This window comes from Flavobacterium sp. NPDC079362 (genome assembly GCF_050267765.1).
Classification (GTDB): domain Bacteria; phylum Bacteroidota; class Bacteroidia; order Flavobacteriales; family Flavobacteriaceae; genus Flavobacterium; species Flavobacterium azizsancarii.
In genome coordinates this window covers 1-44,050 of record NZ_JBNNFM010000038.1, presented here as the reverse complement: position 1 = coordinate 44,050, position 44,050 = coordinate 1, and the positions used below count along the sequence as shown (strand labels likewise).

The 44,050-nt window shown below is 33.6% G+C and carries 40 protein-coding genes; 32 read left to right on the top strand and 8 right to left on the bottom strand.

Annotated elements, in window-relative coordinates; all coding sequences use genetic code 11:
* Positions 1-125: 125 nt before the first annotated feature.
* Positions 126-674, bottom strand: coding sequence for a type 1 glutamine amidotransferase domain-containing protein (locus ACQKCJ_RS21570; RefSeq protein ID WP_271336156.1), 549 nt, complete (start codon positions 672-674; stop codon positions 126-128).
* A gap of 419 nt (positions 675-1,093) precedes the next feature.
* Here ACQKCJ_RS21570 and ACQKCJ_RS21565 point away from each other — a divergent pair, with 419 nt between their 5' ends.
* The 7 genes from ACQKCJ_RS21565 (at position 1,094) to ACQKCJ_RS21535 (ending at position 9,918) form a co-directional block, all read left to right on the top strand.
* Positions 1,094-1,249: a hypothetical protein gene (locus ACQKCJ_RS21565; protein ID WP_271336155.1), complete on the top strand. Its 156-nt coding sequence runs from the start codon at positions 1,094-1,096 to the stop codon at positions 1,247-1,249.
* A gap of 102 nt (positions 1,250-1,351) precedes the next feature.
* Positions 1,352-2,029 (top strand): response regulator transcription factor, encoded by a 678-nt coding sequence (locus ACQKCJ_RS21560; protein ID WP_271336154.1) that lies wholly within the window; start codon positions 1,352-1,354, stop codon positions 2,027-2,029.
* Positions 2,026-3,384, top strand: a complete 1,359-nt coding sequence (locus ACQKCJ_RS21555) for a sensor histidine kinase (protein WP_271336153.1) — start codon at positions 2,026-2,028, stop codon at positions 3,382-3,384. Before ACQKCJ_RS21560 ends, ACQKCJ_RS21555 begins: the two co-directional genes overlap by 4 nt.
* A gap of 98 nt (positions 3,385-3,482) precedes the next feature.
* A complete protein-coding gene (locus tag ACQKCJ_RS21550) occupies positions 3,483-4,769 on the top strand; it encodes a TolC family protein (protein ID WP_271336152.1) in 1,287 nt (428 codons plus the stop codon).
* A 52-nt stretch (positions 4,770-4,821) separates the two neighbouring features.
* On the top strand, positions 4,822-5,910 hold the full coding sequence (locus tag ACQKCJ_RS21545; RefSeq protein WP_427402891.1) for an efflux RND transporter periplasmic adaptor subunit: 1,089 nt from the start codon (positions 4,822-4,824) through the stop codon (positions 5,908-5,910).
* A 34-nt stretch (positions 5,911-5,944) separates the two neighbouring features.
* Positions 5,945-9,049: an efflux RND transporter permease subunit gene (locus ACQKCJ_RS21540; RefSeq protein ID WP_271336150.1), complete on the top strand. Its 3,105-nt coding sequence runs from the start codon at positions 5,945-5,947 to the stop codon at positions 9,047-9,049.
* 416 nt (positions 9,050-9,465) lie between these two features.
* Positions 9,466-9,918 carry a GNAT family N-acetyltransferase gene (locus tag ACQKCJ_RS21535; protein ID WP_427402890.1) on the top strand — a complete coding sequence of 151 codons (453 nt, stop codon included), beginning with the start codon at positions 9,466-9,468 and terminating at the stop codon, positions 9,916-9,918.
* 267 nt (positions 9,919-10,185) lie between these two features.
* On the opposite strand, the gene ACQKCJ_RS21530 is transcribed toward ACQKCJ_RS21535, so the two are convergent.
* Entirely contained in the window at positions 10,186-11,028 is an 843-nt protein-coding gene (locus tag ACQKCJ_RS21530) for a helix-turn-helix transcriptional regulator (RefSeq protein WP_271336148.1), read from the bottom strand.
* Between the two features lie 101 nt (positions 11,029-11,129).
* Between ACQKCJ_RS21530 and ACQKCJ_RS21525 the strand changes: the two genes are divergently transcribed.
* The 12 genes from ACQKCJ_RS21525 to ACQKCJ_RS21470 all read left to right on the top strand — a co-directional run bounded on the left by ACQKCJ_RS21525 (position 11,130) and on the right by ACQKCJ_RS21470 (position 23,860).
* Positions 11,130-12,059 carry a ketopantoate reductase family protein gene (locus tag ACQKCJ_RS21525; protein ID WP_271336147.1) on the top strand — a complete coding sequence of 310 codons (930 nt, stop codon included), beginning with the start codon at positions 11,130-11,132 and terminating at the stop codon, positions 12,057-12,059.
* A gap of 492 nt (positions 12,060-12,551) precedes the next feature.
* Positions 12,552-13,145: a TetR/AcrR family transcriptional regulator gene (locus ACQKCJ_RS21520; RefSeq protein ID WP_427402889.1), complete on the top strand. Its 594-nt coding sequence runs from the start codon at positions 12,552-12,554 to the stop codon at positions 13,143-13,145.
* Between the two features lie 243 nt (positions 13,146-13,388).
* Positions 13,389-14,612 (top strand): efflux RND transporter periplasmic adaptor subunit, encoded by a 1,224-nt coding sequence (locus ACQKCJ_RS21515; RefSeq protein ID WP_271336145.1) that lies wholly within the window; start codon positions 13,389-13,391, stop codon positions 14,610-14,612.
* 11 nt (positions 14,613-14,623) lie between these two features.
* Positions 14,624-17,788 (top strand): efflux RND transporter permease subunit, encoded by a 3,165-nt coding sequence (locus ACQKCJ_RS21510; protein ID WP_271336144.1) that lies wholly within the window; start codon positions 14,624-14,626, stop codon positions 17,786-17,788.
* Between the two features lie 129 nt (positions 17,789-17,917).
* Entirely contained in the window at positions 17,918-19,336 is a 1,419-nt protein-coding gene (locus ACQKCJ_RS21505; RefSeq protein ID WP_271336143.1) for a TolC family protein, read from the top strand.
* A 513-nt stretch (positions 19,337-19,849) separates the two neighbouring features.
* The gene (locus ACQKCJ_RS21500) at positions 19,850-20,464 is read left to right on the top strand and encodes a Crp/Fnr family transcriptional regulator (RefSeq protein ID WP_427402888.1); all 615 of its coding nucleotides are present in this window, start codon (positions 19,850-19,852) and stop codon (positions 20,462-20,464) included.
* Between the two features lie 63 nt (positions 20,465-20,527).
* Positions 20,528-21,265 (top strand): GNAT family N-acetyltransferase, encoded by a 738-nt coding sequence (locus ACQKCJ_RS21495; RefSeq protein WP_271336141.1) that lies wholly within the window; start codon positions 20,528-20,530, stop codon positions 21,263-21,265.
* Positions 21,266-21,765: 500 nt separating this feature from the next.
* Positions 21,766-22,146 (top strand): DoxX family protein, encoded by a 381-nt coding sequence (locus ACQKCJ_RS21490; protein WP_271338527.1) that lies wholly within the window; start codon positions 21,766-21,768, stop codon positions 22,144-22,146.
* A 12-nt stretch (positions 22,147-22,158) separates the two neighbouring features.
* Entirely contained in the window at positions 22,159-22,365 is a 207-nt protein-coding gene (locus ACQKCJ_RS21485) for a hypothetical protein (protein ID WP_271338526.1), read from the top strand.
* 87 nt (positions 22,366-22,452) lie between these two features.
* The gene (locus ACQKCJ_RS21480) at positions 22,453-22,824 is read left to right on the top strand and encodes a VOC family protein (RefSeq protein ID WP_271338525.1); all 372 of its coding nucleotides are present in this window, start codon (positions 22,453-22,455) and stop codon (positions 22,822-22,824) included.
* A 28-nt stretch (positions 22,825-22,852) separates the two neighbouring features.
* The gene (locus tag ACQKCJ_RS21475; protein WP_271338524.1) at positions 22,853-23,362 is read left to right on the top strand and encodes a DinB family protein; all 510 of its coding nucleotides are present in this window, start codon (positions 22,853-22,855) and stop codon (positions 23,360-23,362) included.
* Positions 23,363-23,392: 30 nt separating this feature from the next.
* The gene (locus ACQKCJ_RS21470; protein WP_271338523.1) at positions 23,393-23,860 is read left to right on the top strand and encodes a DUF1440 domain-containing protein; all 468 of its coding nucleotides are present in this window, start codon (positions 23,393-23,395) and stop codon (positions 23,858-23,860) included.
* Positions 23,861-23,989: 129 nt separating this feature from the next.
* Here ACQKCJ_RS21470 and ACQKCJ_RS21465 read toward each other — a convergent pair whose 3' ends face one another.
* Positions 23,990-24,151 carry a DUF1328 domain-containing protein gene (locus ACQKCJ_RS21465; RefSeq protein WP_271338522.1) on the bottom strand — a complete coding sequence of 54 codons (162 nt, stop codon included), beginning with the start codon at positions 24,149-24,151 and terminating at the stop codon, positions 23,990-23,992.
* Positions 24,152-24,415: 264 nt separating this feature from the next.
* Between ACQKCJ_RS21465 and ACQKCJ_RS21460 the strand changes: the two genes are divergently transcribed.
* The 8 genes from ACQKCJ_RS21460 to ACQKCJ_RS21425 all read left to right on the top strand — a co-directional run bounded on the left by ACQKCJ_RS21460 (position 24,416) and on the right by ACQKCJ_RS21425 (position 35,205).
* Complete coding sequence (locus tag ACQKCJ_RS21460) at positions 24,416-25,474, top strand: pesticidal protein Cry7Aa (RefSeq protein WP_427402887.1); 1,059 nt, start codon at positions 24,416-24,418, stop codon at positions 25,472-25,474.
* Positions 25,455-27,731 carry a glycosyltransferase gene (locus tag ACQKCJ_RS21455; RefSeq protein ID WP_271338520.1) on the top strand — a complete coding sequence of 759 codons (2,277 nt, stop codon included), beginning with the start codon at positions 25,455-25,457 and terminating at the stop codon, positions 27,729-27,731. Before ACQKCJ_RS21460 ends, ACQKCJ_RS21455 begins: the two co-directional genes overlap by 20 nt.
* A gap of 507 nt (positions 27,732-28,238) precedes the next feature.
* The gene (locus ACQKCJ_RS21450) at positions 28,239-28,997 is read left to right on the top strand and encodes an MlaE family ABC transporter permease (protein ID WP_271338519.1); all 759 of its coding nucleotides are present in this window, start codon (positions 28,239-28,241) and stop codon (positions 28,995-28,997) included.
* 1 nt (position 28,998) lies between these two features.
* Positions 28,999-29,781 (top strand): ABC transporter ATP-binding protein, encoded by a 783-nt coding sequence (locus ACQKCJ_RS21445; RefSeq protein ID WP_271338518.1) that lies wholly within the window; start codon positions 28,999-29,001, stop codon positions 29,779-29,781.
* A gap of 25 nt (positions 29,782-29,806) precedes the next feature.
* A complete protein-coding gene (locus ACQKCJ_RS21440) occupies positions 29,807-30,664 on the top strand; it encodes an MlaD family protein (RefSeq protein WP_271338517.1) in 858 nt (285 codons plus the stop codon).
* A gap of 18 nt (positions 30,665-30,682) precedes the next feature.
* Entirely contained in the window at positions 30,683-33,514 is a 2,832-nt protein-coding gene (locus ACQKCJ_RS21435) for an AsmA family protein (RefSeq protein WP_271338516.1), read from the top strand.
* A 6-nt stretch (positions 33,515-33,520) separates the two neighbouring features.
* Positions 33,521-34,009, top strand: coding sequence for a low affinity iron permease family protein (locus ACQKCJ_RS21430; RefSeq protein ID WP_271338515.1), 489 nt, complete (start codon positions 33,521-33,523; stop codon positions 34,007-34,009).
* Positions 34,006-35,205: an NAD(P)/FAD-dependent oxidoreductase gene (locus ACQKCJ_RS21425; RefSeq protein ID WP_271338514.1), complete on the top strand. Its 1,200-nt coding sequence runs from the start codon at positions 34,006-34,008 to the stop codon at positions 35,203-35,205. The genes ACQKCJ_RS21430 and ACQKCJ_RS21425 overlap by 4 nt, the downstream gene beginning before the upstream one ends.
* A gap of 92 nt (positions 35,206-35,297) precedes the next feature.
* Here ACQKCJ_RS21425 and ACQKCJ_RS21420 read toward each other — a convergent pair whose 3' ends face one another.
* Positions 35,298-36,248: a bifunctional helix-turn-helix transcriptional regulator/GNAT family N-acetyltransferase gene (locus ACQKCJ_RS21420; RefSeq protein WP_427402886.1), complete on the bottom strand. Its 951-nt coding sequence runs from the start codon at positions 36,246-36,248 to the stop codon at positions 35,298-35,300.
* Between the two features lie 118 nt (positions 36,249-36,366).
* On the opposite strand from ACQKCJ_RS21420, the gene ACQKCJ_RS21415 reads away from it, so the two are divergent.
* Entirely contained in the window at positions 36,367-36,585 is a 219-nt protein-coding gene (locus tag ACQKCJ_RS21415; RefSeq protein ID WP_271338512.1) for a hypothetical protein, read from the top strand.
* A gap of 47 nt (positions 36,586-36,632) precedes the next feature.
* Here ACQKCJ_RS21415 and ACQKCJ_RS21410 read toward each other — a convergent pair whose 3' ends face one another.
* Positions 36,633-37,658, bottom strand: coding sequence for a helix-turn-helix domain-containing protein (locus ACQKCJ_RS21410; protein ID WP_271338511.1), 1,026 nt, complete (start codon positions 37,656-37,658; stop codon positions 36,633-36,635).
* Positions 37,659-37,876: 218 nt separating this feature from the next.
* Here ACQKCJ_RS21410 and ACQKCJ_RS21405 point away from each other — a divergent pair, with 218 nt between their 5' ends.
* The 3 genes from ACQKCJ_RS21405 (at position 37,877) to ACQKCJ_RS21395 (ending at position 39,080) form a co-directional block, all read left to right on the top strand.
* Positions 37,877-38,371 carry a DNA-deoxyinosine glycosylase gene (locus tag ACQKCJ_RS21405; protein ID WP_271338510.1) on the top strand — a complete coding sequence of 165 codons (495 nt, stop codon included), beginning with the start codon at positions 37,877-37,879 and terminating at the stop codon, positions 38,369-38,371.
* Between the two features lie 95 nt (positions 38,372-38,466).
* Entirely contained in the window at positions 38,467-38,607 is a 141-nt protein-coding gene (locus ACQKCJ_RS21400; protein WP_271338509.1) for a hypothetical protein, read from the top strand.
* Between the two features lie 38 nt (positions 38,608-38,645).
* Positions 38,646-39,080 carry a DUF6526 family protein gene (locus tag ACQKCJ_RS21395; protein WP_271338508.1) on the top strand — a complete coding sequence of 145 codons (435 nt, stop codon included), beginning with the start codon at positions 38,646-38,648 and terminating at the stop codon, positions 39,078-39,080.
* 82 nt (positions 39,081-39,162) lie between these two features.
* Here the strand turns inward: ACQKCJ_RS21395 and ACQKCJ_RS21390 are convergent, their stop codons facing one another.
* The 3 genes from ACQKCJ_RS21390 to ACQKCJ_RS21380 all read right to left on the bottom strand — a co-directional run bounded on the left by ACQKCJ_RS21390 (position 39,163) and on the right by ACQKCJ_RS21380 (position 42,694).
* A complete protein-coding gene (locus ACQKCJ_RS21390) occupies positions 39,163-40,338 on the bottom strand; it encodes a hypothetical protein (RefSeq protein ID WP_271338507.1) in 1,176 nt (391 codons plus the stop codon).
* A gap of 292 nt (positions 40,339-40,630) precedes the next feature.
* Positions 40,631-42,049 (bottom strand): MATE family efflux transporter, encoded by a 1,419-nt coding sequence (locus ACQKCJ_RS21385; RefSeq protein ID WP_271338506.1) that lies wholly within the window; start codon positions 42,047-42,049, stop codon positions 40,631-40,633.
* A gap of 180 nt (positions 42,050-42,229) precedes the next feature.
* Positions 42,230-42,694, bottom strand: a complete 465-nt coding sequence (locus tag ACQKCJ_RS21380) for a MarR family winged helix-turn-helix transcriptional regulator (RefSeq protein ID WP_271338505.1) — start codon at positions 42,692-42,694, stop codon at positions 42,230-42,232.
* Positions 42,695-42,865: 171 nt separating this feature from the next.
* Between ACQKCJ_RS21380 and ACQKCJ_RS21375 the strand changes: the two genes are divergently transcribed.
* The gene (locus ACQKCJ_RS21375; protein ID WP_271338504.1) at positions 42,866-43,783 is read left to right on the top strand and encodes a hypothetical protein; all 918 of its coding nucleotides are present in this window, start codon (positions 42,866-42,868) and stop codon (positions 43,781-43,783) included.
* The last annotated feature ends 267 nt before the right edge of the window (positions 43,784-44,050 follow it).

Below are 44,050 nucleotides of genomic sequence, written 5' to 3'. Positions count from 1 at the left end.
TTTTGCCTCCACTCAAAATTAACCCAATAAAAATCAAAACATCATCAAATAAAAAACCGTCTCAAATTATATGTTTTGAGACGGCTTCTTTTTTTATAACCTGATAATCTAAATAAAAATATTTTTTAAACTGTCTGGCGCTCGTGTTTTCCTTCTTTAATTTCTTCCACCATTTTTTTATTAAAAGCCGGTAAATCATTCGGGTTTCGGCTGGTTACTAATCCGTTGTCTACGACTACTTCTGAGTCTTCCCATTGTGCTCCTGCATTTTTCAAATCGTTTTTAACAGAGAAGAAAGAAGTTACTTTTCGACCTTTTAAGACATCAGCATCTACCAGAATCTGAGGACCATGACAAATCGCCGCTACTGGCTTTTTACTTTCAAAAAAGGAACGTACAAAATTTACTGCGGCTTCTTCTCTTCTCAATAAATCAGGGTTTATCACTCCTCCCGGAAGAACCAAAGCATCGTAATCTGCTTCATTTGCCTGATCTAATACTACATCAACACTATATTCCTTGCTCCAATTTCCGTCTTTCCAGGCTTTGATAGTTCCAGATTTCAAACTGATAATATCTGCGTTCCAGCCTTGCTCTTCCAGATAGGCTTTAGGCGATGATAATTCTACTTCTTCAAAACCGTCTGTGGCTAATATGGCTATATTCTTTTTCATAATCTTAAATATTAAAACGTTATTAATTTTTATTTTTATTAAAATTAATAATTTCAGACAGTCCGCTAAAACAGACCATGTTAAACCTTTCTTTAATAAAAGTTAATTAATTACATATCAATGTTTTATTAAAAACAAAATTAAAATTATATAAAATTCATGTCAATTTAGTTTACTATTTTATAGGATAAAATCTAAAAGAATAATGCTATAAATTACTTAGTATGAAATAAAAAGAAAAGCGGCTTTTTTTGTTTGAAAAAACAAAATCTATATGATGACACCAACTGTCGGAATAGTTTCTGAAAATTGCAATAATTAAATTCCTAAACATCTTCTTTTCCTACAACATTCAATTTTAACAACAATTGCGATAATTAAATGTTATTTTTGATAATTCGCTTTTCTAAATTAATATTATGCAAGAGATAAAAATCACAATATATAAAGTCAAACCTTATGAATTGTCTAATAAAGAACAAGAGATTTTAGATAGCCAAGTTCAGCTGGATAAAAATCTATATACCGATGCTGAATTGCTTTATACTGATTTAATAAAGAAATATAATTTATAAAATAAACACTTTATAAAAACGATTCATCAGGTAATTTCGCTTTAGTTCATTATCACTTCCTGATAAATTCAAAACAACTATTATAACATTAGATTTTTAAGTATGAATGTTCTGCTCATTGAGGATGATAAACGCATTAGCGAATTTATTATAAAAGGTTTAGAAGAAAACAATTTTACGGTGCATCTGGCTGAAACAGGCGAGATTGCCCGCGATCTTATTCAGCACGATACCTGGGATATTATCCTGATGGATATTATGCTTCCGGGAATTGATGGTATTCAGCTGACTAAAATGATGCGCTTTAAAAAAATTCATACTCCAATTTTAATGTTAAGCGCTCTTAGCGATACGGATGATAAAGTAAATGCGCTGGATTCCGGTGCTGATGATTATTTGGTTAAGCCTTTCCATTTTAAGGAATTGATTTCGAGAGTAAATGCTTTGACACGCCGAACCAAATTTAATTATGTCAATGAAGAAACCTTATACAAATTAGGAACTCTATCTATAAATCCTGAAGAACATAAGGTTACAGAAAATGATGCTTTGATTGATTTGTCTCCAAGAGAATATAAATTGCTTTTATTTCTATTAGAAAACAGAAATAAGGTTATGTCAAGAACGCAGATATTAAATGCAGTTTGGGGCATTAATTATGACAATAATACGAATGTTGTCGATGTCTATATTTCGTATTTAAGAAACAAAATCGAGCAGAACCATAAATTTATCCATACCATAAAAGGAACGGGATATATGCTTAAAGAAGAGTTATGAAAATACGCAACAGGTTTACCTTAATATCGTCTTTTACTTTTAGCGTTGTATTTGTCATTGCTTCTATTATAACGTATTTTTCGTTTTATAGTTATTCGGAAAAGATTATTTATAACGAACTCCAAAAAACATGTTTACTTACTGGTATTTTCTATCTTGAAAAAGATGAATTACCAGAAAAACAACATTTAATAATTGGTCAGCAATTCAGAGAGAATTCACTTGAGATCATAACTCGTGTTTACAACAAAAAAAATCAGATTGTATATGGTGACAAGGCAATTGACGCTAATATAAATGCAGAAAGGCTGGATTATATTAGAAAAAATCGAAAGCTGAATTTTAAATCAAATCATCATTTTTATTTCGGAAGTTTTTACCATGACAATGAAGGGGATTTTGTGGTATTTGTTAAGAAAAATGATCAGGAATTTAAAACCATTACCAATCGTTTACTAATTATCATGATCCTGGTTTTAATCAGCGGATTAATTACGATTTACATTGTGAGCCGTTTGCTTTCAAACCTTGCCTATAGCCCGATAAAAAACATTATCAATCAGGTCAATGAGATCGAAGCTTCGTCTTTGGATCGTCATATTACCTCTCCCAATACAAAAGATGATATTCAGGAATTGATCGAAACGTATAATAATTTATTCAAGCGACTTTCGGACACGTTTATCATCCAGAAGAACTTTATTAATTATGTTTCGCATGAATTCAAAACGCCTTTAACAGCAATATCCGGAAACCTGGAAGTATTTGCCCAAAAAGACAGATCAAGTGCTGAGTACAAAGAAATGTCTGAAAAAGTATTAGAAAACGTCTATCAGATCGAAGATACGATGAATACGCTCATGATGCTTTCCGGACTGCGGGACAATACAGAATTAAATGAAATTTTCAGGGTCGATGAACTCGTTTGGGATATTAACGATCAACTGCCGGATGTCTATCAATTAAAAGGTTCTCAGATACAAATTGCGATCGAAATTGTCAATGATAAATTGCTTTCGATAAAAGGAAACAGTAATGAAATTAAAATCGCTTTATACAATATTATAGAAAATGCCGTAAAATACTCCAACGGTAATCCTATAAAGATAAGTCTGTTGCAGCACGACAATCAGCTTAAAATTGTAATCGAAGATCACGGAACGGGTATCAGCGAAGACGACTTAAAATTTATTAAACAGACTTTTTACAGAGGTAAAAATGTAAATAATATAAAAGGTAGCGGTGTTGGACTTTCGCTTGCTAATATCATCTTTAAACAAAATAATATCTATTTTACAATTACATCTAAGAAAGACGAAGGAACAACGGTAACTTTATTATTTCCTGCGCTCTAATCGTTTTCTAATGTGACTCTAACTCCTTTCTAACAGACATCAAATTAAGGGTTAATATACCGCAGATAACTTTGCAGCATATTAAAAACAAACTTAATTTGAAACGTATACTTTTAACCCTTCTCGTTATTGTATCGCACAAAGGTGTGGCGCAAATTGCCGCAATAAACGATACAATTGTTCTGTCCCGAACACAAGCCGAGGCTTTGTTTCTGGATAAGAATATTTCTCTTATTTCTGAAAAGCTAAATATCGACATTGCTGATGCGCAAGTTATTCAGGCGAAATTATGGCCCAATCCTACCCTTACTATTGGCGAGATCAATCTTTGGCACAATGCCACAGCCGAGCAATTACCTCCTTTATGGGGAAATTTTGGAACGACCTCCCAAGTGAATGCTGAACTTGAGCAACTTATCCAGACAGCCGGCAAAAGAAAAAAATTAATTGCCATGGAGAAAGTGGGAGTAGATATTGCCAAAGAATACTTTAAAACCTTTTTGCGCAACCTAAAAATTGAGTTCCGAGGCAATCTAACCGAATTGCAGTATACACAAGGACACCAAGCTGTTTATAAAAAACAAATTTCTTCGATACAAATCTTACTTAAAGCATACAGCAACCAAGTCTCACAAGGCAATATAGGAAGAGGCGAATACATAAGACTTAAAGCAACTGAGCTACAATTCTTAAAAGAAATCAGCGATTTGCAAAAAGAGAATAACTCCTTACAAAAAGAGCTTAAAGTTCTTATGAATCTGCCTGCTACAAGTTATATCAAACTTACCGAAGATGGTTTTGTTCCCAATAATAAAAATCTTGACAATATTAATTTAGGCAATCTTATGGCTTCAGCTCTAGAGAACCGACCTGATATGAAAGTCATTAAACTAGCAAATGAGTATAACAACAATAAGTACAAATACGAAAAGGCGATGCGAACACCAGATGTTACCCTTGGAGTCACCTATGACCGTGGGTCTAGTACAATGGTAGATTTTGTTGGTGTTGGTTTTGCTCTTGATCTTCCATTTTTCAATAGAAATCAGGGAAACATAAAAGCAGCTAAAATATCGATTACCCAAGGTAAGTTATTGACCGAAGAAAAAACAATTAGCATCCAGTCTGAAGTATTACAAGCTTATGAAGATTTACTGGTAACCAAAAAATTGTATGAGAGCGTCGATGCCAATTATGAAGAAGATCTTGATAAACTTCTTGAAAGCTACCGCAAAAATTTCATGCAGCGAAATACAAGTATGTTAGAATATCTTGATTTTGTTGATGCTTATCTAGACAACAAATCTATCCTGCTAAATTCTAAAAAAGACCTTAATAAAAACCTTGAAGAACTGCGCTACATCTCAGGTCAGGAAATTAATTAATTATACTGATCCTGAATACTTAGCAAATGATCTTACAATAATAATAAACACAATGAAGAAACTTATTTTACTCCCGATACTTGGGTTAATGCTCGTTTATGGATGTGGCAAAAAGGAAGAAATCAAAGAAACAAAAGAAGAAAAATTTTGTATCGATAAAGACTTAAAAGAAAAAATCACAATCGAAGCCGCACAAAAGCGTTCCGTTACTGAGTCTATCAATCTTACCGGAAATATCACTTATAACGCAGATCATGTAGTACAATTTAATAGTCTTGTAGAAGGAATTATTACCAAAACTACTTTTTCATTGGGAGATTATGTAAAAAAAGGACAAGTTCTGGCTGAAATAAAAAGTACAGAACTGAATGGTATGCAATCTGAAAGTAAATCGTTTCAATCTCAGATAGCAGTGGCACAACGTAATTTACAATCGATCAAATCAATGTTTGATGATGGAATTGCTTCCCAAAAAGATTTAATGCAGGCGCAAAGCGAATTGGATGTTTTAAAGTCTTCTCTTGAAAATGTGAGAGCCAATCTTGCCATGTTTAGTGCCAGCAGCGAGAGATCAGTTTTTCAGATAAAAGCACCTACTGAAGGATATATCGTGGCTAAAAACATTAGCCCGGGAATGCAAATAACAGATGGCAGTGATCCTCTTTTTACTATTTCTGACTTAAAAGAAATCTGGGTATTAGTAAATGTATATACCAGTAATCTGAAAAACGTAACCGAAAATATGTTAGTAGACGTTACAACGCCTGCTTATCCAGGCGAAGTTTTTAAAGGGAAAATTGCCATGCTTGCCAAAGTTTTTGATGCAGATGAACATGTATTGAAAGCCAGAATTGTGTTGGAGAACAAAAACCTGAAACTAAAACCCGGAATGACAGCAGATATCGTAATCGATAAAAGCAAAGGTGGAGAAATGTTAGTTGCTATTCCTGCAAAAGCAGTCATTTTTGATAATAATCGCGACCATATTTTGATCTACAAAGATGATTGTACAATTGAAACCAGAGAAATTAATCCGATTATAAAAAACAACAACTGGGTTTATTTTGACAAAGGAGTTAATGAAGGTGAAATGGTGATTACCAAAAATCAACTTTTGATTCACGAACGATTAAAAAACTAATTATCCCTAAAAACGGATAAATACCATACAAGAAATGAAAAAATTTGTACAAGGTCTGGTGGCTTTCTCGCTAAAAAACTCTCTTATAGTTTTTTTCCTAACAGCCGTATTACTAGTCGCGGGTATAGTGAGCTATATCCATACGCCCATCGAAGCTTTTCCTGATGTAACCAATACAAGGGCAAGAATCATTACACAATGGCCGGGAAGAAGTGCCGAAGAAGTAGAGAAATTCATCACACTTCCTATTTCAAAACAAATGAACACGATCCCGAAAAAAGCAGAAGTACGTTCTATTTCACTTTTCGGATTATCAGTTGTAACTGTATTATTTGATGATGATGTCGAGGATTTCTACGCACAGCAATATGCCTCTAATCGCCTTAACGGATTAGATCTTCCCGAAGGTGCCGATGTAGAAATTGAACCACCATCCGGAGCAACAGGCGAAATATTCAGATACATCATCAAAAGTGATTTGCCAATTAAGGAAATAAAAGCCATTCAGGATTGGGTAATCGAAAGAGAACTAATCGCTGTTCCCGGTGTTGCCGATGTGGTAAGTTTTGGCGGTGAAGAAAAAATGTTCGAAATCAAGATCAATCCAACACAATTAGAGAATTACAATCTTTCTGCATTAGATGTTTACGAAGCAGTTTCGAAAAGTAATATCAATGTTGGTGGAGATGTTATTCAGCGTGGTGATCAGGCTTATGTAGTACGTGGTGTAGGTTTGATTAATAAAGTCGAAGATATTGGTAATATCCTGATTGAAACCAAAGGATCATCACCCATTTTAGTAAAACACGTAGCTGAAGTTTCGATATCAGCCAAACCAAGATTAGGACAAGTAGGTTTAGACGGCGATGATGATGTTGTAGAAGGTATTGTAGTGATGCTTCGTGGAGAAAATCCAGGCGAAGTAATCAAGAGACTTAAAGATCGTTTGAATGAACTGAACGAAAGAGTACTGCCGGATAATGTAAAAATAGTCCCGTTTATTGACCGTACCAAATTGGTAGATACAACCGTAAAAACGGTAACAAAAAACCTTGTAGAAGGTATATTATTGGTTTCATTAATTGTATTTATTTTCCTTTACAACTGGAGAACATCATTGATTGTGGCATCTGTAATTCCGCTTTCGTTTTTGTTTGCCATTATTATGTTGAGAATTCAGGGATTGCCCGCAAATTTAATTTCGATGGGAGCGCTGGATTTCGGATTATTACTCGAAGGAACATTAGTAATTGTCGAGCAGGTCTTTGTATCGCTCGAAAAGAAAGCACATAAAGTGGGAATGGAACGCTTTAACAACATGAGTAAAATGGGACTTATCAAGAAAAGTGTTGGTAGTGTGGCTACTTATATTTTCTTTGCCTTAATCATTTTGATTGTTGCATTAATGCCAATTTTCTCTTTCACAAAAGTAGAAGGAAAAATGTTCTCTCCCCTTGCCTTTACACTAAGTTATGCCCTTTTAGGATCTTTGATTCTATCCCTTACCTATGTTCCGGCAATGTGTAAAGTGATGTTGACCAAAAATATTGTAGAGAAAGAAAATATGATTTCGCGTTTCTTCAGAGTAAATCTTTTTAAACTTTTTCAATGGAGTACCAGACATCGTAAAGCAACAATATATGCTTTCTTAGCTTTACTTGCACTTTGTTGTGCCAAATTTGCTTTTTATGGTTCAGAATTTATTCCAAAATTGAATGAAGGAGCTATTTATGTCAGAGCAACTTTGCCTAATAGTATCAATCTGGACGAAGCCGTGAGGCTTACCAAAGAAATGAAAGGCAAAATAAGGAAATTCGAAGAAGTAAAATTCGTTCTTACCCAAACCGGAAGACCAAATGACGGAACAGATCCAACAGGATTTTTTAATATCGAATTGCATATCGAATTAAAACATCAGGACGAATGGAAACGTAATATCAGCAAAGAAGAACTGATTGCTGAGATCAAGAAGGAACTCGATGTATATCCCGGAATCGGATTTGGATTTAGCCAGCCTATTCAGGATAATGTCGAAGAATATGTTGCCGGAGTAAAAAGTCCGCTTGTAATTAAGATATTTGGAAATGATCTTTTTCAATTGGAAGAAATGGCTAAAAAAGTAGCTAAATCAATCAAAGATGTAAAAGGGATCGAAGATATCAATGTCTATAAAAACATTGGTTTACCGGAATTAAGAATTCAACTTGACGACGAAAAAATGGCGCGTTACGCAGTTACAACTGCCGATGCGCAAGCTGTTATCAGAATGACAATTGGAGGTCAGGCAGCAACCAAATTCTATGATGACGAAAAGGTGTTTGATATCACTTTACGTTTTGAGAAAGAATATCGTGACTCAAAAGAAAAGATTGAAGACATTCTTATTCCGACAATGAATGGCAAAAAAGTTCCGTTGAAAGAGATTGCTACTGTAGAATATAAAACAGGTCCAACATTCATTTATCGTGAAGGAAACAGTAGATATATTGCCGTAGGTTTTAGTATTGAAGGAAGAGATTTAGGAAGTACGATTGACGAAGCTCAGAAAAAAGTAGCTGCAGAGGTAAAACTACCTAAAGAAAATGTAATGAAATGGGCAGGAGAATTTGAAAGCAAAGAAAGAGCTTCTAAACAATTAGCAATGATTGTTCCGGTTGTTTTGATTTTGATTTTATGTTTGTTGTATTTCAATTTCGGTAATTTCAAAGATACCTTAGTGGCTATAAGTGCCATGCCTTACGCTTTTATTGGTGGTTTCTTATCACTTTGGGTCACAGGAACCGTGTTCGGAATATCAGCCGGAATTGGTTTTATTATTCTCTTTGGGGTCAGCGCTATCGATAGTATTGTCCTCATTGGTATGATCCGGGAAAATATGCAAGCAGGAATGCATTTGAAAGATGCTATTTCTAATGGTATTTACAGCAGAATTCGTCCAATTGTTATGATTGCCCTTATGGGATCTTTAGGATTACTACCTGCAGCATTATCAACAGGAATGGGTTCTGAAGTTCAAAAACCATTAGCCATCATGATCGTCGGTGGATTGATAACTTGTATGTTCTTATCACTAACTGTATTACCACAAGTTTTTTATCTGGTATATCGCAAAAAAGATACAAGCAGAATAGATTCATAAACATCTTATTATATTTTAATTTTGAAGACACCTCTAGACAACTTTATGTTTAGAGGTGTATTTTTTATTATTCCTTTTTAATTGCTCATTTTTAAAAGCAGATAAATTTCATTCAACCAGAACTTTAGTTCCGCTCTACATTATATCTTTTCCTGTCTAAAGATCCAGGAAAAAGATATCATTTCGATCGGGAACATTCTAAAAAATTAAGACTTCAATCACCTTTCACATTCCTATTAAGTCCTGCCTTCATTATAAATAAAATTTAAATATGAAATTAAATTTTGAATATATGTAGTTAACTACGTATATTTGTACACGATTTATTTTCAAGTCAATCCCGCAATTATATTGAACTGATTAATAATATAATAATTTATTCGAAGCCATAAACAAGTAAAATACCAGAAATTATAATGAGCAATAACAAAACTCAGACGTATACCGAAAACACAATTGTAGTAGAAAAAGTTGAAGATCAAAAATTAATAGAAACCGCATTCTCAATTAGAAAAAAAGTATTTGTCGAAGAACAAAATGTATCTCCGAAACGCGAATCAATGGATGATGAAGATGCAGTACATTATTTGGCAACCGTAAATGGTTTCCCGGCCGGAGCAGCACGATACCGAAAAATGGAAAAAGGAGCAAAAATTGAACGAATCGCTGTCCTAAATATCTTTAGAGGGCAACGAATTGGTGAAGCCTTACTATTAAAAATATTAGACGATTTAAAAAACGAAGACAAAATTTATCTTTATGCTCAGGTAATTGCAACTCCGTTTTATATCAAAAACGGATTCAGACAAACTAATAATTATTTCCTCGATGCGGGAATTGAGCATGTAGAAATGGATTTTATAAAATAATTTTTTATTAAAAGCTCCAGCCGACCGATATATATATTTTTCTGAATTATAAATATGTCGCAAAGTCCAAAATCACAAAGATTTTGTCATCTCGACAAAGGAGAAATTACGCTAGAAGATCGACAAAGATTGGCGATTCCAGGTACGGAGTTTCGTGTGTGATTTCTCTGCTGAAGCTTCAGAATCGAAATGACAAGATTGTGTTTCAACTTTCGGCTTTGCTACAAAAATCATACTTCAAAAAAGTAACATTAAAAATAATCAAACTTATGTTGCTGAAATAATTAATGATTTTTTAAATTCAGATGGAGAGATTCCCGTACTTCTCATGATGAATTTATTAAAATGACTACTATCAATAAACCCTAAATCATTACTGATTTCTGAAAAAGTCAAATTGCTTTTACTTAATTTTTCGATAACTACTTTCAGCTTTGTTTGCTCGATATAATCTCTTAAAGTAATATTGAGATGCGTTTTAAAGTACTCACCAATATAATGGATCGAAACATTGAAATAAATCGCCATTTTTTTTTTCTTCAGCAAATGTGGATTCGCAATATTCGAACGGATATAACTTAAAATAGTATCAATCTTTAAAACCTCGTTAGTTTGAAAATTAAGACTGTTTTCGTTTATGCCGGCATTTCGTCGAATAATCTGAATTAATGACATCATCAAACTTTTAATAATGATTTCGTTTTGCCCTTTTGGTTGAGCAACTTCGTCCAGTATCTTTAAAATAACCATTTCACAAAAAGCTTTATCATCTTGCAAAAAAATCAAATTTCCATTGGTTTGATTGTGATAATAAAATAGCATTTCGATCTCTTCTATTTCTTTTTTGTTCGAAAAAAAATTGGGCAGAAAACGCAAACAGTGAAATTTTGTGGGCTCCAATGTTTTAAAGGAATGATAATCCTTGGGAGTAAGTAAATAAATATCGTGCTGTTTGTAATGATGAGCAATCGAATTTAAAATATGATTTCCTGTCCCGTATTCGATATATAATAGTTCGAAAAAATTATGTCGATGTACTTCCTTTTTCCAGGTGAGTTCTTCTACAGAATAAATTTCGAAATCTTTGTATATAAAAAAGGTATCTTTCATAATCCTTAATTTTTACAAATATAACCGATATTTTTACATCAATCATTCGTCTTAAACCTATTTACTTTGCATTGATAATTTAAAACCCAAAATACTACGATATGAACTCAGATACGATGAAAATAGGAATTCTTGGAATCGGCGGCATCGGTGGATTTGTTGGTGCTCCCCTAGTCAAAAAATATAAAGACAGTACAACCAAAATTATATTCATTTGCAGAGGTGAAACCAAAAACGTAATCCAAAATAAAGGTTTAGTGTTTGAATCTAAAGGCACTAAAGAAACTATATCTCCCGATTTAGTATCAGATAATCCAACTGAAATTGGAATTTTGGATGTTTTGATCCTTACTTCTAAATCTTATTCTATAAAAGATGTATTATCTACATACAAAGATTGTATAGGTCCCGAAACGATCATAATCACTTTGCAAAATGTCGTGAATGCCAAAGAAATAATTCAAGAAAATTTACCGCAAGCCGCAAACATTATGGAAGGTTGTATTTATGTGGCTTCAAACGTAAAGCAACCAGGACATATACAGCATGTTGGGGGACCTGGGAAAATTTTCGTTGGAGGACATGAGAATAAACAATTAATAGAATTATTGGCTTCAGGAGGTTTAGACATTACATATGCAGAAAACATCAATCAGATCTTATGGACAAAATATCTTTTCGTTGCTCCCGTTGCAGGAATCACGTCGGCATATAAAATTACCTTTGGTCAACTTTTAAAAGATCAAAACCTAATGTATATTCTGGGAAATATGATGATGGAGATTCAATCACTTGCCAGTAAAAACAATATCACCCTGACAATGCAAGACATCGAAACTTCTAAAGATTTATTGACCAAATTTCCATTCGAATCCAAATCATCTCTACAATTGGATTTTGAAAACAATAATCAAACAGAGAAACGTTTCTTGGTAGATTACGTGATTGAAAATGCCAATAAATATGGAATCGAAACTCCTTTTTATAATGATGTAAATGAAAAAATAAAAACATCTTGTAATGTTTATTAATGAAACATACTCATTTTAATCTGGATTAAAATCCAGCCTTACAATATAAATCATTCCTCTGGAATTTTACAATCTATTTGGGTAAGCATAAAAATGATTAAAAAAAGAGCCATATGCTCGAACTATATTGTAAGGCTGGATTTCAATCCTGTTTAACATAAATAATTTGGTCAAAATTTTATTCGCGATTAAACCGAAAACCTCTTAAAAAAAACAGATCTTCCCCTAGTCACGATCGAAACGGCATCCTTTTATAGCGGCGTTTACCATAAATGATACAGTGAAGAGCGGGAAAAATGGTCTTGAAACACGAAAATCCATCTGCTTCTTAAAAAAGAAAAGCTAAAAATAGCCTTATAACTAAAGGCTTTCAACGTATTTCAATATTTGTCTATACAACAATAAGAAAATATTATGATAAATTTATTTCATAATCAGAAAAACCACCATACATTTGCCTAACGGTGTTAAACAATTTAATACTTAAATAAAATGGCTAGTAAAGATCGTATTTTAAGACAAAAAGAAGAGACAAGAAGTAACATTCTTGAGGCTGCTTATGCTATCGTTAAAGAAGAAGGATGGCAAGGTCTGAGCATGCGAAAAATTGCTGACAAGATTGAATATACGGCTCCGATCATTTATGAATACTTTTCGAATAAAGAAGCTATTCTTAATGAACTAACCGGAAAAGGTTTTATCAAGTTAGCAAAAGAACTTCAGGAAGCCCTAGATAAATTTGAAAAACCGGAAGAACAATTAGAAGCCATGTGGATGGCCTATTGGGATTTCGCTTTTACAGATACCGAAATGTATCAGGTGATGTTTGGAGTGCAAATGAATTGTTGTTCCCAACAATGTTCAGCTCAGGAAAGACCTTATAAATTATTCACTTCGGTAATTGCTGAAATTATGAAAAACAGCAACCCTACTGATGAAGTAATCAAACAGAAGTATTTTACTTTTTTCTCTGTAATTCACGGTTTGATTGCAATTAATATCATCAATAAAAGCGAAATAATGGAAACTATCAACAATCAAATCCTAAAAGATGCGATTGGTGGAATTATAAAATCAATTCAATAAAAAAATTTCATTTTAACTTAACAGTGATAAATGATTTAATAGAGTAATTTAGCAACTATTTTTTTACTACTTTACTTAACAGTGTTAGAAAATTTAATTAGCGTAATATCAGAATTTGTTTTCCGATTTACTTAACAGTGATAAATAATTTAATCCCATTTCATAATAGATTTGGAAAGTACTGTTATTTGAATTTTTGCACAATATTACTTAACAACGTTAGATAATTTAATATAATTAAATATGAACACCGGGAATGCCAGAATGCCACAATTTTTTAACAAAGAGAATGTCCAACAAATTAAAACCAATACTAAAATGAAAAATGTAATTATAACCAGTTTTATCCTGGCACTAGTGCTAAGCAGTTGTGCAGATAAATCGCAGGCTCCAGCAGCTCCTGCTCCACCATTGTTACCCGTTCTAGCTATTACAAGCGAAAACACTACTACAGATGCTGAATATCCTGCTTCGATTCAGGGAACAGTTGATGTTGAAATTCGTCCTCAGGTAAGCGGAAACCTTGAAAGAGTTTTTGTAGACGAAGGAGCTTATGTAAATAAAGGTCAAACTTTATTCAAAATAAACGAACGTCCTTTCCGTGAGCAATTAAACAATGCATTGGCAAGTCTTCATGCTTATGAAGCGGCTTTAATAAATGCTCAGTTAGAAGTTGATAAATTAACTCCTTTAGTTCAAAACAAAGTAGTTTCTGATTATCAGTTAAAAACAGCTAAAGCTTCTCAAAAAATTGCTGCTGCAAACATCGAACAAGCAAAAGCAATGGTAGGATCTGCCAAAATTAATTTAGGATATACAAATGTTACAGCTCCAGTAAGCGGTTACATTGGTAGATTGCCTAAAAAACAAGGAAGTTTAGTTTCTGCAACTGATGTTGAGCCGTTAACAAACTTATCTGATGTTCATGAAGTTTATGCTTATTTCTCTTTAGGAGAAACTGATTTCATCAATTTTAAAGCGCAATACGCTGGAAATACACTTGGTGATAAACTAAAAAAATTACCTCCTGTAACTTTGGTTTTAGCAGATAATAACGCTTATCCTCAAACCGGAAAAATCGATATGGTAGACGGTCAATTTGATAAAACTACCGGCGCGATTACTTTAAGAGCAACTTTCCCTAATGCTGGCGGAACTTTACGTTCAGGAAACACAGGAAGAATTCGTTTAGGTCTTCAACATGATGATGCGGTTTTAGTGCCACAATCAGCTACTGTTGAGATGCAGGATAAAGTTTTTGTTTTCACAGTAAATAAAGAAAACAAGGTTACTAAAATGCCTATCACAGTTTCTGGTAAAAGCGGAACGAATTACATTATTAAAGATGGTGTAAAATCCGGTGACCAAATTGTATTAAGCGGAATCGATAAACTTCAGGACGGGCAAGCAATTCAGCCGGAAAAATCATCTCCTGCAAAAGTTGCCCAAATAATTAATAAAAAATAATTTTTACGAAAATGTTCAAAATATTTATACAAAGACCTGTACTGGCAACCGTTATTTCCATTTTATTGGTCATATTAGGTATACTTGGTCTTACGAAGTTGCCCTTACAACAGTTTCCTGATATTGCACCGCCATCGGTTTTGGTAACGGCAGTTTATCCAGGAGCGAATGCAGAAACGGTTTTACGTTCTGTGGCACCATCACTTGAAGAGTCTATCAATGGTGTTGAGAACATGACTTACATGAGTTCTACGGCCAGTAATGACGGATCTCTTGCAATTACAGTGTTCTTTAAATTAGGAACTAATGCAGATCAGGCCGCGGTAAACGTGCAAAACAGAGTTGCTCAGGCAACTAGTCAGTTGCCGGCAGAGGTTGTTCAGCAAGGTGTGACTACTGCAAAACAACAAAATAGTTTCATTATGGCTATTGGTATGTTTACCGAAGATGAGTCAAAATACGATCAGACTTTTGTTGCCAATTATGCACAAATCAATATTATTCCGGAGATCAAACGTATTCCAGGAGTTGGTTCAGCCAGTATTTTTGGAGGTGTAAAAGATTACTCAATGCGTGTTTGGTTGAATCCAACGCAAATGTCTACTTACAAAGTGACACCAAACGAAATCATGAGCGCGATTCAGGATAAAAGTTTGGAAGCTGCTCCGGGTAAATTTGGAGAAAGAAGTAAAGAAGTTTTCGAATATGTAATTAAATACAAAGGAAAATTAACTAAACCGGAAGAATATGAAAATATAGCTATACGTTCTAATGCTGATGGTTCAATACTTCGTCTTAAAGATGTAGCCAGAGTTGAACTTGGTGCTTACTCTTATAACAGTTTAACACGTTTAAATGGTAAAAAAGGAGTTGTAATTGGTATTATCCAATTAGCAGGTTCTAACTCGAATGATATACAGGTTGCCATTAATAAATTGATGGAAAAATCAGCTAAAGATTTCCCTAAAGGAATAAAACATAACATTTTCTATAGTACAAAAGTTGCTTTAGATCAATCTATAGAACAAGTTCAGCATACTTTACTTGAAGCGTTTATATTAGTATTTATCGTAGTATTTATATTCCTTCAGGATTTTAGATCAACATTAATCCCGGCTATTGCTGTACCTGTAGCAATTTTAGGAACGTTCTTCTTCATGCAGTTATTCGGATTTTCGATCAACCTTTTAACGCTTTTCGCTTTAATTCTGGCGATTGGTATTGTGGTAGATGATGCGATTGTGGTCGTCGAAGCCGTGCATGCAAAAATGGAGCACAAACATTTGTCTCCAAAAGTAGCCACTCATGAAGCAATGCACGAAATAACGGGTGCTATTATCTCGATTACGCTGGTAATGGCTGCTGTATTCCTGCCGGTTGGTTTTATGGAAGGCTCAACAGGGGTTTTCTATCGTCAGTTTGCCTTTACGATGGCGATTGCAATTGTAATTTCAGCTGTTAACGCATTGACTTTAAGTCCGGCACTTGCTGCTTTATTCTTAAAAGACAATCATACAGCTCACGAAGGAGATGCTCCGTATGTTAAAAAAGGATTTAAAGAGAAATTCTTTAACGGATTCAATAAAAGTTTTGATTCCTTAACCAACCGTTATGTTGGTGGTTTGAAATTTTTAATTAGAAGAAAATGGTTAAGTTTAGGAGGTTTAGCTTTAATTACTGTAGCAACTGTAATAATGGTAAAAACTACTCCTGCAGGATTTATCCCAACTGAAGATCAAGGTTTTATTGCAATTGCAGTAAACACTCCTTCAGGAACATCTTTAGACGGAACTCAAAAAGTGATGACTGAGGCTGAAAACATTCTTAGCAAATTAGATGCATCAAGAGACGTTACCGCAATTTCAGGTTTCAACTTATTGACCAATTCTACAAGTCCATCTTCAGCTGTTGTTTTCGTATTGCTTAAACCAAATGAAGATCGTGGAGATGTCAAAAATATTGACGAGATCATGAATCAGGTTCGTGGAAAATTAGGTTCAATTTCAGGCGGAAGCTTCTTCGTATTTAGTTTCCCTACTGTTCCCGGATTTAGTAACGTTGAGGCTTTAGATTTAGTACTACAGGATAAAACCGGAGGAAAACTGGATAAGTTTAGTGGAATTTCTCAAAACTTCATTGGCGAATTGATGAAACGTCCGGAAATTGCAGTAGCATTTACTTCTTTCAAAGCAGATTATCCTCAATTGCAATTGGATATCAATGATGAAAAAGCAGATCAGTTAGGCGTAAAAGTAAAAGACATTTTGCAAACCATGCAAACGTATTTTGGTAGTGCACAAGCTTCTGACTTTAATAGATTTGGTAAATACTACAGAGTTGTTGTTCAGGCAGATATCGATGACAGAGCTGATCCGTCATCAATAGACAGAGTTTTTGTAAAAAACAAAACTGGCGAAATGGTGCCAATAAATACTTTAGTAAAACTAACCCGTATTTATGGTTCAGAAACTGCTTCGAGATACAATTTGTTTAATTCGATTTCGATCAATGCAATCCCAAAACCAGGATTTAGTTCCGGAGATGCGATTAAAGCGATTCAGGAAGTAGCAGCACAACAATTACCTGCGGGTTACGGTTTTGAATTTTCAGGACAAACTCGTGAAGAGATTTCGTCCGGAGGTCAGTCAGCAACTATTTTCTTACTGTGTTTGATATTCATCTATTTCTTACTTGCTGCACAGTATGAGAGTTACATATTGCCATTGGCCGTAATCTTATCAATACCTGCAGGTATATTTGGAGTATTTGTTGCCATTGGATTAACAGGAATCGAAAACAACATTTACGTGCAAGTTGCACTGGTAATGCTTATTGGACTTCTCGCCAAGAATGCGATTCTGATTATAGAATTCGCCGTCCAGAAAAGAAAATCAGGTCAGGCACTAGTCAGAGCGGCAATCGACGCAGCGAAACTACGTTTACGACCAATCATCATGACGTCACTAGCCTTTATTGTGGGTCTAATCCCAATGATGAGCGCCACAGGACCATCAGCACAAGGTAACCACTCAATTAGTATTGGTGCCGCCGGAGGTATGATATCAGGAGTAATACTTGGGTTGTTTATCATCCCGGTTTTATTCATCATCTTCCAGCATTTACAAGAAAAGGTTTCTGGAAAACCAGTAGCCGTAATTCATAACGAAGAAAAATAAAATGGAAAACTATATAACGACAATCCTCGTGGCCATCATAATTGGCATTGGATACATATCCTATAAAATCTCAAGAGATCTTGATAACAGAAAAGATACTTGTACAGAAATTTAATGACAACATATAAAATGAAAAATTATATAACCAAAATCGTGATGATCGCCATTTTGATCACGACTATAATATCCTGTAAAGTTTCGAAGGATATTGAAACTCCAAAAGATGCATTTCCTGAAAATTTCAGGAATGCATCGGTTTCAAAAGACACCGCGAGTATTGCAGATGTGGAGTGGAAAAACTTCTTTACAGAAAAAGATATTATTCAATTGATTGATAGCGCTGTAGCAAGAAACAATGATTTGCAAATTGCAGTTAAAAATATCGAAATTGCACAATATAGATTTACACAATCAAAATGGGGAAATGTTCCTCAGGTGAGTTTGAATGTAAGTGCAAGTACAAGCAATCCTTCAGATAATAGTTTTACCGGAAAGAATTTAGGACAGGCTTTAGGCCAAAATCATATCGATGATTATTCTGCCGGAGCATCACTTTCATGGGAAGCTGATATTTGGGGGAAAATCAAAAATCAGAAAAAAGGTGCTTTTGCAAGTTACCTTCAGTCAGAAGAAGTTAAAAAGGCTTTGCAAACTACTATTGTAGCCAATGTTTCTAAAGGATATTACAATCTTTTGATGTTGGATGCACAATTGGAAATCGCGAAACAAAACTATAAATTGAATGACAGTACAACAACCATAATCAAATTAAAATACGATGCAGGTCAAGTAACTACATTAGCGATTCAGCAATCAGAGGCGCAGAAACTAGTTTCGGCACAATTGATTCCACAATTAGAACAAAACATTGCCATTCAGGAAAATGCTTTGAGCGTTTTGACAGGATCTTTTCCAAATTCAAAAAACAGAACGATTCGTTTAAGTACTCTTGAAGTAAAAAACAATAAAGCAGTTGGAATTCCATCTTCATTAGTGAGTAGAAGACCGGATGTAAAAAGTGCTGAATTAGCGCTAAAAGTTGCTAATGCAAACGTAGGAATCACAAAAGCCGATTTGTATCCGGCACTTAGGATTACAGCTCAAGGTGGTGTAAATTCATTTGAAACAAGCAATTGGTTCAACATTCCGGCTTCATTGTTTGGAACTGTTGCCGGAGGTTTGACTCAGCCTTTATTAAACAATAAAAAGGTAAGAACGCAATACAATATTGCTGTTGCCGAAAGAGAAAAAGCAGTTTTAAGCTTTAGACAATCTGTTTTGGTTGCTGTTAGCGAAGTATCTGATGCTTTGGTAAAAGTAGAGAAACTACAACAGCAAGAATTTTTCCTAAAAGAAAGAGTAAAAACATTGCAGCAAGCGATTAAAAATGCCAATTTGTTATTTAAAAATGGTATGGCTGAATACTTAGAAGTTCTTTCTGCTCAGGCAAACTTATTGCAAAGCGAGCTGGAACTTGCCAACATAAAAAGAGAACAATTTTCTGCTAATACCGAGTTATATCGTGCATTGGGCGGTGGTTGGAGATAATACCCGTTAATTATTTATTTTTTGAGATGAAAACGCTGTAAGACTTAGGTTTTGCAGCGTTTTTTATGCTTTATAATGACATGGCACGCGGATGACACAGATTTGCTTCGCGAAGCGCGGATTGACGTATATTTTTTCTCAATCTTTGTGTAATCGTACGCTGATGACGCAGATTCGCTCCGCGAAAACACGGATTTACGCAGATTTTTATTCGCAATTTATCATCCTGACGCAGGAAAGCTCACATAAGAAACCCTGCAATAATAATTACATTTGTCACATTGAGCGAAGTCGAAGAGCGGAATGTAAATAACCAATCTTTGTCGAGCTACTTGTGTGTCCTTCGAATTCGCTCACGATGACAAAAATGAGAACAACATACATAAACAGAACAAAAATCCGCGTCAATCCGCGTTTTTGCTTTAGCAAATCCGCGTTATCCGCGTGCCATTTGTCGCAAGCCATTTATTACACTTTATTTCTTTACTTTTGATAAGCCTAAAAACCTCAGGAATGTCTATCAATTACAATAAATACCTCAACGATTTAAAACTAAAATTTGAAAGCTACTCTCCTATTTCAGCAGCATCATGGCAATTGATTGAAAATATAGTTGAGATCAATTCAATAAAAAAAGGAGAATTACTTTTAAGAAACGGACAAGTTGCAAAAGAAATCCATTTTATCGCGAAAGGTGCTCTACGTGCTTTTATAACAGATGACGAAGGAAATATTTACAATAAGAATATTTTTCTCGAAGGTGATCTTGCAGGCTCAACGGCTTCTTTAATACAGCAAACTCCTTCTTATTTTGCAATAGAGGCCCTCGAATATTCTATTTTAATCAACATCAATTACAAAAAATATCGCCAACTGATATTCCAAAATGACGATCTGAAAAACTTCTATATTGCCTATCTCGAAAGAAATTGGGTGATCGAAAAAGAGCAAAGAGAAATCTCGATAGTCATGGAAAACGCCACCGAAAGATATTTGGACCTTCTCTCTAAACATCCTGATATTTCAGAGAGAATTGCATTGCTTCATATTGCTTCACATTTAGGGATCACGCCAACGCAATTAAGCCGTATCAGAAAATCTCTTGAAAAAAATTGTAAGTCAACATAGGTAAAGATTTTCCAAAAAAACTAAAAGTATCTTTGCTTTATATTCTGTATAATTATTATCGAAATGAAAAATACCAAGCTAATCGAAGACAACATAAACAATCTAACCGATTTATGGAAAACTGTTGGAACTCCCTTCCTATCTTATCATAAAAGCGATTCTTTTGAATATTGTAAAATCGAAAATTCAGAGTGGCCAAATAAATTGTGGTTCCGTAAAGATATTTCCAAAAATGAAGTAATAGACATTCGTAGAACCATCCAGAATAATTCAGGTTTAGTTCTACCCTATTGGGATATTTTCGGGACAAATTCATACGAAATATTTGATGCATATGGTTTTGAAATAAAAAGCAAACAAATTGCGATGGCATTGAAATTAGATCAGAAATTTACGTTTCAAAATAATCTACACTTTAAAAAAATTAACAATCAACAAGATGCCAAAATCTGGTCTGACTTATATCCAAATGCTTTTGGTTATGTAATCAGCAAAGAAACTCTGATTCATAATCATAATAATGTTCACTTTTATTTGGCTTCTCATGAAAACCAGCCAATAGGAACTTTTATGCTTTTTCAAACTCAAAACAACATCGGAATACATGGCGTTGGTGTAATTCCTGAAATGCGAAGAAAAGGATTCGCAGAAGAAATTATGAAATTTGCTCTAAATCTTTCTATAGATTTAAAAGCTGATTATGCTTTATTGCAAGCTTCTGAAATGGGAAAAGACATTTATACAAGATTAGGATTTGAAGATTTATTTGTGATTAAAAACTATATTTTGAAAGCTGAATAATGGCACGCGGATGACACGGATTCGCTTCGCAAAAGCGCAGATTTTTTTTATTCTCTTTTTTTTTATTCGTAATCTTGTCATCCTTATATAGGAAGAATCACACCAATAATTCGATAAAGATTATCGATTTTGATTGCGGAGTTTCTGGCGTGGGCTTCGACTCCGCTCAGCCTGACAAACTATACGAAAAACCCGGTGTAAAAACTACATTCTATTTCTATTACTCTTTACTCTTTCCTCTTCATTCTTCATTCTTTCTTTTTTTTTCTTTCTTCTATACTCTTTATTCTATTCTCTTTATTCTATTCTCTTTATTCTATTCTCTTTACTCTATTCTCTATTCTCTATTCTCTATTCTCTATTCTCTTTACTCTATTCCCCACATTTCTTCCACTTTGTCCTAAATGACCTTAAAATAGTCGCAAATGTGTATTTACACAACAAAATAAGAATCGTAAGTTTGTAACACATTAACTGATAACCATTTAAAAATAAACCACATGAAAAAAGCAAAGATCATTTTTTGGATTACGACAATTATTATTTTTCTGTTCGAAGGTGTTATGCCGGCATTAACTTCGCAAACTGAACTTGCTAAAGAAGGAATCAAACATTTAGGTTATCCGGAGTATTTTGGAAATGCTTTAGTTGTTTTTAAAATCCTGGGCGTTTTAGTATTGGTAATTCCTCAAATTCCAAAAAATGTAAAAGAATGGGCATATGCCGGATTTGGTTTCGATTTCATTTTCGCTTCGATAAGTCATTTTTCTGTTGACGGTGTTGGTTTTCAATCCTTTTTTCCGCTAATCTTTTTAGTGATTCTCGCAATTTCATATACCTACTATCACAAAATTGAACGATATAAAAATATTGCTTTGTAATTTTAGGAAACGATGATCGAAGTTTTTAAAACAAATGTTCAGGAAGTAGAGCAATCGCAAATGATTGTTCAAAAACTTCTTGAGCATTTCCCAAACAGCGCCATTAATTTTGATTTGGAAGATTGTGACAAAATTTTACGGATTCACAGTTTATCAATTTCAAACAGAAAAATTATTGCCCTTCTTAATGCGCATGGATTTTATTGTGAAGAACTTTAAAAACCATTTACGTCATAATAAACTGATTTTTAAATTCTTAATTTAAAATTGTAAATTTATCATACTAACTATTAAAATAATAGAAATATGATTTTACCAGCAGGACATCAGGCGATAATGCCTTATTTAATTTTGAATGGTGCAGCACAATTCATCGATTTTACAAAAAAGGTTTTTGATGCAGAAGATTCTAAAGAACAAATTCTTCGTAAAGACGGCACTATTATGCATGCCGAAATTATCTTAAACGGAAGCACTCTTATGGTTACGGATGAAACTAAAGACTGGACGAAACAAACTGCCAACTTATTTGTTTATGTTCCTAATGCCGATGAAACCTACAAAAGAGCGCTCGAAAATGGCGCAACAAATCTAATGGGATTATGCGATCAGAATTACGGCAGGACTTGCGGAATTACTGATTCTTTTGGAAATGTGTGGTGGATAACCTCTGTTTAGAAACAATTTCAATTTTAAAATCAACAAAATGAAAACAGCACTTCAAAAAAATATTGTTGAAACGTTTAAAAAATTAAACGAAATCCTTTCATCTTTTTCTAATGAAGAATTAAATATTGTTCTTTACAAAGGGAGCTGGACAGCCGGACAAGTTGTACAGCATATTATTTTGGGAAATTCCGGTTATCCCGAACTGTTTAATGGAAAAACACAAAAAACAATCCGTAAATATGATGAACATGTAAAAGAGCTGGAAATTCTTTTTCTAAATTTCAATACTAAAATGAATGCGCCGGATTTCCTAAAACCAGAAATGAAAAATTACAATAAAAATGAGTTAACTTTATCCCTGCACGAAATAGAATCTGAATTATTGAATGCATCTCAAAATTATGATTTAACTTTAACCTGTGTCGATTTTAATGTCCCGGGGTTTGAAAATTTTACTATTTATGAATGGATTAATTTTGCTCTTGTTCATTCTCAGAGACATACACACCAATTGAATTCTATATTTAAGATGTTAACTAAAGTGTAATGTTTTAAAATCCAACACAAACCCATCTCTATGAAATCAAAATCAGGAACAATTTTTTTATCAGGTCTAATAGCCGGAACACTTGATATTCTGGCGGCTATTTTTGTGTATGTCATCATACTCGAAAAAACAACCACAATAAAAATTCTGCAATCTATAGCCAGTGGTATTTTCAAAAAAGAGGCATATACGGGAGGATCACAAATGATATGGTTTGGACTGGGATTTCACTACCTGATTGCTTTTGTTTTTGCCTGGTTCTATTTTAAAATTTATCCCTATTTACCATTTCTTAAAAAGAGTACTGTCATATCTGGATTTCTATACGGAATTTTCGTGTGGATTATAATGAATCTAATCGTCCTGCCAATTGTATTTCCAGTTCTGCCAGAAAAACATTTTGATTTTCCTTTACTATTATCTATCACAATATTGATGCTATTTATTGGTCTTCCAATTGCGTCTGTCACAAAAAAGTACTATTCTCCATTAGAATAAGTTTTCAGTCGCAATAGCAACCAGAAACCTAAAAACTTCAAACGATCTGAAACAAAAAGTCCCCGTATTCAAATTTGCAGCAAAAAACTGAAAATTGAATACCGGGACTCGATACTGTATAAAGTTTTGCTACACTTTTGTTCTTCCGGTAAATAATGAAATTATAAATAATACCAAAAATATAAAGAATAAAATTTTTGCAATGCTGGCTGCTCCTGCGGCAATTCCGCTAAAACCAAAAATTCCCGCTATTATAGCCAGAATTATAAATGTGACTGTCCATCGTAACATAATTATAGATTTAAATTTATAAATATGACTTTTATAAGTCGGATTTGTTTGTTACACAAAGTTTCTTAAATCTTACAAAATACTTTAACTCAAAACGTTAATTTATTATCTCAATCAACTATAAATCAGTTTTTTGACGTACTTTTATAATTCCCCATTTTCGTTACAGAATTCCCACAGAAATGCTTTTGAGTTAATTTTTTGATTGATTGGATTAATCGGGCCTGCATCCATAAAGTAATTTTAGATAAAATTTTCAGAGATATGGAATTGGCGACAAAGCATGGTGTGATTTTAGAAAAAACCGAAAGAGCTTTCGAAGAATTAGGTGTTTTGAATCCTGCCATATATCAAGATGAAAATAATGTTCATATGTTTTACAGAGCTGCTAAAAGAGGAAACTTTTCCACAGTGGGTTATTGTCGACTTGAAGGTCCGCTAACTTTAGTAGAAAGAAGTACAGAGCCCATTTTTTCTCCTGAATATATTTACGAAATTCATGGTGTAGAGGATCCCCGAATTACAAAAATCGATGATCACTTTTACATGACTTATGTAACTTATGATGGCATTAATGCATGTGGAGCTTTAGCAACTTCTAAAGATTTAAAAAAATTTAGAAAGAGAGGAATTATTACACCTAAATTCATTTTGAATGAATTTACTAATTTGATTAGAAAACATTTACAAAATCCGAGTATTGCAAAAATACTTGCTTTTAATCTGGAAAGAAATTATCCTTTGACAGAAACGATAAAGGATAACTTATATGTATGGGATAAAAATGTAGTCCTTTTTCCGAAAAAAATCAATGGAAAATTTGTGGCATTACACCGCTTATTTCCATCAATTCAAATCTTTACTTTCGAAAAAAAGAAAGATTTAACAGTTGAATTTTGGAAAGATTACTTGAAAAACCTTCCTGATTATATTGTAATGGAGCCTAAATATGATCACGAAACAAGCCATATTGGTCCCGGCGCTCCTCCTATCGAAACTCCTGATGGATGGTTATTAATTTACCACTCAGCAGAAAAGCGCGATAAAGGATTGGTTTATCATGCATCAGCAGTTTTACTGGATCTTGAAAATCCGCAAATCGTTTTAGCACGATTACCAAAACCAATTATTACGCCCTCAGAATATTACGAACGACACGGTTATGTAAATTATGTTGTTTTCCCAACAGGGACAGCCATTTTTGAAGACCGATTATATATTTATTACGGTGCTGCCGATGACAAGATTGCGGTAGCTTCATTGAACCTAAACGACTTATTAACAGAACTAAAACAGAATCCCAATGAAAACGATATCAAATAAATCAAAAATAGTTTTTCTATCTACATTTCCACCAACTCAATGTGGCATAGCAACATATACGCAGGATACCATAAAAGGAATTACAGAAGTTTTTGGGAAATCAATTACTTGTCAAATTTGCGAATTAGTAGATAAACCGAAAGAAAATCCAACTCAGGCTTATACTTTAAACACAAAAAATAAGCAAGAATATACCAAAGTTGCACAGGAAATCAATAAAGATAAATCTGTGAAATTGGTTCATATTCAGCATGAATTTGGTTTATTTGGAGGAAATTATGGAGACTATTTATTAGATTTTTTGAATGAAGTCAAAAAACCATTAACCTATACCTTTCATAGCGTAATTCCAAACCCGAACAACGAACTTAAAACTTTCGTGAAATTGTTACTTTCTTATAGCAATTCGGTATTTGTAATGACCAATCAGTCAAAAGAAATTTTGATAAAAGACTATGACATTAAAGAAGAGATTATCACTTACGTACCACACGGAACCCATATTGTAATTTATGAAGCTCCACAACAGGCTAAAGAAAAATTTAATATACAGGACAGAAAAGTATTATCAACTTTTGGCCTTTTAGGAGAAGGAAAAAATATCGAAACTGGTTTACAGGCATTGCCAAAAATCATTGAAAACACACCAAATGCCCTATATTTAATCATTGGCAAAACACATCCTAATTTAATTATTGATGGCGTTGACGCTTATCGTGATAAACTAGAAGGCATTGTAAACGATCTCAACCTAAAAGATCACGTTCGTTTTATAAATCAATACCTTGATACAGATGAGCTTTTAGATTACTTAAAAGCCACAGATGTATATTTATTTACATCAAAAGATCCAAATCAGGCAGTAAGCGGCACTTTTTCTTACGCGATGAGTTGCGCTTGTCCTATTGTAGCTTCAAAAATTCCACATACCAGAGAAGTTTTAACACCAGATTCAGGGATATTAGTAGATATAGGAAACGTAGATCAATTTTCTAAAGCCGCAATAAAACTACTGTCAAATGACAATTTAAGAGAAGAAATGGGGATTAACGCATTTAGAAAAACCCGCGCATCATCTTGGGAAAATGCAGCAATTACACATATGAATACTTATCAGGAACTTTTTGAAAATCAGACAGAAGTAAAATTTACATATCCTTCTATTCAATTGGCACATATCAAAAAAATGACCACTGATTTAGGAATTATACAATTCAGTAAAATCTCAATTCCTGATCTTGATTCAGGATATACATTAGATGATAATGCTCGTGCATTAATTGCTTTTTGCATGCATTTTAAACTAACTCAGGACAAAGAAGACTTAGCTTATATTTTAGTTTATTTAGATTTTATTATTCGCTGCCAACAGCCAAAAGGCGATTTTATCAATTACGTTGATCAGGAGAACCGTGAACATGTCGAACAAAATGCCGAAGTAAATTTAGAAGATTCTAATGCAAGAGCCATTTGGGCGTTAGGAACTGTTGTGGCAAATAGCGAAATATTACCTGAAGCTATTGTTAAAAAAGCGTCTAAATGTTTGTTGAACTCTCTAAAATGGGCTGAAAATATTCAATCGCCACGTTCTATTGGTTTCGCAACAAAAGGTTTGTATTTGTATCATACAGCTGTTCCTAACTTATATGTAGCGGCGATCATCAATAAACTGAATGCGAAGCTGCTTTCTAATTATGAAATTCATGCTTCAAGCGATTGGAAATGGTTTGAAAACTATTTAACTTACGGAAACGGAATCTTGCCGGAATCAATGTTATATGCTTTTCTCACCACCAACAAACCTATTTATAAAAAAGTAGCATTAGATTCTTTAGACTTTTTAATGTCGAAAATGTTTATTGATAAAAAGTTCAAGGTAATCTCTAATAATGGATGGCTGCACAGAAATTCACAAGAAGCAGTAAACCAATACGGAGAACAACCAATTGATGTGGCGTATACAATTCAGACTTTGAATTCATTTTATAGTGCATTTGGAACTCCTGAATATAAACATAAAATGAAAACGGCCTTTAATTGGTTTTTAGGAAAAAATCATCTGGGAGAAATTATGTACAACCCAATTAGCGGCGGTGGTTATGACGGACTTGAAAAAGAAAATGTAAACTTGAATCAGGGTGCTGAATCGACTGTTTGTTTTCTAACAGCAAGATTATTAATGGAAAACCTTAAATTATCTGAGATAAAAGTAATACCGCTAATGAAACCTAAAAACGGAATCGCTATTAATTCTTAGCAATAACATCCTATATTACTGACTAAATATACTATTTAACCGTAAAGGGCTGCCACAAAAGGCAGCCTTTTTTATGCTCCATTTTGTCGTTCTCGCGAAAGAGGAATCATATTATCCCACTGACAACAATTGCCCCTGCAGATACAAGTACAAGCTAAGTATGAATTTTACTAATTATTACTAATTGGTTTGTAAAATTGATTTCTCAAACCAGATTAACACAATAAACATTTGTGCAAATTCGTGCAGTTCATGTTGTTGTTGATTTATGATATTCATCTTGATACATTATCCTTAAAAGTTTCTTTGTTTTTAACAATTTCCCCATAACGTTACTATTTTCAGATTATTGTGTTTAATTATGTTAATTATATAAACTTGAAAAAAAGTTGTGTAAGATTTTTTCTGTAGTTCTAAAGTAATTTTAATCTACAATAATCAAAGGGTATGCAACCAGATCAAACCGTTGGTTTTCATGCATTTGATTTAACTTAAAAACATAGTATTTTGATACTTACTTTAAAAAATACATTCACAGAAATAGGAAATGCAACCGTGTTTGCAAAGCAGTTTTTTAAGGAGGTTTTTGTTCCGCCTTATGAAACGAAAGAGTTTTTGAAACAATGTTATGTTATTGGCTATAAATCATTGCCGCTCGTTGCCATAACCGGTTTTATAATGGGTTTGGTACTTACGCTTCAATCCAGACCAACTTTGGTGAAATTTGGGGCCGAATCGTGGTTGCCGGGAATGGTTGCGCTTTCGTTAATTAGAGAAATTGCTCCGGTAATTACAGCCTTAATTTGTGCGGGAAAAATTTCGTCAGGAATTGGTGCTGAACTAGGCTCTATGAAGGTTACCGAACAAATTGATGCAATGGAAGTTTCAGCTATTAACCCTTATAATTATTTAGTAGTTACCCGAATTTTAGCCTGTACATTAATGGTTCCTATTTTGGTGTTTTTTGCTGATGCAATAGGAATTATAGGCGGATACGTTGGTATAAATATTCACGGTGATGTTAATTTTTACCGTTACCTGACACAAATACTACAATCACTGGAATTTTTAGATCTTTTTCCGGCAACTATTAAAACATTTTTCTTCGGTTTTTTTATTGGAATGATTGGATGTTATAAAGGCTTTAATGCTGCAAATGGAACTGAAAGCGTGGGAAAAGCAGCCAACTCTGCAGTAGTTACGGCTTCGTTAACCATTTTTATTATTGATATGGTCGCTGTTCAAATAACCGATTTATTTTTTTAAGATGATTAAGGAAAAAGAAAATATAAAAAAACCTGTTTCAAAAGCTAAAAAGCAAGAGCCTATTATTGTGATAAAAGACCTTCACAAGACTTTTGGTTCTGATAACGAAGTTTTAAAAGGTGTAAATCTTACGGTAAACAAAGGAGAAGATTTAGTGATTTTAGGACGTTCAGGATCAGGAAAATCAGTTACAATAAAATGTATCGTAGGCTTAATTGAACCTGATAAAGGCGAAATAAAAGTTTTTGATGAAAACGTATTAAACCTAACTAAAACGGAACTGAATAAAATCAGGGTCAGAATTGGGTTTTTATTTCAAAGTGGTGCTTTATACGATTCAATGTCCGTACGAGAAAATCTGGCTTTTACATTAAAAAAGCATAAAAGGGATTTAACCGCAGAAGAAGTTGAAAATGAAGTAATCGAAGCGCTGGATAATGTTGGATTAAGTGATGCAATCGACAAAATGCCATCTGAATTATCTGGCGGAATGCAAAAACGTATTGGCTTAGCCAGAACTTTAATCCTAAAACCGGAAATCATTTTATACGATGAACCTACAACCGGATTAGATACCATAACATCCAGAGAAATAAGCGAGTTAATTCTCGACATCAAACATAAACGTAAAACAACTTCGATCATTATTACGCACGATATGGCTTGTGCAAAATTGACAGCTGACAGAATTATGGTTTTGAAAGATGGAGTAATACATGCCGAAGGGACATACGAAGAACTAGAAAAAGACGAAGACGAATGGGTTCGCTCTTTTTTTCAATAATACTAAAAATAAATAATTAGAAATCATGGATAAGCAATCTGGATATACTTGGAAATTAGGAATGTTTGTAACAATAGGTTTGTTGCTTTTTATAATGGCGATTTACTTTATTGGGAAACAAAAAAATCTTTTTGGTTCAACATTCCACATCTCATCAAAGTTTAAAACCGTTAGTGGTTTAGAGGTGGGAAATAATGTTCGTTTTTCAGGAATTAATATCGGAACAGTCGAAGAAATAAGATTGATTAATGATTCTTCGGTTGTGGTAAGAATGGTCATAAAAGATGAAGTTCGTGAATTCATTAAAACTGATGCTCGTGCCAGCATAGGTTCAGACGGATTAATGGGCGATAAAGTTTTGACTATTTCTCCAGGTGAAAAATCTCAAAAAGTCGTCGAAAACAACAGTGCAATTGCTTCTATTGATGGTATCGAAATGACTGACATCATGAAAAGTGTCAAAAAAAGTGTGGATAATATTGGTGTGATTTCTGATGAAATTGCCATTTTCAGCCATAGCATGAATAACGGAAATGGTGCTCTGGCACGATTAGTTCGTGATGATAAAATGGCCAATAGTGTTTCTAACACGCTTTCTAACCTAGAATCAGGTACAAAAGGTTTCAGTGATAATATGCAAGCAGCTAAAAGCAACTTCTTGTTTAGAGGTTACTACAAGAAAAAAGAGAAAGAAAAGGAAAAGAAAAAAGAAGAGCTGAAAGAGAAAAAAGAGGAACAGCAGGAAAAGGCAGCAAAAGAGAAAGAGGAGAAAGAAAAAGAGAAAGCTGACAAAGAACTAAAAGCGAAAGACGAAAAACAAAAACAGGAGAAGCAAAAAGAAGAAGACGCTAAAAAAGCTGCATCTGAAAAAGGAAAAAAATAATTGATTAAAGTCAATAATATGAAAACTTCATATAAAAATATAAGCCTGAAAATCTTAAAAGTAACGGGAATAGTAATAGCAAGTATCTTGCTGTTACTATTTTTGATTCCGCTGCTTTTTCCCGGAACTGTAGCCAGCGAAGTAAAGAAAATTGCGAACGAACGTTTAGATACCAAATTAAATTTTACGAAATCAAGACTATCATTTTTTACTCATTTTCCCTCATTAACCGTTTCATTAGATGATTTATCCCTTACCGGTTCAGCACCTTTTAGCAACGATACTTTGCTTAAAGCAGACCAAGTTGCTTTTGGGATTAACTTAAAGAGATTGATTTTTGACAATGAAGTAAAAATTAATAAATTATATGTTTCTAAAGCATTAATTAATATCATGGTCAACCAAAAAGGGCAAGCCAATTATAACATTTATGTAGCTCCTGAAGACCGCGATAAAAAACCAAATGATCCAAATGCACCTGAGGAAGGAACTGCCATTCGATTAGAACGAATTGATCTTAAGGATTGTCACGTAAAATACAACGATCGTTCTGCTAAAATTTTGGTCGATGCAAAAGGTTTTAATTATATTGGAAAAGGAAATCTGAGCGAAGATATCTTCGACTTAAATACGGATGCCAGAATTGATAATGTCGATTTCTATTATGACCAAACTGCGTATCTAAGAAAAAAAGCAGTGCGTGCTGATTTAATTACCAGAATTAATACACATGCACTTTCGTTTATTCTTCAAAAAAACGAATTAAGAATCAATAAATTACCTCTAAAATTTACCGGTTTATTTACCATTTTAAGAGATGGATATAAAATCAATATCAAAGCGGCATCAGAAAACACAACCGTCAAAGATTTGCTTTCTGTAATGCCTCCGGAATATTCTTCCTGGATGGATGAAACCGAAATTTCGGGTAATAGTGACCTCCTTTTTACTTTTAGGGGAAATTATAATGTAGCCAAAAAACAAAAACCGGATCTGGCTTTTAATCTAAAAATTGATAAAGGCGCCATAAATTATCAAAATGCCCCTGCCCCGTTAACAGATTTTCAAATGAACCTGAATGCAGTTCTGCCTTCACTTGATATCGAAAAACTCTTGATTAATCTGGACACTTTTAAATTTAAAGTTGGAGAAAAAGATTACTTCACCGCTTATTTACGAAGCAAAGGTTTTAACGAAATGACTGTAGATGCGAGCGTAAAAGGTGCATTAGATTTAGCCACAGTCGATGCTGCACTGGGTTTAACAAGCATTGATCTAAAAGGAATTTTAAAAACTAACATTCAGGCAAAAGGAATTTTTAGCACATCAAAAAAACTATTCCCTAAAACGATTGGCGGAATCGCATTACACAACGGCTGGCTAAAAACAGATTCTTATCCCAACCCTATTAAGGACATTACTTTTGTCGCTAACGTACTTAACAAAGCAGGAACGTTTCAGGATTTAATTGTTGCAGTTGCTCCCGCTTCATTTGTTTTTGAAGGCAATCCGATGTATGTAAATGCAACACTTTCTGACTTTAGTGATTTAGCTTATAATGCCAAAATAAAAGGAGAACTAAATGTTGGTCGCATTTATCAGGTTTTTTCTAAAAAAGGACTTGATGTAACTGGTTATGCAAAAGCTGATCTCTCACTTAAAGGAAAACAAAGTTACGCCACAAAAGGACAATATGAAAAACTGGACAATCGCGGTACAATTATCTTAAAAAACATTAAAACAACATCAGAACTTTTCCCTAAAGCATTTTTTATTAAACAGGGAAATTTCCGCTTTCAGAACGAAAAAATGTGGTTCGAAAGATTTGATGCTTCTTACGGAAAATCTGACTTTGCCATAAACGGATATTTACTCAATACAATCAATTACTTTCTTGAATCGCACGGAACTTTGAGCGGGAATTTTAACATGAAGTCAAAACTGATCAATGTCGATGAATTTATGGCGCTTAAAAAAGGTGAAAATACAGATCGTAATATCGAAGTAGAATATGCTAAAGAAGATCATCCAAAAATGAGCGGAGTTGTTATTGTGCCCAAAAACTTAAATGTTGCGCTTACTGCAAATGCGGATAAAGTAGAATATAACGGATTGGTCTTAAACAAACTTAACGGTAAAGTTGGAATTACTAAAAATGGTTTTTATTTAGAAAATACCACTTTTAATATTATTGACTGCCTATTGGGTGTTGATGCTACCTACAAAGATGAATCGCCAACATCTGCCCATTTCGATGCTCATTTTACGGCCAAAGACTTTAGCGTTCAAAGGGCTTACAAAGAAATCCCGATGTTTCACGATATGGTTAGTGTAGCAGAAAAAGCACAAGGAATTATTTCTGTCGATTATAAAATAAAAGGTGATTTGAATGGTAATATGGGACCTATTTACGAATCGCTTGAAGGTGGCGGAAAATTGAATTTACGTGATGTAAAAATTAAAGGATTAAAACTATTTGACGGAATCAGTTCGCAAACTGGCCAAAAAGGCCTGGATGATCCTAATCTGAAAGGAATCGAAATTAATTCGACGATCGATAATAATTTAATTCATATCGAAGACTTCACTTTTAGCGTCGCCAGTTTTAAACCTACGATTAAGGGAACAACAAGTTTCGACGGACTTCTAGATTTACGAATGCGATTAGGATTGCCGCCATTTGGTATTATAGGATTTCCAATTGTTATTACAGGAACACACGAAGCTCCTAAAATTAAAATTTTCAGTAAAACGGGTCAAAAAATTGATCCTGCTGTTTATGATGAAAAACACAATAAAGTTATTCGCGAAGAAAAAGTAAGTAAAAAAGTAGATAAACGGAAAAGGTAAATTCAAATGAAAACTAAAAAACAAAACAAAAGCAGTGCTTTCGAAAAATTCGCAACCAATGTTTCTAAAGCCGCAGGAAGTACGACCGCTTTTATTGGTGCTTTTTTAATAGTCGTTGCCTGGGCAGTTTCAGGACCAATTTTCGATTATTCAGAAACGTGGCAATTGGTTATTAATACCGGAACTACGATTATTACTTTTTTAATGGTTTTCCTTATTCAGAAAGCGCAGAATAAAGATTCACTTGCTATACAGCTAAAATTAAACGAATTAGTAGCTTCAAACGAGTATTCAAGTAACAGTTTGGTCGACATTGAAAGTATGACTGAAGAAGAGATGATTATTGTTCAAAAATATTATCATAAACTAAGCGAGCTTGCCAAAAAAGATGAAAGCATAAGAAATTCCCATTCTATTGCAGAAGCATCTGAACAGCATGAACGCAAAGACAAAAGCAGAACTAAATTACGTACCAGAAATATCACTAAAAAATGAAACTACGCTCTACTGAAACTTTCTGGCCCTTAAAAAGTGCCATGAAATACAGTTATCCGTCTATAGATTCAGATCTTAAGACGGAGATTTTAATTATTGGCGGAGGAATAACAGGGGCTTTAATCGCTTACAAGTTAATCTCTGAAGGCAAAAAAGTAATATTGGCAGATCGCCGCGACGTTGCAAACGGTAGTACGGCTGCAAGTACGGCTTTGCTTCAATATGAAATTGACGTTCCGCTGCACGAACTTATCAAAATTAGAGGATTAGAATGTGCCGTTGATAGCTATAGAAACGGAAAAAAAGCCATTTTTGATCTCCGCACTATTATTGATACAATAAAAAGTAACTGCCAGTTTGAATTCAAAAAAAGTATTTATTACTGCTCTCTAAAAAAGGATATTCCATTTTTAAGAAACGAATATAAATGCCGAAAAGAACACGGGTTTGACGTCAACTGGCTCGAAAGATGGGATCTTGAAAAAATGGGTTTAAATGCAGTTGCAGCCATAGAATCTAAAACTGCTGCTGTCATGGATCCTTATAAATTAGCGATAGATTTATTGCGTTATTGCCAAAAAAAAGGAATGCAGATTTTTGACAGAACTAATATAACATCTATTCAAAATATAAGAGGAAAGTCTATAGCGCACACTGAAAATAAATGTACCATTACGGCAGATCACGTTATTCATTGCAGTGGTTATGAAAGTACCGAAACATTAGCTGAAAAAGTAGTCGATCTAAAAAGCACTTACGTCATAGCATCAGAAAGCATAGAGGTATTGCCAACAGCTTTTAAGAATGCTATTTTTTGGGATACTTCTAAGCCTTATCTCTATTTTAGGGTCACGGCAGACAACAGAATCATTATGGGCGGTGGCGACGAAGATTTTAAAGATGCTGTAAAGCGTGATAAATTATTACCTAAAAAAGAGCAATATCTTTTAAGACATTTTAGAAGAAAATTTCCCAACATCAATTTTAAACTAGATTATTCATGGGCGGGAACTTTTGGAGAAACTAAAGACGGTTTGCCTTATTTTGGAAAACCAAATCCGGAAAAAAATGAACATTACGTTTTGGGATTTGGCGGAAACGGAATTACTTTCAGCGTGATAGGCATGAACTCAATTCTTGATTCTATTAACGGTAAACAGAATACTGATTTAGACTATTACCGCTTTGGAAGATAAAAAAGGTTAAACCTTTTTTAGGCACAAAGTAACAAAGGTTCAGAGGGACAAAGTTCTAACCTTTGCGCCTTTGCAACTTTGAACCTTTGTAACTAAATTTTTAACTCCATCTGAATATTACAACGTTTATAAGGTGTTGCTAATCCAAAAACCTTCTGGAAACCTAATTTATAATACAGGTTTATTGCAGGTTTCAGTATTGTATTGCTTTCCAGGTAAATTTTCTCAGCACCTAATTCCCTGGCACTATTTGCGATTGCCTGACCTAATAAAAAACCAATATTTTTGCCTTGTGCTTTAGGCGAAACCGCCATTTTTGCCATTTCAAAATCATAATCTGAATTGTTCATTTTGATAAGTGCACAAACGCCAACAGGCTCATCATGATACAAAGCCACCAGAATTTTTCCCCCTTTATTCAGGATATATTCATCAGGATTATCTAAAGCCTTATAATCCGCTTCTTCCATTTCGAAATAAGTCGAAATCCATTCTATGTTTAACGATCGAAAAGCGTCCAGATATTTAGGCTCAAATTCAACAATTTTTACATCCTGGCTTTCGCGTTTCTTTTTATGTTCATTTACCCTTTTTAGCAAACTTTTTTGCTCCAATAAAAATTCCCATTCTTCCAGCGCGGCCCAAAGATTATGACTCGATTCGGTTATTAAACCATCTACAGCAGCTTCAACATCTTTAAGCTGTAATTTTAACTCTTTCGAAAATTCCCACCCTTGTGGCGTGAGCACAACAATGTTTCTACGTTTGTCACTGCTCTTTTGATTTTCTTCTATCAGCCCTGCAGCAATCATTTCCTGAATAATTTTACTGACTGATGGTTGCGAATGACCAATTTCGCTCGCGATTTCAGTAATTGTCATCTCTTTTTCTTCCAGAAGAGTATAAAAAACAGGAAACCATTTGGGCATAAAATTCATACCATACGACTCATATATTCTTGCCGCATCATCTGTTATGATTGCCGTCATTAAACGTAAACGACTTCCTAAAGCCACTTTACCTACTTTATTAAAAAATTCCATATATAATCAATTACATAACTAGTTATGCAAATGTATATATTTTTTAGACACTAAGGTTCTAAGTTGCTAAGAATCTAAGTTTTTTTTTGAAATACTTATAAATTAAAATACATATCTAATGAAAACGAGTGCCATAGCCCTGATAGAAGTGGAAATCCTTTTTTGCCGGGGTTCGGCACAAAAGATTGAAACGGATAGCAGGAAACAGCTCCTAGAAAAGATGCAAATTCAGCTTGACATTCATAACGAAAGACACACTGCTACGAATCTCTACGGTAAAAATCCAGAAAACTTTGAACACAAAAAAAAGACGCACTTGATGTACGTCTTAGTATAATTTTCGCAACTTAGCAACTCAGAACCTTAGTAACTTAGCAGCTTTAATCAAGCTGTAATAGCCAAAGGATTTAAATTGAATTTATATTCTTTAGGACTGCAATGGAATTTTTGTTTGAATATTTTTGAGAAATAGCTTCTGCTTGTAAAGCCAATACAGTACACAATTTCGGATATATTTAAGTCTGAAGTTCTAATTAGAATTTCGGCTTTTAGCACACGCATATGGGTAATGTAGTCGTTTACAGTTCTGTTGTGGATCATTTTAAAACCTTCCTGAAGTTTATTGGGTGACAAACCTGATTTTTTGCTCAACGATTTTATCGTAAAAGCTTCTTCAGGATTGGCTTTTATAGCTTCAGACAGTTCTTTAATTTCTTCCATTTCGCGTAAAGTCAAACAATTTGTATCTTTTGAGAATGCACATTGATCATCAGTATGTTGTTGGATTTCCATTGCCAGAATGATTCTTAAAATTCCTTCTTTCAAAAGATTTCTAACAATTCCGGTTTGATTAATGGCATCTAATTGCTCTATTTTCTCGGCAATTTTAAGATTGTACGACCCTAAATAAAAGAAATCCTGACCTGCATTATTTTCAAAGAAAGTTTCTTTTACTTTTTGGTTTAAAGAATGCATTTGATCCTGTACAGTGTTTTGGGTTCCTACAATAATTAATGTGAATTTTGTTTTCTTGTCTTTTTCAAAAAGCAATACATTATCCTGTTTTTGTTTTGAAGTTACGATCGCAGTCTGAAAGGTTTTAAACTTTCTTTCTTCGCCGGTAACGCCAAAACTGTGCGATAAATTACCTTTAGAACAATAAGCAAAATATATAGGAGACGATTTACTGTTAATGATATCCATGCGAACATCGACTGAAAAAGTCATATCGAACTGAACGTACGAAATATTGTCATTGAAAGAGGCACCAATAATTGAACCTTTTGCAAAACTATTGTTCGTTTCAAGCGTATATTCGTTCAAATCAAATGTTACTTTTCCTCCAAAGTTTGTATTTAATTCTTCAAAAATATTTTGTGCTTTTTCTGTATTTATAGTAACTATTTTCATTTTGCAAGGATTTAGAATTCTACTTAATTTTATATAGATTTATAAAAAAGAAAAACTCCGTTTTGTAGTACTGGATTTCTAAAAATCTATAGTTCAAAGTTCGTCCACAACCAAAGCAAAAATGTTATATAATTTTTCTAAATTGTTTTATAATTACTTATGGATGATTATTTTAACTTTTAAAATCTTTACCTTGTTATATTACTAATAAAAAAATTATGAAAAGTTTTTCATTTTCCCCTATATCGAATAACGATGCTACTATTTTGATTTTAGGCACAATGCCCGGAACAAAATCCCTGGAACTGAACCAATATTATGGTCATAATCAGAATAATTTCTGGAAATTTATGTTCGCCATTTTCAAGGAAGATTTCTCGAACGATTACGAAACCAAAAAAGCTCTTTTGCAAAAAAACAAAATCGCTTTATGGGATGTGCTCCAATTTTGTGACCGAGTGGGAAGTTTAGACAGTGCAATAAAAAATGAAATTGCCAATGATTTTGAAACGTTTTTAAAACAACACCCCAATATTAAAGCGATATTATTTAACGGGCAAAAGGCAGCGGCTTTCTTCAGGAAATATGTTCACTTAAATAATGCGTATCAACTTATTACGTTACCATCAACAAGTCCCGCAAATGCGAGCAAAACATATCAATCAAAATTAGAGGAATGGCAGATTGTTGCTTCTCTTCTAAAAAACAATTAAGTTCTTAAATATTGAAATTTTAGAACTTTTCTATTTTAAAATATAACATAAATCAAACAAAGCGAGACTAATTTTACCCTAAACAAATTAAAGCCATGAAAAAGGATGATCATGCAAGTGAGGCTTTTTTAAATATTGATATTACTAAACAAACTTTAATAAGTTTAATTTATAAAGGAAACATTGGTTATGTTAGTTTATTTTTGGAAAAAAAGCTATTCTATTTTTTAGGGTAGCTTTTGTTTTTTTATGCCATACTTAAAACAAATAAATTATGAAAATTCAAACCTATTACAATCATATTCGCTATTATGCCCCACATCATTTTGTTTACTATCCAGTTTTGACAATCTTCTTAGCTGCAAGTATTTACTTTGCTTTTACAACAGACGATTCGTTAATCTGGTCGTTTATAAGCGTAGTTTTTGTGTTCCTGTTTTGTCTTGCTTTTATGTTGCGCCAACATTATGCATTAATTCTTCAAAACCGAATTGTACGATTAGAACTTCGCTATCGTTACTTTACTCTTAGCGGGAAAAGATTTGAAGATTTGGAATACAAATTAACTGATGATCAAATATTTGCCTTGCGATTTGCTCCCGACAATGAACTGTTGCCTCTTATCGATGACGCCTTAAAAAATAACCTGACGGGCGATGCTATAAAAAAAGCAATCGTACACTGGAAAGCCGATTATAACAGGGTTTAGAATAGCACTTGCAATGTCTAAATCAATAGCAATGGCAGGAATAAATATAAATGTAAAGAAGTAAAAACTCTATTTAGTCTTTTTATCTAGGCCGTTTTCTTTTATAATTAAACAAAATATAAATTAGAAACCCAAGTAGCCAGGCACCAAAAACAACACCAAAAAAGATTCCAATAATCGAGGGATGAAGATAATTGGGTTCATAAAACAATCTGTCCAAAGTTGTAAATTTTTCTTCTAATATCTTTCTGTCAAAGTTATTATTGATTCCGTTGAGCAGTTCATTATTATGATCTTTAAAATAGGCAACCTCTTTAGCAAGCTGTTTAGGAGTAATAGAACTTTGTACTCTATACTTTTTAAGCAAAGTATCCAGTTTCTGAAAATTAGCTACCAACGAATCCGGTTTATATTTATAAATCAGTTTGTATCGTTTTACCGCTGCATCATATTGCTGTTTCTCAACCGGAACTCCTTTTACAGGCTTGTACAAAGAATTGTTCTCTACAAATATGCAAATATCTACATCATATCTCGGGTCAACGGTTCTGCCCTTATAAATAATTTCAGTACTGTCTTTTATTATATTCTTCTTAATTATTCGATCCAGAAGTTCTTTTTTACCAAAACCAATGCTGTCCAATATTGTGCCCGCTGCATTCGAAACTTTATTTAAATCTGTTGTCAGCATTTTCAAAGTATCAATACTGTAATATCTATAGTCAACACTATAATAGTTACCCGAAATCAAAGTGCTGTCGACAACCTCAATAACCGGATAAGGTTTCGGATATAGAATATTAAGCGGATTAAATAATTTCTCTGAGCTATAAGATGTATAATTATACAAAAACGGATTCAGGACATTCAGCAGCATTTTGTCCTTATTGAATTTTGCTTCAGACAATTCCGATTTCAATTTTGCATTCATACCAAAACTATAACTGAGAAAAAATGAAAAACTCAAAAAAGAAACCAACAGCAATACACCGCCAATTTTAAGCAAATTTGCAAAAGAATAATTTTGTTTGGAATGATTTTTTAATAAAAAAATCAGAAAAATGAGTAGAAATAAACCGGTAACAAAAAATTGGGAAATCGAAACATCATCATAAAATTTAAACCTGTAGAACTCTGTATTGATATAGATATTTCCTATGCCATCAAACTTGAAATAGCCGTATAAAAAATACCCTAAATGAATCAACAATAGCACTACAAAAGACTTAACGAAGAATTGCTTTAATTTTTTATCCATAATTGTTTTCAGATTATACTTTCAAATATAAAGAATCAATTTTAAATATCAATAGCAATGGCAATTACAACTACAACTAAAAAAATGTGATTACAGAATCAAAGGCAAAAAATGCACTGCTGTGCGCCCATACAGAAAACCTTTTGAGACCAAAAAAATTTACTGTTGTTAGACCCGACAGGTTTTAAAAACCCGTCGGGTTTATATTGAACACAAAAAAAAGACGCACTGCTCGCTTCTACAGAAAAACTTTGAGCTTTCTTTTAAACCTTTAAACCTTTCAAAAGAAGCCCTACTTAACCTCAAATCCTTCTTTTACGATTTCTTTCTCTACTTTATTTATTAGTTTATTTGTTTTACCGGTAAGTCGCTCTTTTTTCCAATCGCCTTTTGCATAAATAAGCATTGTCACAATTGCAGTAATAACGGTTGAAACAGGGAAAGCCCACCATATTCCGACTGCTCCAAGTGAGGTATTATGCGATAAAATATAAGCCAGCGGAAATTGCAGAACCCATTGCGAAACCAATGTTAGAATCATAGGAAGCGTTGTATTTCCTACCGCTCTAAAAACACCTAACAAACACATTTGAAGTCCCAAAAATCCCCATGACAAACACGTAATTCTCAGGAAAGTTGTACCTCCCTCGATAACTGCGGGATCATTTGGTACGAAAAAAGCAATTAAATGTGGCGCAAAAGCATATGCTATTATTCCAATTCCGGTTAATAATCCAAAACCTAAATAAGCACCTAATTTTGCTATTTTTCCGGCACGAAGCATATTCCCGGCGCCAATATTTTGTCCTACCAAAGTAGCAATTGCCATAGAAAGTCCCAAGGCCGGAATCATAATCAACTGAATCAGGTTAGAGCCGGCTCCATAAGAAGCAACCGTTGTTGTGCCAAAATGTACGATCAAAAAAGTAATGGCGGTTAATCCAATCGCACGCATCGATTGTTCTATTGAAGATGGAAAACCAATTTTAAACGCTTTTCTTATATGCTTAAAATCTGGTTTAAAATCTTTTAATTGCAAATGAATACCATGTTTTCCTCTAAACAAAATGACAAAACCAATGATGATTGCCAGGCTCTGAGTAGACAAAGTTGCCAGAGCTGCGCCTTTTACCCCCATTGCAGGAATAAAATTCCATCCAAAAATAAACAACGGATCTAAGGCAAAATTTAGAATTACAGTTCCCAATACGATATATACTGGCAAAGTAACACGACCAACGCCTCGCATAACGGACTGAAAAATCATGAAACTAAAACTAAAAACCAGTCCAATAAAAGCAATCTGCATAAAGCCCAGCGCATTATTATAGACTTGTGGTGTGACTTTAAGTAAATATAAAAAATACGGACTCAGCCAATATCCAATAAAAGATAGCACTATAGATACTGTAATAACCATTAATAATGTTTGAGCAGCAACATGATTGACCATTTCCTGCTGTCCTGCACCAAAATATTGTGCGATAAGTATAGATCCGGCAATTGCCAATCCGGTTCCTAGAGCAATCATCAGAAAAATTACAGGTGTACTTACAGAAACTGCAGCAACGGCATCTCCGCCCAAACGTCCCACCCAAAAAGCATCAACCAATTGATAAGCAGCTTGTAGTAAATTAGCAATCATAATTGGCACAGCCAATTTTAATAATGAAGAAAGTATCGGACCTTCTAATAATTCAGTTTTATTCATTTTGCATTTTTTGTTTTTAATGTTTTTTTATACCACGGATTGCACAAATTTTCATGAATTGCATTTACTTCTTCTTCTGTATAAAAATTCGGGCTAATTTGTGTAACTCGTGGCGAACTTTTTTTAGAGAATAAAAAATTCCTCGAAAACCAGCCTAATTCATAAAATCATTGTACTGTTTTAAAGCGTATCCAATTTATCTGCATAACCTCTGATTGTTTCTAAAGCTTCTGTTCTTTCTTTAACTGAAAAAACGGCCAAAACCTCATCTTCTGATCGTTTCATTAAGAGCCGAATGCTTTTTGCCAGACTAATTCCTTCTTCCGTGAGGCTTACGATATTTTTACGCTTGTCTTCTTTATCTTTCTGAACGTTCACTAAAACTTTTTTTTCAAGTGCATTTATACTTCTTAAAATAGAAGATTTGTCACGCATTGTAATATCAGAAAGTTCTCTTTGAGAAAAACTCTTTCGTTGCAAAATCATAATTATCGGAAGTTGTTCTAACTGTAAATTTATTCCGGCTTCATTCATTAAGGCATTTGTATGACGAAAAATAGTTCGTTTCATTCGATGTATCTGAAAGAAAAAACTCTCTGAAATTCCATCATTAAAAGTATTAAAATCTTCTTCATTTTTTTCCATAGGACAAAATTACAAAAAAGAGTGACATGTCAACTAATTTTAACAAATCACATAATTCATTGATAATCAGTATTTTTATTCAAATAAAAAATATAAAAAATAAAAATGAGTGATTTTTTTTGTTAACTTTAAGTGTTAAAAATTTATCAATAAAATTTAAAAATAAATCCAATGAAAAACTTATTTTATTTTTTGATAGTCTCTCTTTTTTGTCTCTCGATTCAAGCTCAAACCACTTCTGAAATCCCAATCGAAAATTCCCTGCCTGCTATACAAAATGATAACTCAGAAAATCCGCAGGATTATGACGCCACAGATTTACCCTGGCATGATAGACGATTTAAAGTAACTGCCGGAGCTTTTTTTCCTGTAAATAATACTGAAATTGAAGTAGGTACAAACAATGGAAACAGAGGTACAAAAATAGATCTCGAAAATGACTTAGGATTCTCAAAATCAAGCGCTTCCTTTATGGCAACATTTGACTGGCGTATTTCAAAAAGATCGAGATTAGGTTTTGAATATTTTGCTTTAGACAGAAGTTCTACCAAAACTCTGGAAAAAGACATCACTTTTGGAGAAAATACTTACCACATAAACACAAGAGTAACCGCGTTTTTTGATGTTCAGATTGCCCGGATTGCTTACGGTTATGCCTTTTTAGTAAAACCAAAATATGAAATCGGTTTATTAATAGGTGCCCACGTACTTTTTACAGATCTGGGGCTACGCGTTGATGCCAATCAGGCTGTAACAGAATACAGAGATAGTTTTAATTTCACGGCTCCATTGCCTGATGTTGGAATCTGGGGCGAATTTGTCCTGACAAAACGTTTTGGCTTGTATGTGAATGCAAATTATCTTGCTTTGAAAATTGACGATATCGATGGGCGAATTATTAGCTATAATTTATCCCTTTTATACAATGTACACAAAAACTTTAGCCTTACCGCCGGATATACGGGACTAAATTTTAAAGTTGATGCCGTAGAAAAAAGACTAAACGGTTTTTTAAAATGGGGATATAATGGTCCTACTCTCGCAGCAGCCTATACTTTTGGCGGACACATAAAGCTTAATAAACATTAGAAAGTTAAATTACAATTGTTCATAATTTTTTCATTTTCGACCACGGGGAGAGTACTTGATTCCAAATAAAAAATCTGTTTTATCCGCGTTTTCGCAAAGCGAATCAGTCAAGTAATAGCATAAAAATCACACAATTAGAGTATTCAATTCTAGATTACCTTTGTCAAAGTTTAAAACCAAGAGTGTAAGGAACTTTCTTTCATGTATTGAATGTTTCTAATTTACTAGGATCCCCACCACAATGTATTACTACTTGTTGAATGATTT

Coding starts and splice junctions, on each gene's coding strand:
- ACQKCJ_RS21570 (WP_271336156.1), bottom strand. CDS start 674: ATGAAAAAGAATATAGCCATATTAGCCACAGACGGTTTTGAAGAAGTA.
- ACQKCJ_RS21565 (WP_271336155.1), top strand. CDS start 1,094: ATGCAAGAGATAAAAATCACAATATATAAAGTCAAACCTTATGAATTG.
- ACQKCJ_RS21560 (WP_271336154.1), top strand. CDS start 1,352: ATGAATGTTCTGCTCATTGAGGATGATAAACGCATTAGCGAATTTATT.
- ACQKCJ_RS21555 (WP_271336153.1), top strand. CDS start 2,026: ATGAAAATACGCAACAGGTTTACCTTAATATCGTCTTTTACTTTTAGC.
- ACQKCJ_RS21545 (WP_427402891.1), top strand. CDS start 4,822: ATGAAGAAACTTATTTTACTCCCGATACTTGGGTTAATGCTCGTTTAT.
- ACQKCJ_RS21540 (WP_271336150.1), top strand. CDS start 5,945: ATGAAAAAATTTGTACAAGGTCTGGTGGCTTTCTCGCTAAAAAACTCT.
- ACQKCJ_RS21535 (WP_427402890.1), top strand. CDS start 9,466: ATGAGCAATAACAAAACTCAGACGTATACCGAAAACACAATTGTAGTA.
- ACQKCJ_RS21530 (WP_271336148.1), bottom strand. CDS start 11,028: ATGAAAGATACCTTTTTTATATACAAAGATTTCGAAATTTATTCTGTA.
- ACQKCJ_RS21525 (WP_271336147.1), top strand. CDS start 11,130: ATGAACTCAGATACGATGAAAATAGGAATTCTTGGAATCGGCGGCATC.
- ACQKCJ_RS21520 (WP_427402889.1), top strand. CDS start 12,552: ATGGCTAGTAAAGATCGTATTTTAAGACAAAAAGAAGAGACAAGAAGT.
- ACQKCJ_RS21515 (WP_271336145.1), top strand. CDS start 13,389: ATGAACACCGGGAATGCCAGAATGCCACAATTTTTTAACAAAGAGAAT.
- ACQKCJ_RS21510 (WP_271336144.1), top strand. CDS start 14,624: ATGTTCAAAATATTTATACAAAGACCTGTACTGGCAACCGTTATTTCC.
- ACQKCJ_RS21505 (WP_271336143.1), top strand. CDS start 17,918: ATGAAAAATTATATAACCAAAATCGTGATGATCGCCATTTTGATCACG.
- ACQKCJ_RS21500 (WP_427402888.1), top strand. CDS start 19,850: ATGTCTATCAATTACAATAAATACCTCAACGATTTAAAACTAAAATTT.
- ACQKCJ_RS21495 (WP_271336141.1), top strand. CDS start 20,528: ATGAAAAATACCAAGCTAATCGAAGACAACATAAACAATCTAACCGAT.
- ACQKCJ_RS21490 (WP_271338527.1), top strand. CDS start 21,766: ATGAAAAAAGCAAAGATCATTTTTTGGATTACGACAATTATTATTTTT.
- ACQKCJ_RS21485 (WP_271338526.1), top strand. CDS start 22,159: ATGATCGAAGTTTTTAAAACAAATGTTCAGGAAGTAGAGCAATCGCAA.
- ACQKCJ_RS21480 (WP_271338525.1), top strand. CDS start 22,453: ATGATTTTACCAGCAGGACATCAGGCGATAATGCCTTATTTAATTTTG.
- ACQKCJ_RS21475 (WP_271338524.1), top strand. CDS start 22,853: ATGAAAACAGCACTTCAAAAAAATATTGTTGAAACGTTTAAAAAATTA.
- ACQKCJ_RS21470 (WP_271338523.1), top strand. CDS start 23,393: ATGAAATCAAAATCAGGAACAATTTTTTTATCAGGTCTAATAGCCGGA.
- ACQKCJ_RS21465 (WP_271338522.1), bottom strand. CDS start 24,151: ATGTTACGATGGACAGTCACATTTATAATTCTGGCTATAATAGCGGGA.
- ACQKCJ_RS21460 (WP_427402887.1), top strand. CDS start 24,416: ATGGAATTGGCGACAAAGCATGGTGTGATTTTAGAAAAAACCGAAAGA.
- ACQKCJ_RS21455 (WP_271338520.1), top strand. CDS start 25,455: ATGAAAACGATATCAAATAAATCAAAAATAGTTTTTCTATCTACATTT.
- ACQKCJ_RS21445 (WP_271338518.1), top strand. CDS start 28,999: ATGATTAAGGAAAAAGAAAATATAAAAAAACCTGTTTCAAAAGCTAAA.
- ACQKCJ_RS21440 (WP_271338517.1), top strand. CDS start 29,807: ATGGATAAGCAATCTGGATATACTTGGAAATTAGGAATGTTTGTAACA.
- ACQKCJ_RS21435 (WP_271338516.1), top strand. CDS start 30,683: ATGAAAACTTCATATAAAAATATAAGCCTGAAAATCTTAAAAGTAACG.
- ACQKCJ_RS21430 (WP_271338515.1), top strand. CDS start 33,521: ATGAAAACTAAAAAACAAAACAAAAGCAGTGCTTTCGAAAAATTCGCA.
- ACQKCJ_RS21425 (WP_271338514.1), top strand. CDS start 34,006: ATGAAACTACGCTCTACTGAAACTTTCTGGCCCTTAAAAAGTGCCATG.
- ACQKCJ_RS21420 (WP_427402886.1), bottom strand. CDS start 36,248: ATGGAATTTTTTAATAAAGTAGGTAAAGTGGCTTTAGGAAGTCGTTTA.
- ACQKCJ_RS21415 (WP_271338512.1), top strand. CDS start 36,367: ATGAAAACGAGTGCCATAGCCCTGATAGAAGTGGAAATCCTTTTTTGC.
- ACQKCJ_RS21410 (WP_271338511.1), bottom strand. CDS start 37,658: ATGAAAATAGTTACTATAAATACAGAAAAAGCACAAAATATTTTTGAA.
- ACQKCJ_RS21405 (WP_271338510.1), top strand. CDS start 37,877: ATGAAAAGTTTTTCATTTTCCCCTATATCGAATAACGATGCTACTATT.
- ACQKCJ_RS21400 (WP_271338509.1), top strand. CDS start 38,467: ATGAAAAAGGATGATCATGCAAGTGAGGCTTTTTTAAATATTGATATT.
- ACQKCJ_RS21395 (WP_271338508.1), top strand. CDS start 38,646: ATGAAAATTCAAACCTATTACAATCATATTCGCTATTATGCCCCACAT.
- ACQKCJ_RS21390 (WP_271338507.1), bottom strand. CDS start 40,338: ATGGATAAAAAATTAAAGCAATTCTTCGTTAAGTCTTTTGTAGTGCTA.
- ACQKCJ_RS21385 (WP_271338506.1), bottom strand. CDS start 42,049: ATGAATAAAACTGAATTATTAGAAGGTCCGATACTTTCTTCATTATTA.
- ACQKCJ_RS21380 (WP_271338505.1), bottom strand. CDS start 42,694: ATGGAAAAAAATGAAGAAGATTTTAATACTTTTAATGATGGAATTTCA.
- ACQKCJ_RS21375 (WP_271338504.1), top strand. CDS start 42,866: ATGAAAAACTTATTTTATTTTTTGATAGTCTCTCTTTTTTGTCTCTCG.